49 protein-coding genes and 1 pseudogene (1 of these 50 running past the window's edge) are annotated in these 57,671 nt (G+C 66.7%); 25 read left to right on the top strand and 25 right to left on the bottom strand.

What is annotated here, in order from left to right; translation table 11 throughout:
• Positions 1-17: the 5' portion of an efflux RND transporter periplasmic adaptor subunit gene (locus KNW02_RS03855; protein WP_216031953.1), read on the bottom strand. The gene continues 1,078 nt to the left of window position 1, outside the view; 17 of the gene's 1,095 nt are visible here — the first part of the coding sequence; its start codon is at positions 15-17; the stop codon falls past the left edge of the window.
• Positions 18-277: 260 nt separating this feature from the next.
• On the opposite strand from KNW02_RS03855, the gene trmB reads away from it, so the two are divergent.
• Positions 278-994, top strand: a complete 717-nt coding sequence (gene trmB / locus KNW02_RS03850) for a tRNA (guanine(46)-N(7))-methyltransferase TrmB (protein ID WP_216031952.1) — start codon at positions 278-280, stop codon at positions 992-994.
• 9 nt (positions 995-1,003) lie between these two features.
• Here trmB and KNW02_RS03845 read toward each other — a convergent pair whose 3' ends face one another.
• On the bottom strand, positions 1,004-1,765 hold the full coding sequence (locus KNW02_RS03845; RefSeq protein ID WP_216031951.1) for an NAD kinase: 762 nt from the start codon (positions 1,763-1,765) through the stop codon (positions 1,004-1,006).
• A gap of 185 nt (positions 1,766-1,950) precedes the next feature.
• Here KNW02_RS03845 and glyA point away from each other — a divergent pair, with 185 nt between their 5' ends.
• Together glyA and KNW02_RS03835 are read left to right on the top strand one after the other, a co-directional pair.
• A complete protein-coding gene (gene glyA, locus KNW02_RS03840) occupies positions 1,951-3,246 on the top strand; it encodes a serine hydroxymethyltransferase (protein WP_216031950.1) in 1,296 nt (431 codons plus the stop codon).
• 202 nt (positions 3,247-3,448) lie between these two features.
• A complete protein-coding gene (locus KNW02_RS03835) occupies positions 3,449-3,757 on the top strand; it encodes a TFIIB-type zinc ribbon-containing protein (RefSeq protein ID WP_216031949.1) in 309 nt (102 codons plus the stop codon).
• Between the two features lie 45 nt (positions 3,758-3,802).
• Here the strand turns inward: KNW02_RS03835 and KNW02_RS03830 are convergent, their stop codons facing one another.
• From KNW02_RS03830 to KNW02_RS03820, 3 genes are all read right to left on the bottom strand, one after another.
• The gene (locus tag KNW02_RS03830) at positions 3,803-4,825 is read right to left on the bottom strand and encodes a hypothetical protein (protein ID WP_216031948.1); all 1,023 of its coding nucleotides are present in this window, start codon (positions 4,823-4,825) and stop codon (positions 3,803-3,805) included.
• 66 nt (positions 4,826-4,891) lie between these two features.
• Positions 4,892-5,800 (bottom strand): RNA polymerase sigma factor RpoH, encoded by a 909-nt coding sequence (gene rpoH / locus KNW02_RS03825; RefSeq protein ID WP_216031947.1) that lies wholly within the window; start codon positions 5,798-5,800, stop codon positions 4,892-4,894.
• Between the two features lie 153 nt (positions 5,801-5,953).
• Positions 5,954-6,979 (bottom strand): RluA family pseudouridine synthase, encoded by a 1,026-nt coding sequence (locus tag KNW02_RS03820; protein ID WP_216031946.1) that lies wholly within the window; start codon positions 6,977-6,979, stop codon positions 5,954-5,956.
• Between KNW02_RS03820 and KNW02_RS03815 the strand changes: the two genes are divergently transcribed.
• On the top strand, positions 6,957-7,283 hold the full coding sequence (locus tag KNW02_RS03815; RefSeq protein ID WP_348524675.1) for a DUF6476 family protein: 327 nt from the start codon (positions 6,957-6,959) through the stop codon (positions 7,281-7,283). The two genes, KNW02_RS03820 and KNW02_RS03815, sit on opposite strands and share 23 nt — an antisense overlap.
• Here KNW02_RS03815 and KNW02_RS03810 read toward each other — a convergent pair.
• Positions 7,274-7,522 carry an accessory factor UbiK family protein gene (locus tag KNW02_RS03810; protein WP_216031945.1) on the bottom strand — a complete coding sequence of 83 codons (249 nt, stop codon included), beginning with the start codon at positions 7,520-7,522 and terminating at the stop codon, positions 7,274-7,276. The two genes, KNW02_RS03815 and KNW02_RS03810, sit on opposite strands and share 10 nt — an antisense overlap.
• A 206-nt stretch (positions 7,523-7,728) precedes the next feature.
• On the opposite strand from KNW02_RS03810, the gene lgt reads away from it, so the two are divergent.
• From lgt to pgeF, 3 genes are read left to right on the top strand one after another with little or no spacing between them, the layout of a single operon-like run.
• Positions 7,729-8,616 (top strand): prolipoprotein diacylglyceryl transferase, encoded by an 888-nt coding sequence (lgt, locus tag KNW02_RS03805; protein WP_216031944.1) that lies wholly within the window; start codon positions 7,729-7,731, stop codon positions 8,614-8,616.
• Entirely contained in the window at positions 8,613-9,671 is a 1,059-nt protein-coding gene (locus KNW02_RS03800; RefSeq protein WP_216031943.1) for a class I SAM-dependent methyltransferase, read from the top strand. The genes lgt and KNW02_RS03800 overlap by 4 nt, the downstream gene beginning before the upstream one ends.
• A complete protein-coding gene (gene pgeF / locus KNW02_RS03795) occupies positions 9,655-10,419 on the top strand; it encodes a peptidoglycan editing factor PgeF (RefSeq protein ID WP_216031942.1) in 765 nt (254 codons plus the stop codon). Before KNW02_RS03800 ends, pgeF begins: the two co-directional genes overlap by 17 nt.
• 85 nt (positions 10,420-10,504) lie before the next feature.
• On the opposite strand, the gene rpsD is transcribed toward pgeF, so the two are convergent.
• The 4 genes from rpsD to KNW02_RS03775 form a co-directional block, all read right to left on the bottom strand.
• Positions 10,505-11,125, bottom strand: coding sequence for a 30S ribosomal protein S4 (gene rpsD / locus KNW02_RS03790; protein WP_216031941.1), 621 nt, complete (start codon positions 11,123-11,125; stop codon positions 10,505-10,507).
• Between the two features lie 197 nt (positions 11,126-11,322).
• Complete coding sequence (locus KNW02_RS03785) at positions 11,323-12,447, bottom strand: alpha/beta fold hydrolase (protein WP_216031940.1); 1,125 nt, start codon at positions 12,445-12,447, stop codon at positions 11,323-11,325.
• Between the two features lie 338 nt (positions 12,448-12,785).
• On the bottom strand, positions 12,786-17,693 hold the full coding sequence (locus KNW02_RS03780) for an Ig-like domain-containing protein (RefSeq protein WP_216031939.1): 4,908 nt from the start codon (positions 17,691-17,693) through the stop codon (positions 12,786-12,788).
• 543 nt (positions 17,694-18,236) lie between these two features.
• Entirely contained in the window at positions 18,237-19,316 is a 1,080-nt protein-coding gene (locus KNW02_RS03775; protein ID WP_216031938.1) for an AraC family transcriptional regulator, read from the bottom strand.
• A gap of 438 nt (positions 19,317-19,754) precedes the next feature.
• Between KNW02_RS03775 and hisC the strand changes: the two genes are divergently transcribed.
• The 5 genes from hisC (at position 19,755) to KNW02_RS03750 (ending at position 25,717) form a co-directional block, all read left to right on the top strand.
• Complete coding sequence (gene hisC, locus KNW02_RS03770) at positions 19,755-20,849, top strand: histidinol-phosphate transaminase (RefSeq protein WP_216031937.1); 1,095 nt, start codon at positions 19,755-19,757, stop codon at positions 20,847-20,849.
• Positions 20,846-21,775: a prephenate/arogenate dehydrogenase family protein gene (locus KNW02_RS03765; protein ID WP_216031936.1), complete on the top strand. Its 930-nt coding sequence runs from the start codon at positions 20,846-20,848 to the stop codon at positions 21,773-21,775. The genes hisC and KNW02_RS03765 overlap by 4 nt, the downstream gene beginning before the upstream one ends.
• 206 nt (positions 21,776-21,981) lie before the next feature.
• A complete protein-coding gene (locus tag KNW02_RS03760; protein ID WP_216031935.1) occupies positions 21,982-22,545 on the top strand; it encodes a gamma-glutamylcyclotransferase in 564 nt (187 codons plus the stop codon).
• Positions 22,546-22,633: 88 nt separating this feature from the next.
• Positions 22,634-24,004 (top strand): hypothetical protein, encoded by a 1,371-nt coding sequence (locus tag KNW02_RS03755; RefSeq protein WP_431356737.1) that lies wholly within the window; start codon positions 22,634-22,636, stop codon positions 24,002-24,004.
• A gap of 3 nt (positions 24,005-24,007) precedes the next feature.
• Positions 24,008-25,717 (top strand): peptidoglycan -binding protein, encoded by a 1,710-nt coding sequence (locus KNW02_RS03750; protein ID WP_216031934.1) that lies wholly within the window; start codon positions 24,008-24,010, stop codon positions 25,715-25,717.
• A 4-nt stretch (positions 25,718-25,721) separates the two neighbouring features.
• Here the strand turns inward: KNW02_RS03750 and KNW02_RS03745 are convergent, their stop codons facing one another.
• On the bottom strand, positions 25,722-26,060 hold the full coding sequence (locus tag KNW02_RS03745; RefSeq protein ID WP_216031933.1) for a DMT family transporter: 339 nt from the start codon (positions 26,058-26,060) through the stop codon (positions 25,722-25,724).
• 100 nt (positions 26,061-26,160) lie between these two features.
• Positions 26,161-26,727 (bottom strand): hypothetical protein, encoded by a 567-nt coding sequence (locus KNW02_RS03740; RefSeq protein ID WP_216031932.1) that lies wholly within the window; start codon positions 26,725-26,727, stop codon positions 26,161-26,163.
• 143 nt (positions 26,728-26,870) lie between these two features.
• Between KNW02_RS03740 and purB the strand changes: the two genes are divergently transcribed.
• From purB to gap, 4 genes are all read left to right on the top strand, one after another.
• Positions 26,871-28,172: an adenylosuccinate lyase gene (gene purB / locus KNW02_RS03735; RefSeq protein WP_216031931.1), complete on the top strand. Its 1,302-nt coding sequence runs from the start codon at positions 26,871-26,873 to the stop codon at positions 28,170-28,172.
• 96 nt (positions 28,173-28,268) lie between these two features.
• Positions 28,269-29,282, top strand: a complete 1,014-nt coding sequence (locus KNW02_RS03730) for a FliG C-terminal domain-containing protein (protein WP_216031930.1) — start codon at positions 28,269-28,271, stop codon at positions 29,280-29,282.
• 57 nt (positions 29,283-29,339) lie between these two features.
• Positions 29,340-29,483, top strand: a complete 144-nt coding sequence (locus tag KNW02_RS03725; RefSeq protein WP_216031929.1) for a hypothetical protein — start codon at positions 29,340-29,342, stop codon at positions 29,481-29,483.
• Positions 29,484-29,726: 243 nt separating this feature from the next.
• Positions 29,727-30,728, top strand: a complete 1,002-nt coding sequence (gene gap / locus KNW02_RS03720) for a type I glyceraldehyde-3-phosphate dehydrogenase (RefSeq protein ID WP_216031928.1) — start codon at positions 29,727-29,729, stop codon at positions 30,726-30,728.
• Positions 30,729-30,801: 73 nt separating this feature from the next.
• On the opposite strand, the gene KNW02_RS03715 is transcribed toward gap, so the two are convergent.
• The 5 genes from KNW02_RS03715 to KNW02_RS03695 all read right to left on the bottom strand — a co-directional run bounded on the left by KNW02_RS03715 (position 30,802) and on the right by KNW02_RS03695 (position 39,233).
• Entirely contained in the window at positions 30,802-34,800 is a 3,999-nt protein-coding gene (locus tag KNW02_RS03715; RefSeq protein ID WP_216031927.1) for an ExeM/NucH family extracellular endonuclease, read from the bottom strand.
• 99 nt (positions 34,801-34,899) lie between these two features.
• On the bottom strand, positions 34,900-35,706 hold the full coding sequence (locus tag KNW02_RS03710) for a hypothetical protein (protein ID WP_216031926.1): 807 nt from the start codon (positions 35,704-35,706) through the stop codon (positions 34,900-34,902).
• The gene (locus KNW02_RS03705; RefSeq protein ID WP_216031925.1) at positions 35,699-37,261 is read right to left on the bottom strand and encodes an acyl-CoA synthetase; all 1,563 of its coding nucleotides are present in this window, start codon (positions 37,259-37,261) and stop codon (positions 35,699-35,701) included. The genes KNW02_RS03710 and KNW02_RS03705 overlap by 8 nt, the downstream gene beginning before the upstream one ends.
• On the bottom strand, positions 37,258-38,439 hold the full coding sequence (locus KNW02_RS03700) for an acetyl-CoA acetyltransferase (RefSeq protein ID WP_216031924.1): 1,182 nt from the start codon (positions 38,437-38,439) through the stop codon (positions 37,258-37,260). Before KNW02_RS03700 ends, KNW02_RS03705 begins: the two co-directional genes overlap by 4 nt.
• Entirely contained in the window at positions 38,436-39,233 is a 798-nt protein-coding gene (locus tag KNW02_RS03695; RefSeq protein ID WP_216031923.1) for an IclR family transcriptional regulator, read from the bottom strand. The genes KNW02_RS03700 and KNW02_RS03695 overlap by 4 nt, the downstream gene beginning before the upstream one ends.
• Positions 39,234-39,364: 131 nt before the next feature.
• Here KNW02_RS03695 and KNW02_RS03690 point away from each other — a divergent pair, with 131 nt between their 5' ends.
• The 5 genes from KNW02_RS03690 to thiC all read left to right on the top strand — a co-directional run bounded on the left by KNW02_RS03690 (position 39,365) and on the right by thiC (position 45,656).
• A complete protein-coding gene (locus KNW02_RS03690) occupies positions 39,365-40,351 on the top strand; it encodes a DctP family TRAP transporter solute-binding subunit (RefSeq protein WP_216031922.1) in 987 nt (328 codons plus the stop codon).
• Positions 40,352-40,807 (top strand): TRAP transporter small permease, encoded by a 456-nt coding sequence (locus tag KNW02_RS03685; RefSeq protein ID WP_216031921.1) that lies wholly within the window; start codon positions 40,352-40,354, stop codon positions 40,805-40,807. It abuts the gene before it with no gap.
• Positions 40,800-42,101, top strand: coding sequence for a TRAP transporter large permease (locus tag KNW02_RS03680; protein WP_216031920.1), 1,302 nt, complete (start codon positions 40,800-40,802; stop codon positions 42,099-42,101). Before KNW02_RS03685 ends, KNW02_RS03680 begins: the two co-directional genes overlap by 8 nt.
• 97 nt (positions 42,102-42,198) lie before the next feature.
• A complete protein-coding gene (locus tag KNW02_RS03675) occupies positions 42,199-43,485 on the top strand; it encodes an O-acetylhomoserine aminocarboxypropyltransferase/cysteine synthase family protein (RefSeq protein ID WP_216031919.1) in 1,287 nt (428 codons plus the stop codon).
• 368 nt (positions 43,486-43,853) lie between these two features.
• On the top strand, positions 43,854-45,656 hold the full coding sequence (gene thiC / locus KNW02_RS03670) for a phosphomethylpyrimidine synthase ThiC (RefSeq protein ID WP_216031918.1): 1,803 nt from the start codon (positions 43,854-43,856) through the stop codon (positions 45,654-45,656).
• A gap of 123 nt (positions 45,657-45,779) precedes the next feature.
• Here thiC and glnA read toward each other — a convergent pair whose 3' ends face one another.
• On the bottom strand, positions 45,780-47,186 hold the full coding sequence (gene glnA, locus KNW02_RS03665; protein WP_216031917.1) for a type I glutamate--ammonia ligase: 1,407 nt from the start codon (positions 47,184-47,186) through the stop codon (positions 45,780-45,782).
• A gap of 75 nt (positions 47,187-47,261) precedes the next feature.
• The gene (locus KNW02_RS03660; protein ID WP_216031916.1) at positions 47,262-47,600 is read right to left on the bottom strand and encodes a P-II family nitrogen regulator; all 339 of its coding nucleotides are present in this window, start codon (positions 47,598-47,600) and stop codon (positions 47,262-47,264) included.
• Between the two features lie 155 nt (positions 47,601-47,755).
• Between KNW02_RS03660 and KNW02_RS03655 the strand changes: the two genes are divergently transcribed.
• On the top strand, positions 47,756-49,495 hold the full coding sequence (locus KNW02_RS03655; protein ID WP_216031915.1) for an NAD(P)H-hydrate epimerase: 1,740 nt from the start codon (positions 47,756-47,758) through the stop codon (positions 49,493-49,495).
• 58 nt (positions 49,496-49,553) lie between these two features.
• A complete protein-coding gene (locus tag KNW02_RS03650) occupies positions 49,554-49,895 on the top strand; it encodes an MmcQ/YjbR family DNA-binding protein (RefSeq protein WP_216031914.1) in 342 nt (113 codons plus the stop codon).
• A gap of 78 nt (positions 49,896-49,973) precedes the next feature.
• On the opposite strand, the gene KNW02_RS03645 is transcribed toward KNW02_RS03650, so the two are convergent.
• The 6 genes and pseudogenes from KNW02_RS03645 to KNW02_RS03620 all read right to left on the bottom strand — a co-directional run bounded on the left by KNW02_RS03645 (position 49,974) and on the right by KNW02_RS03620 (position 56,359).
• Positions 49,974-51,074, bottom strand: coding sequence for an ABC transporter ATP-binding protein (locus KNW02_RS03645; RefSeq protein WP_216032068.1), 1,101 nt, complete (start codon positions 51,072-51,074; stop codon positions 49,974-49,976).
• 38 nt (positions 51,075-51,112) lie between these two features.
• Positions 51,113-51,922: an ABC transporter permease gene (locus tag KNW02_RS03640; protein WP_216031913.1), complete on the bottom strand. Its 810-nt coding sequence runs from the start codon at positions 51,920-51,922 to the stop codon at positions 51,113-51,115.
• A gap of 8 nt (positions 51,923-51,930) precedes the next feature.
• Positions 51,931-52,803 (bottom strand): ABC transporter permease, encoded by an 873-nt coding sequence (locus tag KNW02_RS03635; protein WP_216031912.1) that lies wholly within the window; start codon positions 52,801-52,803, stop codon positions 51,931-51,933.
• Positions 52,804-52,906: 103 nt separating this feature from the next.
• A complete protein-coding gene (locus KNW02_RS03630; RefSeq protein WP_216031911.1) occupies positions 52,907-53,677 on the bottom strand; it encodes a squalene/phytoene synthase family protein in 771 nt (256 codons plus the stop codon).
• Positions 53,674-55,106 (bottom strand): annotated as a pseudogene (gene cysS, locus KNW02_RS03625) (cysteine--tRNA ligase). Before cysS ends, KNW02_RS03630 begins: the two are co-directional and overlap by 4 nt.
• 29 nt (positions 55,107-55,135) lie before the next feature.
• Positions 55,136-56,359 carry a glycosyltransferase gene (locus KNW02_RS03620; protein WP_216031910.1) on the bottom strand — a complete coding sequence of 408 codons (1,224 nt, stop codon included), beginning with the start codon at positions 56,357-56,359 and terminating at the stop codon, positions 55,136-55,138.
• A 104-nt stretch (positions 56,360-56,463) separates the two neighbouring features.
• Between KNW02_RS03620 and KNW02_RS03615 the strand changes: the two genes are divergently transcribed.
• The gene (locus tag KNW02_RS03615) at positions 56,464-56,817 is read left to right on the top strand and encodes a hypothetical protein (protein WP_216031909.1); all 354 of its coding nucleotides are present in this window, start codon (positions 56,464-56,466) and stop codon (positions 56,815-56,817) included.
• Positions 56,818-57,192: 375 nt separating this feature from the next.
• The coding region (locus KNW02_RS03610) for a hypothetical protein (RefSeq protein WP_216031908.1) at positions 57,193-57,671 on the top strand (479 nt) is incomplete at its 3' end.

Genomic DNA, 57,671 nt, shown 5'->3' with positions numbered 1-57,671 from the left:
GCAAGCAAGGCCCTCATTGCGCGACTCCTTTGGTTGATCTGTGTTCCCAGGGTCTGTCGTGGCCGGATCGCACCGCAAGCACGGGCGCGACGGCGTTTCCGAGAGCAACATGAACGATGAACCAGCGCAGATCCACCCCCATGTTTTCGCGCAAGGGGGCACGACGTCGCGGCGGATGGATCGCGACGCGACGTTCCCGATCGCGGATTCCGGCCTTGCGCAACACCCTTATCGACGGGCTTGACCCGCTGGCGGGCTTCCGGCACATCCCCGCGCCATGAGTGACACGCCGAAATCCGCCTTCGACCCGAACCCGCCGCGCCGCAATTTCTATGGCCGGCGGCACGGCAAGACCCTGCGCCAGAGCCAGAAGGGCTATCTGGCCGAGGATCTGGGCGATCTGCGCCCGCGCGGCATCAGCCTTGCCGAGAACCCCGCCCGCCGCCCCATCGACCCGGCGGCGATCTTCGGTGACGACCGGCCGGTCTGGCTGGAGGTCGGCTTTGGCGGCGGCGAACATATGGTGCATATGGCCGCGACTCATCCCGGCATCGGCATCATCGGCTGCGAGCCCTTCATCAACGGCGTCGCCATGCTGCTGGGCAAGATCCGCGCGGCCGGGGTCGGCAATGTCAGCGTCCATCCGGGCGATGCGCGCGACCTGATGGATGTGCTGCCCGATGCCAGCCTGTCGCGCGCCTTCCTGATGTATCCCGATCCCTGGCCGAAGGCGCGTCATCACCGCCGCCGCTTCGTCACGCCCGAGCATCTGCTGCCCCTGGCCCGCGTCATGCGCGCGGGCGCCGAATTCCGGGTTGCGACCGACATTCCCGACTATGTCCGCCAGACGCTGGACGAGGTGCCGAAGGCCGGCTTCGACCTGATCGGCGAGACTGGCACCCCCTGGGACGACTGGATCAGCACCCGCTATGAGCAGAAGGCCCTGCGCGAGGGCCGGGTGCCGCATTACGTCACCTTCCGCCGGCAGGGCTGAGCCGGCCGGTCAGACGAACTGCTCGCGCAGCAGCCGTTCCTCCAGCCCGTGACCGCTGTCGAACAGCAGCCGGTGGCGGATGTCGTCCGCGCTGCGGATACTGACCCGCGTGACATGCCGGACCGAGCGCGAATCCGCATCCGCCATGACCGGGCGGCGGTCGGGGTTCAGCACCTCGATCTCGACCTCGGCCCCCTTCGGCAGCAATGCCCCGCGCCAGCGCCGCGGGCGGAAGGGCGCAATCGCGGTCAGCGCCAGCACCTCAGACCCGATGGGCAGGATCGGGCCATGGGCGGAATAGTTATAGGCGGTCGATCCGGCCGGGGTGGCGACCAGCGCGCCGTCGCAGACCAGTTCCTCCATCCGCATCCGGCCATCGACATGGACCCGCAGCTTGGCCGCCTGCGGGCCTTCGCGCAGCATGCTGACCTCGTTGATCGCCAGCGCCTCCTGAACCGAGCCATCGGCGCAATGCGCCCGCATCCGCAGCGGGTTGGTGACCGTCTCCTCGGCCGCCAGCAGCCGCTCGGGCAGGTCGTCCTCGCTGTAGCGGTTCATCAGGAAGCCGACCGTGCCGCGATTCATGCCATAGACCGGCAGGTCGCGACCCTGCATCGCATGCAGCGTCTGCAGCATGAAGCCATCGCCGCCAAGCGCCACGACCAGATCCGCCCTGAATACCGGCGTGTCGCCATATATGGCGATCAGCCGGGCCAGCGCCTCTTGCGCCGGATCGGCTTGGCTGGCGGTGAAATGGATGGCAGGCGTCATCGCGGCAAATCCTTCTGGTCGGGCGCAGCATCGAACGGGCTTGCGCCGAAGGCAAGCCCGCCGCCCCGGGGGCTGTCGCGTCGCAAGCGACAGCCCGGCCGTCGCTTTGCCGCTTTCCGCCCGCAGGCGCTTGCGCTAAGACGGCGCCATCCCTTCCGCCCCTAGCCCGAGAGGATGCGAGAGACATGAACGCTCCCACCCGCGAGACCGGATTTTTCACCGAAACGCTGGCCAGCCGCGATCCCGAGATTGCCGATGCCATCACCAAGGAACTGGGTCGCCAGCGCGACGAGATCGAGCTGATCGCATCCGAGAACATCGTCAGCCGGGCGGTGCTGGAGGCGCAGGGGTCGGTCCTGACCAACAAATATGCCGAGGGCTATCCGGGCAAGCGCTATTACGGCGGCTGCCAGTTCGTCGATATCGCCGAGAACCTGGCGATCGAGCGCGCCAAGCAGCTGTTCGGCTGCGAATTCGCCAATGTCCAGCCGAACAGCGGCAGTCAGATGAACCAGGCCGTGTTCCTGGCGCTGCTGCAGCCGGGCGACACCTTCATGGGCCTGGACCTGAATTCCGGCGGCCACCTGACCCATGGATCTCCCGTCAACATGTCGGGCAAATGGTTCAACGTCGTCAGCTATGGCGTCCGCCAGCAGGATCAGCTGCTGGACATGGAGGCGATTGCCGAGACCGCGCGCCAGCACAAGCCCAAGCTGATCCTTGCCGGCGGCACCGCCTACAGCCGGGTCTGGGACTGGGCCGCCTTCCGCCGCATCGCGGATGAGGTCGGCGCCTGGCTCATGGTGGACATGGCCCATATCGCCGGCCTCGTCGCGGGCGGCCAGCATCCCTCGCCCCTGCCGCACGCGCATGTGGTGACCACGACCACGCATAAATCCCTGCGCGGCCCGCGCGGCGGCATGGTGCTGACCAATGACGCCGAGATCGCCAAGAAGATCAACTCGGCCGTGTTCCCGGGCCTGCAGGGCGGCCCGCTGATGCATGTGATCGCCGCCAAGGCCGTGGCCTTCGGCGAGGCGCTGCGCCCCGAGTTCAAGGATTACGCGGCCCAGGTCGTGACCAATGCCCGCGCCATGGCGGATGAACTGATGAAGGGCGGCATCGACATCGTCTCGGGCGGCACCGACAACCACCTGTGCCTCGCGGACCTGCGTCCGAAAGGCGTGACCGGCAAGGCGACCGAGGCCGCACTGGGCCGCGCCCATATCACCTGCAACAAGAACGGCGTGCCGTTCGACCCGGAAAAGCCCTTCGTGACTTCGGGCATCCGTCTGGGTGCCCCCGCCGGCACCACCCGCGGCTTCGGCGAGGCCGAGTTCCGCCAGATCGCCCGCTGGATCGTCGAGGTCGTGGACGGGCTGGCGAAGAACGGCGAGGACGGCAATGCCGAGACCGAGGCCAGGGTGAAGGCCGAGGTCGCGGAACTTTGCGCCCGCTTCCCGCTCTATGCCGGGATGTGATTCTCGCCTCATGCGGTGAAGGCCATCGACCCCGCCAGGCATTGCCATGGCGGGGGTTTTTCCGGCCGGCGCGGATCGTCCTGCCCATCTGAGGGCGTGGCGAACAAGATCGCGTGCATCGGCGCAAATGCTGCGGCCGATCCCTTGCGCCGCGCCGCAGCACACCCATGTTGAGGCGTATAACAGCCTTCAGGAGCCGCTGATGAAATGTCCCGTCGATAACGAAACCCTGCTGATGACTTCGCGGAACGGAGTCGAGATCGACTATTGCCCGAAATGCCGGGGCGTCTGGCTGGACCGTGGCGAGTTGGACAAGATCATCGAGCACAGCACCGCCGCTGCGGCCCCGGTGCCACTGGCCGAGCCCGCCCGCGAGACGCGACCCGAACCGCGCCGCGAGGAACGCCGGTATCGTGACGACGACCGCCGCTATGACGACGACGATGATTACCGCCATGGCCGCAGGCACAAGAAGCGCGAAAGCTTTCTCAGCGACCTGTTCGATTTCTAGACGGGATAGCCGCGATACCCTGACGGAACCGCTCGGCGGGCGTGGTCAGCCAGCACAGATCTGCTGCAGCGCCAGCCATTGCGGGTCGGTCAGCAACGGTTTCGGCGGCGGGGCCGCGCGGAACGGATCACCCTCGATCAGGTCGGGCACCGATTGGCCGGTCGGGTCGAGGCTGCGCGCATAGGGCTCGCTGCCGACCCCGGCCTGCCCCATCGCCGCCAGCAGCGGCGGCACCGGCGGGCGCGGAACCGCGCGGGACAGCAGGATCTCGCCATATCCCTGCATTACCCCGGCGGGCAGTCCGCCCAGCGTCATCAGTTGCAGCGCCGCGCGCAGCCCGGCGTGATGCAGCGCCTCCTCTGTCACCGCCGCGGGATCGCCGGCAAGCCGGGCCGCCAGCAGATGGCCGGCGGCGGCCTCGGGGCCGGGCGAGCCCCCCAGCAGATCGGCGCCCAGCACGTAAAGGTCGCCGGGCAGCCGCAGCGCGCCGTTCAGCGGGCCGGGCACGACCCGGGCCAACGCTTCCTCGCCGATCAGCCGCGGCGTCAGCCAGTCCAGCACCGCCTGACCCGAGGCGCGGGTGCAGATCGCACCGGTGCTGCGTTCGATATCGGCCAGCACCGCCTCGCCGATCATGCGCGCCTGCGCCGGCGGCGCGATCCGCGCGGCATGGCGGATGATCGCATCGGGCAGCCAGATCGCCAGGGCGGCCAGCATCGCCACCACCGCCAGCACGGTCAGCCCGCCGCGCAGCCGGCCGGGATGCGCCCGGTGGGCCGAGATGGCGCGCTGCACCCGCTCGATCGCCTCGATCATCAGCCGGTCGTCGATCTCGACCGTCTCGTCCGCGCCCTCGGCGCCCGGCGCATAAAGCGCCGGCATCTCGCCCGGATTGAGCCGCGTCACCGCCGGCAGCGACCAATGCGACAGCGGCACCTCGGATTTCGGATCGGTCAGGATCAGCGTCGCCTCGCCGACCGAGACGACGACCTCGCGCAGACGCGCCTCGGGCGTCTGCCGCCAAGAGCCCTGGGCCTCAAGCCGTTGAAATTCCGTCAGCGCGGTCATGATGTCTGGTCTGCCTGCCTGTCAGCAGACCATAGCGTGCGGGCCGGGCAGGTCAATCGCGCCGGATCACGCCTCGGCCTCGGGGACCCGCATGCCCTTTTCACGCGCCAGGATCCGCATCCGGTCCTGCAGCTTCTCGAAGGCACGGACCTCGATCTGGCGGATTCGCTCGCGGCTGACATCATAGCGGCCCGACAGGTCCTCCAGCGTCATCGGATCGTCGCGCAGCCGGCGCTCCATCAGGATGTCCTTCTCGCGGTCGTTCAGCACGTCCATCGCCTCGATCAGCATCTGCCGACGGGTGTCCAGTTCCTCGCTCTCGGCATAGGCCTCGGCCTGGTTGGCATCCTCGTCCTCCAGCCAGTCCTGCCATTGCGCGGTCGAATCGCCATCGCCCGATCCGACGGTGGCGTTCAGCGAGGCGTCGCCACCCGACAGGCGGCGGTTCATCTCGATCACCTCCTGCTCGGTCACGTTCAGGTCATGGGCGATCTGGGCGACGTTCTCGGGCCGCAGGTCGCCCTCTTCCAGCGCGCCGATCTTGGATTTCGCCTTGCGCAGGTTGAAGAACAGCTTCTTCTGCGCGCTGGTCGTGCCCATCTTCACCAGCGACCAGGACCGCAGGATATATTCCTGGATCGAGGCGCGGATCCACCACATCGCATAGGTCGCCAGCCGGAAGCCCTTTTCCGGGTCGAAACGCTTGACCGCCTGCATCAGGCCGACATTCGCCTCACTGATCACCTCGGCCTGCGGCAATCCATAGCCGCGATAGCCCATGGCGATCTTGGCGGCCAGCCGCAGATGGCTGGTCACCAGTCTGTGGGCGGCCTCGCTGTCCTCGTGGTCGGTCCAGGCCTTGGCCAGCATGTATTCCTCTTCCGGCTCCAGCAGGGGAAACTTGCGAATCTCCTGCAGATAGCGGTTCAGCCCCTGTTCGGGGCTGGGGGCCGGCAGATTGGTATAGTTCGCCATGTCATTGGCCTTTCGCAGAATTCAGGCAACGCCGGGCGCGCGGCTGGGGTTCCCCCGGCGCAGGGGCGGCGTTGAGCCCGGGAGGGGGCACGGGTTCCGTTCATTGTGTCGGGATTTCGGGGTCCTGTAACGTGGGGGCGGATCACGTTCATGTCAAGCTGCAGGCCCGCGCAGGGCCTCAAGCAATGCCTGCATATCCTGAGGCAGCGCACTGTCGAAGATGAGCTTTTCGCCGCTGACCGGATGCAGGAAGCCCAGTTCCGCCGCATGCAGCGCCTGTCGCGGAAAGGCCATCGCCGCCTGCGCCGCCGCGCCCAGGGCCCTGGCCGAGGCCCGCCGCGCGCCGCCATAGACCGGATCCCCGATCAGCCCCAGCCCGGCATGCGCCATATGCACGCGGATCTGATGCGTGCGCCCGGTCTCCAGCCAGCATTCGACCAGCATGGCCGCGGGCGGAGCCCCGAAACTTTCCAGCAACCGCGCCCGCGTCACCGCATGGCGGCCCCTGTCGAAGAAGACCGCCTGACGCTGCCGGTCGGTGGCGTGGCGCGCCAGCCGCGTGGTGATCTTCAGCACGCCGCCCTCCTCGAAACTGATGCCGGGCGTGCCGCACAGCCGCGGATCCGCGCGATCGATCACCCCATGGGCCAGCGCCAGATAGCGCCGCTGCGCCGTATGCGCCTCGAACTGGGCGGCCAGCCCGTGATGGGCACGGTCGGATTTCGCCACCACCAGCAGGCCCGAGGTATCCTTGTCGATCCGGTGCACGATGCCCGGACGCCGCTCGCCCCCGATCCCCGAAAGCGACTCGCCGCAATGGGCCAGCAGCGCGTTGACCAGCGTGCCCGAGGGGCTGCCCGGGGCGGGATGCACCACCATGCCCGCCGGCTTGTCGATCACGATCAGGTCGTCATCCTCATGGACGATCTTCAGCGGAATCGCCTCGGGCCGGGTCTCGACCTCCTCCGGGGCGGACAGGGCAATGCGGTATTCCTCGCCCTCGGCCACCCGGGCCCTGCCGTCCTGCACGACGCCCTTCGGCCCGCTGATCGCACCATCGGCGATCAGCCGGGACAGGCGCGACCGCGACAATGCGGCTTCCGCTGGCACCGCCAGCGCAAGCGCCTTATCAAGCCTCTCAGGCGGATTGGCCGGGATGATGACGACAAGGTTCGACATGGGCGAGGATGATAACGACTGGAATCGGGGGGCGAAAGCGGTGCCCGAACTGCGCTTCCTGAAGACGCTGGTGACCGGGCTCTCGCTGGTGATGGGCTTCGGCATGATCGCGATCGTCGCCCTGCTCTGGCTGCGGCTGGGCCAGCCGGCCCTGCCGGACCTGCCGCCCGAGATCGCGCTGCCCGAGGGTACTGCCGCTGCCGCCGTCACCTTCGCCCGCGACTGGATCGTGGTCGTGACCGAGGCGGGCGAGATCCTGCTCTATGACCGTTCGGGCAGGCTGCGCGATCGCCTTCAGCCCTGAGCCTTCACCTCCAGCGCGTCCAGCCGCGCCTTCAGTTCGGCATTCTCGGTCCGCGCCTTGATCGCCATCTCGCGCACAGCCTCGAACTCCTCGCGGGTCACAAAGTCGCGATCCGCCAGCCAGCGATCCACCCAGCCATTCATGGCCGTTTCGGCCTCGCTCTTGGCGCCCTGCGCGACCCCCATCGCATTGGTCATCAGCTTCGAGAGATCGTCGAAAAACTTGTTCTGCGTCGTCATTTGGCTCAGCCCCTTGGGTTTGTTGGCCCCTATATGGGACGATCCGGCCAGGGGTTCAATCTGGCCTGCCATGCGCTTCGCACTCTTTCCAAATACCTCGGGGGTCCGGGGGCGGCGCCCCCGGCCATCGCCGCCTGCGCCGCCGCTCCGGTTGACACCGCGCCGGTGCCGGCTAGCGTGCCGCAGGACACCGACCCCGAGGCCCCATGATCCCCTTCCCCGCCATCGCCCCCGAGATCTTCACCATCCAGCTTGGCGGGCTTTCGCTGTCGCTGCGCTGGTATGCCCTGGCCTATCTGGCGGGGCTCATGATCGGCTGGCGGATCATGGTGCGGATGATGCGCCGGGACGCGCTCTGGGGGAATGGCGCGCCGATGCGGCCCGATGCGGTCGACGACCTGCTGACCTGGGTGATCCTCGGGGTGATCCTCGGCGGCCGTCTGGGCTTCGTCTTCTTCTACGAGCCGGGATACTACCTGTCGAATCCGGCCGAGATCCTGAAGGTCTGGCAGGGCGGGATGAGCTTCCATGGCGGCTTCGCCGGCGTCATCCTGGCCGCCTGGCTGTTCTGCCGCTCGCGCGGCATCGCGCCGCTCAGGCTCGCCGACGCGATGGCCGTCGTCGCGCCGATCGGGCTGTTCTTCGGCCGCATCGCCAATTTCATCAATGCTGAGCTGTGGGGCCGCCCGACCGATCTTCCCTGGGGCGTCATCTTCCCCGGCGCGGCGGCGCAGGCCTGCCCCGGCATCGAGGGGCTCTGCGCCCGCCACCCCAGCCAGCTCTACGAGGCCGGGCTGGAGGGGCTGGCGCTTGGCCTGATCCTCTGGGCCGTGGTCCGCGCCGGCGGGCTGCGCCGGCCCGGCCTGGCCTTCGGCATCTTCCTTGCCGGCTATGGCCTCGCGCGGATCTTCGTCGAACTGTTCCGGGTCGCCGACGCGCAGTTCATCACCCCCGACAATCCGCTGGGCCATGTCCTCGGCGGGCCGCTGATCGGGCTGACCATGGGACAGGTGCTGTCGCTGCCGATGCTGGCCCTTGGCCTCGTCTTCATCGCCCGCGCCTGTCGGCGCGCCCCGGTCGCGGCCGCCGCATGACGCCGCTGGCGCGGCTCATCGCCGGGCGGATCCGCGCCACCGGACCGATCACCCTGGCCGATTACATGGAAACCTGCCTGCTGCATCCGCAGCACGGCTATTACGCCACCCGCGATCCCCTTGGCGAGGCGGGCGATTTCACCACCGCGCCCGAGATCTCGCAGATCTTCGGGGAACTGTGCGGACTGGCGCTGGCGCAGGCCTGGTTGGATCAGGGCCGCCCCGCGCCGGTCACGCTGGCCGAACCGGGCCCCGGGCGCGGCACGCTGATGGGCGACGTGCTGCGCGCGATCCGGTCCGTTCCGGGGCTGACCGAGGCCGCACAGGTGGCGCTGATCGAGGCCTCGCCGCATCTGCGCGAGGTGCAGCGCGAGCGGCTGGGCGAGGTGCGGCATCTGGCAAGCGCCGACGAATTGCCGCCTGAGCCGCTGTTCCTGATCGCCAACGAGTTCTTCGACGCCCTGCCGATCCGCCAGTTCCAGCGCGTCGAGGCGGGCTGGGCCGAGCGCGTCGTCGGGCTGGGCACGGACGGGCTGCGCCTTGGGCTTGCCCAGCCGGTCCAGTTGCCGCGCGCAGGCCGTATCGGCGACATCGTCGAGGATTGCCCGGCCGGCGCGGCGGTCATGTCGGTCATCGCGGCGCGGATCGCGGCGCATGGCGGGGCGGCGATCATCGTGGATTACGGCGGCTGGAACGGGTTCGGCGACACCTTCCAGGCGCTGCGCCGCCACGCGCCCGAGGATCCGCTGGCCCATCCCGGCGAGGCCGACCTGACCGCGCATGTCGATTTCGCGCCGCTGGCGGCGGCGGCGATCCGGGCCGGGGCCGTCGCCTCGCGGCCGGTCCATCAGGGCGACTGGCTGATCTCGCTGGGGGCCGAGGCGCGGGCGCAGCGGCTTGCCGATGCCGGCGACCGGGGCGCGATGGCGGCCTTTCGGCGCTTGACCCGTGCGGATGAAATGGGGCACCTGTTCAAGGCGATGGCCATCTGGCCGCAAGGGGCGCCCGCGGTGCCCGGATTCGATGCGCTGAGGCTGAATGCAGACGACGCTTGAAATCCTGACCCACCCGCTGCTGGACGACCTGCGGCACGGCTTCTTCACCCGCAAGGGCGGCGCCTCCTCGGGGCTGTTCGCGGGGCTGAACTGCGGGCGGAGATCCACCGACCAGAGCGACATGGTGGCGGTGAACCGCGCCCGCGTGGCCGAGGCGATGGGCATCGGCAATGACGGGCTGGCCACCGTCAAGCAGGTGCATTCGGCCGATGTGGTGACGCTGAGCGATCGCGGCGAGATCGCGCGGATCAGGGATGTTCAGGCCGATGGCATCGTCACCGCGCTGCCGGGTGTGGCGCTGGCGGTGCTGACCGCGGATTGCCAGCCGGTGCTGCTGGCCGATGCGCGGGCGGGGGTGATCGGGGCCTGTCACGCCGGCTGGCGCGGCGCGCTGGCGGGGGTGATCGAGGCCACCGTCGAGGCGATGCAGGCGCTTGGCGCGACCCGGATCAGGGCGGTGATCGGGCCGACGATCAGCCAGCAGGCCTATGAGGTCGGCGAGGATTTCATGGAGGATTTCCTGGCCGAGGATCCCGACTACCAGCGCTTTTTTGCCGGTGGCCCGAACGGGCGCCCGATGTTCGACCTGCCGGGCTTCGGGCTGGCGCGGCTGCGCGCGGCCGGGGTCGAGTCGGAATGGTCGCGGCACTGCACCTATTCCGACCCCTCGCGCTTTTTCAGCTATCGCCGCGCCACCCATGAGGGGCAGGCCGATTACGGGCGGCTGATCAGCGCCATCGCCCTGTAGCACCGTTTCCCGGCCCCCCGCGCAAAGGAAAAGGCCGCATCCGGAGATGCGGCCTGTCCTGTCTGTCCCTCGGCAAGGCCGGAGGTCAGTTCTTGGCGTAATATTCGACGACCAGGTTCGGTTCCATCACCACCGCATAGGGCACGTCGCCCAGCGAGGGGGTGCGCACGAAGGTCGCGGTCATCTTGTGGTGGTCGGCGTCGATATAGTCGGGCACGTCACGCTCGGGCAGGCCGACGGCTTCCAGCACGATGGCCAGTTGACGCGAACGTTCGCGCACCGAGATCACGTCGCCTTCCTTCACGCGGTAGGAGGCGATGTTCACGCGCTGGCCGTTCACCTCGATATGGCCGTGGTTCACGAACTGGCGCGCGGCAAAGATGGTCGGCACGAACTTGGCGCGGTAGACGACGGCATCCAGACGGCGCTCCAGGAGGCCGATCAGGTTCTCGCCGGTGTCGCCCTTGACCCGCTCGGCCTCGGCATAGATGCGGCGGAACTGCTTTTCGGTCAGATCGCCGTAATAGCCCTTCAGCTTCTGCTTGGCGCGCAGTTGGGTGCCGAAGTCGGACAGTTTCTGCTTGCGGCGCTGGCCGTGCTGGCCGGGGCCGTATTCGCGGCGGTTCACCGGGGATTTGGCGCGGCCCCAGATGTTTTCGCCCATGCGGCGGTCGATCTTGTACTTGGCAGACGTGCGTTTGGTCACGGCTGATCTCCTTTCGATAGGTCAAAAGGGCGTTGTCCTTTGGCCGAAGCCCGACAGGCATCCCCTTGCGAGGGCCACCAACACCAATGAAGTGGCGCCTTATAGACGGCGCTCAGGTGGTGTCAAGCGCGTTTCGGCGGCATTGGCGGATCGGTTCCGGGTTTCGTCCCAGACCCTACCCGAGGCGCCCCGCGGGTTCACCCTTGCGCGCGTATCCAGGCCCCGATCTCGGGCCAGATCCGGGCGATGCTGTCACGTCCCATGAACAGGTCGAGATGGCCGCCGGGTATCAGCGCGGTCCTGATCTGATCAGCCGGCGTGCCCAGCAGCGCCCTGGCGGCAAAGACCTGGTCGCTGACCGCGATCTCGTCCGAGGCGCCGGCCAGCAGGTAGGTCGGGCAGGTCACATCCTTCAGATCCAGCCGGCGCCCCAGCCCGACGAAGCGCCCCGTGGCCAGGCGGTTTTCCTTGAACAGCTGCTGGATGACCTGAAGGTAATAGGTTCCGGGCAGATCGACCATATCCTCGAACCAGTCCTCGAAACGCCGCAGGTGCATGTCGCGGGTCTCGCCCTCGAGGCCGTCGAACAGGGTCAGCGCCTGCTCCAGATAACGACCGCCCGGATAGATGCTGCGCCATCCCGACATGAGAAAGCTGCCCAGCATCCGCCCCTGCCCCGCCGCCACGATCCGCTCGAAGCTGGACATCGGCATCCCCTCTGCCAGCTGCTGGACCGGGCTGCCGCCCGCACCGGTATCGATGGGGGCGCCGACCAGCACCAGCGAGGCAACCTTGTCGGGAAAACGCGCGGCCAGCATGGCCGAGAGCCAGCCTCCCTGGCAAAGCCCGATCAGATGGACACGGCCGCCCAGATCGTCGATCGCGACACTCAGTTCGGCCAGATAGCTGTCGATCGAGAAGAACCGCATTTCGGGTGCCGACGACTTCCAGTCGGTCACCCAGACCGCGGGGATGCCCGCCTTCAGCAGCGCCTCGACCAGACTGTGATCCTCGCAGAAATCGGCAATCGTGGCACGATGCGCGGCATAGGGCGCGTCGATCAGAACCGGCAGCGTCCCGTCCGGTGTTCCGAACTCGCGCAGATACATTGTCGGCAGGTCCAGCCGCACACGGTTCTCGGTATGCCAGACCGGAGCCACCGGCGCGCGGCCGGCCGATGCACCGCCCAAGGCCTTGAAATATTGCCGGCTGACCTCGAGTGCCGCCAACGTCTCCGAGAGCGGCCAGAACATCGGCAACAGGAAGTCAAGGGAGTCGGGAGAGATATCCCGATCCGTGGTCGGCTTGTGTTTTCGGCTCATGATCTCAATTCCTGCATCCGGGTCAAAAGGTCTTGGCCCGGCATGGAGCCTGCCAACGGCAGGACCAGTACCGACCGGGCAAGATCAGGTGCACCGGCAGAGCGCCTCCCAGAACCTGAAGCCCTGATTTGTCGACAAAGATTATATCATCTGCCGCCTGCGAAGAAAGATCCTGCGGGCAGGCCGCCACTGCGACCTGTTGCCATCCTCGGGCGCGCAGACCTTCAGCGCCGCCTCCCCGGCGGTCGGGCGAAAAGGAACCCGGCCAGAACAGTCTGGCCGGGTCGCGATTGCTTGCAGGGCCTCAGGGGTGATGCCCGGCCCTGCGGGATATCCGATCAGAGATCGAAGCTGTCGGCCGCCATGGCGCTGCGCAGAAGATCGCCGCCGGGCTGAACGGTCACGATCGCCTCGCCGCGGGTGAAGTTTCCTTCCTCGTCCGCGGCCCAGTAGTAGAAGCGATCCGTGCCGACGAACCCCTGGTTCGGACGATAGATGACCGTGCCGTCATCCTGCTGGAACACATCGCCATTCTCCGGGTGGATCAGACCGTCCACATAGACCCGGCCGCCATCCGGATCGCTGTCATTGGCGACGAGGTTCATGCGCAGATCGGTATTCTCCGACGTGGTCCCTCTGTCATCACGAGCGACCGGAGCCGGGCCACCCAGGCTGACGGTGCCGTTGAAGGTATAGGACCCAAAGCCGGATTCGAGACGGAACACCAGCATCTGCTTCTGCAACTCGCCGGTCGCCCGGTCGGCGATATAGTCCTCCAGCAACATGACCGGCGTCCCATCGGCAAGCCGCCAGTAGCCGTTGCTCTGCAGATAGGCTTCCCAGTTGACCGGGCCCTGCCGGTCAATCTCGAAGCTTCGATCCACCGAACCGATCGAGTCGGTCTTGACGCCGTCGAGATAGAGACGTTCGTTGCTCGAAAGCCGGCCGTCGCCCGCAAGCCGGAATTCAAGCCGCCCCTCGGTCAGATCGGAACTGTTCAGCACGATCAACTGGCCGTCCAGTGCCTCGCTGATATCCGTCCGCCCGATGTTGGTGAAGACACCGTCGATCACCGTGTTGAGAAGCCCGTCGCGGCCGCCGGTGTCGATATTGTGGTTGTCCTGCAACTGGAAGGCATAGTCGAACCCATCCACCCGGATGCCGTTGAAGACAACGTCGACGGCGTTGGTCGCCAGCTGCACACCATGATAGGCGCCGTTTTCGGGCAGACCGCTTCTGTTCGGGGTTTCGTCACGCTGGCCGACCAGATCGACGTCCAGGAAAGTGTAGTGCCCGGTATAGCTGAGGAAGATGCCCTCACGGGTTTCCCAGTTGAGGAAGCCGTCGAAGACCGAGCGAACGTCATGGCCCTGATTGGCACCGTCCTTGACCACGATGATGCCGGAATGGGTGCCGAAGGCCTCGTTGTCGCGGAAGCCCTGGATCGGAGGCTTGTCGACGGACATCTGATTGCTGCCATAGGCGATCTCGGATTGCTGGATATTTTCCGAATCGGCCCGATCGCGATCGCCGCGATGGAACCAGACGAACCCGTTCGTCGTGTTCGCCGCCACGTTCTCGACCACCTCGACCAGGCGACCACCCAGCCAGAACCCGTCTCCGGTCCGGGCATCGTTGCCGTCGACCTCGCTGCCCTTCACCGCACCATCGCCGAAGGCCCAGCCCTGCGACTTGATGGCGATATTGCGGTACCAGGTGCCGGTCTCGTTGCCGTCCTCGGCCACGAAGGACGCGCCCCAGACGTCGAATGCGACGTTGTTGGTCAGGTTGGCATTCGACGAATGCTGCACGAAACCCCAGCCCGGCGAGCCGTCAACCACGTTGCCGATGGCAATTGCCGGGTTCTCGATATCGTCCACCCCCGCCTCGTGGAAATGGAACGGATAACGCGCCTCGACATTGGCGTCCGGCGACAGATTGCCCACGCCGCCAAAAGACTCCGCCGGGCCCGCATATTCCTTCTTGTCGGTGCGACCCAGATCATTGAAGCCGGCATAGCGCACATCGACATCGTCATTATGCATGAACATGACATGGCCGCGCTGATGCTCGGGCAGGTCCTCGCCGCCCTCGCTTGAGAAGGTGACGTTGCGGGTCATGTTCGCGACATAGGCCTTCAGGTCGTCGCGCGGCGTGTCGTGATCGAAGGTCAGCGGACGGTTCAGCGTGACCCTGTTGCCGTCGATGGCCGTGATATAGACTTCTTCGTCCTGGCTCTCGGCATAGTCCCGACGACCAAGAGTATTGTTCCAGAAGAAGCCCTGCTGATAGGTGCCGGTCAGGACCAGCTTGTCACCGACCTGCCAGCCTGTCGGCGCTTCGGCCAGGGTCAGGGTCGTGTCGCCGGCCATCGCATCGACCTGCACCTTCAGATGCGAGGTCTTCTCGAGGCCGACGATATCGACCTCGCCCATGGCGATCATCCCGCGCGACAGCAGAGAGGGATCCCAGCCGACATTGATATTACCGTTATCGGCGAAGACGATATCGACCGTGGTATTCGCCCGGACCGGGTTGTCCTCGGTCCCGATCTCGAGACGGCCGGTCGGTGACACCACCATGGTATCGACCAGCAGACGGCTGTCCTGATCGGTGGCAAAGCGCAGAAGACCGTCGACCCGGACGGTGAAGATCGAGGCGTCGTTCACCTCGCTGTAGCCGACCGTGATGCCCTCGGGCACCAGAACCCGGGCGTCATCTCCCGGCACCTGGCCGTTATGCCAGGTCGAGGGATCGTTCCAGTCGCCGGAATTGACCGCGATATGCGTGGCGTCCGAACGCGACACCAGATCGAGCGCCGCCATGTGCATCTGCATCCCGGCCGGATGCCCCTCCATCGGGGTCTCGGCCTGGTTGCGGACCATCTCGACGAATTCGGCGATCTCTTCCGGCGTCCGGGGCGGATTGATGCCTCCCCCCGGTCCGCTGCCATCACCGCCATCGGTACCCGGATCGCTGATTGCGACGGACACGTTCGCGCGGCCCTGACCACCCTGCCCGTCCGAAAGGACATAGCTGAAACCACCGTTTCCTTCACCCGAACCGGTAAAGCGGATCTGGCCGTTCACGATCTCGGCGGAACCGTTGGTCACGTTCTCCAGACGCAGGATCGACAGGGCATTTCCGTCAACATCACTGTCATTGGCCAGAAGATCGGCAATGTCGATGTTGATGACCTGACCCGCCTCGACCGAAAAGCCGCCATCGTTCCGGGCAATCGGCGCATCATTGACGGCGGTGACATCGACGATGACGCTGGCAGTGTCGGTACCGCCATTCCCGTCGCTGACGCGATAGGTAAAGCTGTCGCGACCGTTGAAATTGGCGTTCGGGGCATAGCTGACGGTGCCGTCCGCGTTCAGCGTGACGGTGCCGTTCGCGGCCTCACCGACCGAGGTGATCGACAGTGCATCGCCGTCCGCGTCGCTGTCATTGGCCAGCGGGTTCAGGCGCAGGCTTCCATCCTCGTTGATCCGCCGCGTATCGTTCTGAGCAACCGGCGGCGTGTTCTCGGAGGGTTCCGGAACGACGGGCGCCCCGCTGACCGCCACCGAGACCGTCGCGCTGTCCCGACCGCCCCGACCGTCCGACAGGATATAGCCGAAGCCGGCAGAGCCTTCGCCGGCCGCGGTGAAGCGGATCTGATCACCCACGATCTCGGCGCTGCCATTGGTCACGTCGGTCAGTTCCAAGAGGCTCAGGACGTCCCCGTCCAGATCGCCGTCATTGGCCAGCAGTTCGGCAATGCTGATGACCAGAACCTGGCCCGCCTGAACCGAAAAGCCGCCGTCATTCCGGGCAACCGGCGCATCGTTCTGGGCCCGGACATCGACCACGACCCGCGCGCTGTCAGTGCCGCCCCGGCCGTCGCTGATGCTGTAGGAAAAGCTGTCGCGACCGTTGAAATTGGCGTTCGGAACATAGCTGACGGTGCCATCCGCGTTCAGCGTGACGGTGCCGTTAGCGGCCTGCCCGACCGCGGTGATTGCCAGTGCATCGCCATCTGCATCGCTGTCATTCGTCAGCGGGTTCAGGCGCAGGCTGCCATCCTCGTCGATCTGCCGCGTATCGTCCTGCGCGTCGGGCGCTGTATTCGCGACGGGTTCCGGATCGACCGGAGATTCTCCGCCATCGGTCTCGCCCGTGGCATGGCGAAGCCTGTTGGCATCCAGATCCGCGCTTTCACCGCCATTGACGCTGTGCCGGACGCGCAGTTCGGCCCCGCCCCGGGCTTCGAAATAATCTACATTGATCGAATACCAGCCGGCTTCGGCGATCTCGATCGCGCCGCTGGTGCCCGCGGAGGCCCGGGGATCCGCATATTCGGCGACAACCTGACCGTCCACCGTCAGGCGGAACCCGTCATCGGTGATGTTGTCGAAACGATGCGTTCCGGCCTCAAGATAGATCTCGCCCGACAGGCGCAGCGCGAACTGGTCCCGCAGCGCGTTCGCGTCCACCCCGCTCAGGCTCTGCGCATCCTCGCCCAGCAGGTTGGCCAGCGACCCGTTGGTCTTGGCGTAATCAATGCTGTCCGCGACGAAGACGGCGTCTGCCGTTCCCTGCATGCGCACCAGCGCGTCTGCAAGATTGTTCAGAGTTCCGCCGCGGAAGACTTCGCCCATCAAGCCCGCTGCATAGTCGATGACCGGCGTTTCACCTTCGTCCGTCTCGCCCGTGCCATGCCGCAACTGATCGGCAGTCAGGTCGCTGCTTGCACCGCCATTGAAGCTGTGCCGGACGCGCAACTCGGCCCCGCCTCCGGCTTCGAAATAGTCGACATTGATCGAATACCAGCCGGATTCAGCAATCTCGATCGTTCCGCGCGTTGCAGCAGAACCCCGCTGATCGGCGTATTCGGCAACGACCTGACCGTTGATCGTCAGACGGAATCCGTCATCGGTGATATTGCTGAATCGGTGGCTGCCCGCCTCGAGATAGATCTCGCCGGACAGGCGCAGGGCGAACTGATCCTCCATGGCATCTGCATCCAGGCCGCTGAGGGTCTGCGCGTCGCTGCCCAGCAGATCGGCCAAGGACCCGTCGGTCTTGGCATAGTCGACGCTGTCCGCGACGAAGGTGGCGTCGGCGGCGCCCTCCATCACCGCAAGCGCGTCAGCGAGGTTGTTCAGCCTTCCCCCCCGATAGACCTCGCCCAGCAGACCTGCTGCATAACCGTTGCTGCCCGACACTTCTCCTGGCGCCGAAACCGGAAGTTGTTCCATCCTCAAGACCTTCCCCGAACCTGTTTCCAAGACGCCAGCGTCATCGCCCGGCGTCGCATCGAAATTCCTACCGCATGACTACAACTGCATGACCGTAAATCAACCTAAGATTGTATTTTGTAAAAGTACAAACTTTTTGGTTGCATGCAGCCTATGAGAGGCCCCTAGCCCTGTTCAAGATCAGGCCGAGATACGGAGACGAGATGAGCGGTTTTTTACCGTTTGGATGCAACCATGCGCGTGAGACTGCCAAACGCCGAGAATAAGTCTAATATGTGCAAGCAAGCGGGTCATAATATGTATAAATCATGGCACCGGCTTTGCCGTCGACGCAGCACCGCCGAGCCCGACCCAGCGGTTTGCCCGCCTTCCGGAAGGCAACCCCACGAATCACCCGATGCGGTCAGCCGGCACGGGCTCCACCGATGAAACAGCAATCGTAACCGCGATCAGACCGGGCACGCGGCGGGTCAATCGAGGCGCGGCCCGCGCCTGCTGGTCGACCCGCCGACGCGGACGGGTCGCGATCTCGCCTCATGGTGGCTAGGCCACGGGTGCAGATCGGTCACGATACTCATGCGGGGCCAATCCGGTGGCTTTCCGGAAGGCGCGGGCGAACCCCGCCGATGTCGCATAGCCAAGTTCGAAGGCAATCTCGGTGATCGAGACCGAGGTTCCGCGCAGCAGTTCCCTGGCCCGCTGGGTCCGGATCGCAGAAACCAGTTCTCGAAACCCGATCCCCTCGGCGTTGAGGATGCGTTGCAGCGAGCGAATGCTGATATCGAGCGCGCAGGCCGTACTCTCGATCGACACCTGCCCGGTCAGGACCTGTGCCCAGATCTGGGCGACCACGACGTTCGGAAATTGGTTCAGGCTGATCGGGGCATATCTGCTGCGGATCACGTCCTCCAGCGTCGTCAGACGCGGCCCCGAGGTCCGCGACCTGGAAGTCCCGAGCAGGCCGGCATCAAAACAGATCGTCACAGCTTTCGCGCCGAAGATGACCGGACAGGAAAACTGATCCTCATAGCAGCCTGCATTTCGCGGGCGCGGTATGTCCAACTCGATCATCCAGGGCCGCCACTCGGTCGAGAGATAGGACCGCATGAGACTCAGCATGACGCCGGCCGTGCCGCTGGATATCGCCGAATGTCCGGGCAATCCCCGGGTCGCCGCGTAGTAGCTGAACCTCGCCATTCCGCTGAAGACTGAGAGGTTCAGTCTGTCTCCGGTGCTGTGATAGTTGAGGGTTTCCCCTGCCCGCAGAATGGCCGCCCCCAGCGTCCCGCTGGACAGAACATGCTCGCTCCATTTTCCAAGCCCGTCAAAGGAGACCTCGGGGACGACCAGCAGACCGAACGTCTCTCCTCCCGGGCTGCGGTCGACCACATCGAGAAACGCCGCCATGGTCGCCTGCGGGATGAAGCAGTCGCGATTCTCGATCAGTTCGATGTCGAGCATGATCGCCTGGCTGGCCCGTTTCAGCGTCCGCTCGCCAAGCACCTCGCGAACCAGCCCCGCCACCCCCGTCATTGTCGTGGCCGAGATCATCGGGGGGCTGGATGCTCCGACAAGGGCAGCATGTTGCACCTGCGGCGGCAATTGACTGGCCAGACGGGTCATGATCGGTCAATCCTCGCAACTCAACTCTTTGCCAACCTGCCGAACCTTGCGCCCCGGATGCGACAGGGATGCGGCCAAACATGACTTGGGTTGCGTTATCATAAGGGATCTGGACTTGTCTTTGAAAAAATAATTTGGCCGCGAGACGCCGGCGCCCGTGCCTCATCGCCCCCCGCCGGACGCGGAGACGGCGGGACATTTCGCCTGAAACTTCGGCCACCACGCCTCGCACCCGCGCCATCCTGACCAGCGCAATGTGCAACGCGGGATACATCGGCAACGACTGCCGGTGTTGGATCGCCCGGCGGTGAGGGACGCACCATGCCTCGCGATTTCACCGCAGGGCTGACCCGCGACCCGCAGGCCTGCGCAAGGAAATTCGTCACTTCCAATACCGGGCCACGCCGATTAGACCGGCCGCAAGCGAAGGATAAGCAGATGACCCAGATCCCCCCGCAGCCCGGCATCATGGAAATCGCGCTTTACGTCAGCGGCGACAGCCGGCTGGCCGGGCGCGACGAGGTGCTGAAACTGTCGTCGAACGAGAACCCCCTGGGCTGCAGCGACAAGGCCCGCGCCGCGTTCACCGCAGCGACGGCCGAGCTGCACCGCTATCCCTCGACCGATCATGCCGCGCTGCGCCGCGCCATCGGAGAAATCCACCGGCTGGACCCCGAGCGGATCATCTGCGGCGTGGGCTCGGACGAGGTATTGCAGTTCGTCACCCAGGCCTATGCCGGCACAGGCGACGAGATCATCACCACCGAGCATGGCTTTTCCATGTATCCGATCCTTGCGCGGATGGTCGGGGCCGTGCCTGTCACCGTGCCCGAGGTGGAACGCCGCATCGAGGTGGACGCGATCCTTGCCGCCGTCACCGCGCGTACGAAGATCGTCTTCATCGCCAACCCGGCCAACCCGACCGGGACCATGCTGACCGGCGACGAGTTGCAGCGGCTGGCCACCGGCCTGCCCGCCCACGTCATCCTTGTCCATGACGGCGCCTATACCGAGTTCGCCGGCGATTTCGATGGCGGCGCGGCACTGGTCGACCGGCACCCGAATGTGGTGATGACGCGCACCTTCTCGAAGATCCACGGGCTCGGCGGGCTGCGGATCGGCTGGGGCTATGCCGCGCGCGACATCATTGACGTGCTGAACCGCATCCGCCAGCCCTTCAATTTGTCCAGCGCCCAGATGGCCGCCGCCGAAGCCGCGATCCGGGACACCGGATTCACCGCCCGCTGCGCCGATCTGAACGCCCGCATGCGCGAGCGGATGCGCAACTCGCTGATCCAGATGGGCGTCGCCTGCGACGAGAGCTTCGCGAATTTCGTCCTTGCCCGCTTTGCCGGCCCCGACGAGGCCGAGGCCGCCGATGCGGCGCTGCGCGAGGACGGCATTCTGGTGCGCCGCGTGGCCGGATACGGCCTTCCGGCGGCCCTGCGCATCACCGTGGGCGACGAGGACGGCTGCGCCCGCGTGATCGACTGCCTCGGCCGCTTCATGGCCGCGCGGAGGGCCCCGGAATGAGCGTGATCTACGACCGGGTCGCGCTGATCGGGCTGGGCCTGATCGCCGGCTCGATGGCCCATGCCATGCGCGAGGCCGGGCTGGCGCGCGAGATCACCGGCTTTGCCCGCAGCGAGGCGACCCGGCAGACGGCGCGCGAAATCGGGCTGTGCGACCGGGTCTGCGACAGTGCGGCCGAAGCCGTCGAGGCTGCCGATCTGATCGTGCTGGCGGTGCCGGTGGGCGCGATGGGCGAGGTCGCGGCCGAGATCGCGCCGCATCTGAAACCGGGCGCCACCCTCACCGATGTCGGTTCGGTCAAGCAGGCCGTGATCGAGGCGGTGGCGCCGCATATCCCGGCGGGCGTGCATTTCATCCCCGGCCATCCGCTGGCCGGGACCGAACATTCCGGCCCGCGGTCGGGCTTTGCCGGCCTGTTCCGCAACCGCTGGTGGCTGCTGACACCGCTGCCCGACAGCGACGCCGATGCCGTCGCGCGCCTGTCCGATCTGGTCCGCGCCATCGGCGCCAAGACCGACCGCATGGATCCGGCGCATCACGATCTGGTCCTCGCCGTGACCAGCCATGCCCCGCATCTGATCGCCTATACGATGGTCGGCGTGGCCGACCACCTGCGCCGCGTCACCGACGAGGAGGTGATCCAGTATTCCGCTGCAGGATTTCGCGACTTCACCCGCATCGCGGCCAGCGATCCGACCATGTGGCGCGACGTGTTCCTGCACAATCGCGAGGCAACGCTGGACATCCTCGGCCGGTTCACCGAGGAACTGTTCATGCTGCAGCGCGCGATCCGCATGGGCGACGGGCAGCAGCTGTTCGACTATTTCACCCGCACCCGCGCCATCCGCCGCGGCATCATCGAGGCCGGGCAGGATACCGAGGCGCCGGATTTCGGCCGCGCGCCCGGCGTCACGAAACCTGCCTGAGCCTCCTGCCCGACGGACCCGGGCGCCGCCGCGATCCGCGCTTGCCCGCAGAGAAGGCCCAGCAACGCGCGGAAACCTCACACGGCCGCCCCCTGCACGGCCACGGGCCGAGTCCGGGGCGTCTCGGGCCACCCTGTCTCGATGCGGGGCTTTCATCCGCCTGCAACGTGGCCTAGATTCTTCGGTACGAAAAGGATCTGGCGGCGATGAGCAAGGTATTCTGGGTCTTCGGTTATGGCTCGCTGATGTGGGATCCCGGCTTCCGGCCGGCCGAGACGGTCAGGGCACGGCTGACCGGCTATGCCCGCAGCTTCTGCCTGCGTTCGACCCGCTATCGCGGCACCGAAGAAACACCCGGCCTCGTGCTTGGGCTGGATGCCGAGCAGGGCGCCGAATGCCGCGGCCTCGCCCTGCGCATCGCCGACGGGGAATATGACGAGGTGATGCATTACCTGCGCGAACGCGAACTGGATACCGGCGCCTATCACGAGGCGATCCTGCCGGTGGCGCTGGAGGATGGGCGCGGCATCGAGGCCGTGGCCTATGTGATGCGCCGCGATCACTGGCAATATGCCGGCAACCTCTGCGCCCGCGAACAGGCCGAGATTATCGCCAGGGCCGAGGGCGGGCGCGGACCCAATGCCGACTACCTGTTCAACACCACCCGTCATCTGGCGGAAATGGGGCTGCCCGACGCATGGCTGGAACGGCTGTCCGGGGATGTCCGCCGGCTGATGCGGAACGGCCCCGGAGGCAGTGCCGCACCCTGACCTTCGGATTGCTTGGCAAGTGGCGGGCCGCGCCCTACACTCGGATCGAAAACGGAATTTCCGCAAACGATTACGGGACCCGGACCTCTTGAGCGATCCAGACAGCGGCCAACGGCCGGAAAACCCCGAAGGCTCGACCGGCGGGCCGGCGCCCCGGCCGAACCGGCGCATCACCGCGTCCCGGACAGGGGCGCCGCCCCCGGCCTCCAACCCGCGTTTCTCGCAGCCGGTGCGGCAGGTCCTGCTGATGCTGACGGTGCTGGTTCTGGTGCTGGCCGGCGGCTGGATCGCCTATGGGCGCATCCTGCCCATCTTCATGGCCAATCGCTGGCTGAACGGGCTGATCCTGACGGTCTTTGCCCTGGGCGTGCTGGCCTGTTTCTGGCAGCTGGGCCAGCTGGTCCGCTCGGTCAGCTGGATCGAACGCTTTGCCGAACGCCGCCGCAACGCGGTGGAAAAGGGGCTGGCGGCGCGGGGAGCCGACGACAGCGATGTGCCGCCGCGATTGCTGGCGCCGCTGGCGGCGCTCCTGGGCACGCGCGGACCCGCGGGCGGGGTGATCTCGACCGGCTCGGCCCGCTCGATCCTCGAATCGGTCGCAACCCGCATCGACGAGTTGCGCGACATCACAAGATACCTCTCGAACCTGTTGATCTTCCTTGGCCTTCTTGGAACCTTCTACGGGCTTGCGACAACCGTTCCGGCGGTGGTCGAGACGATCCGCGCGCTTGCCCCGCAAGAGGGCGAAAGCGGGATCGAGGTCTTCGACAAGCTGATGGGCGGGCTCGAGGCGCAGCTTGGCGGCATGGCCACCGCCTTCTCCTCCTCGCTGCTGGGCCTGGCCGGATCGCTGGTCGTGGGCCTGCTGGAACTGTTCGTGACCCATGGCCAGAACCGCTTTCACCGCGAGCTTGAGGAATGGATGTCGGGCTTTACCCGGGTCAGCCTGGCCACCTCCGAGGGCGAGGGGCTGGACCAGGCGGCGATCTCGGGCTTTCTCGAACAGATGGCGGCGCAGATGGACCGGCTGCAGCAGTTCCATGCCGAACGCGACTCTGCCCGCGACGATGCCGCGATCATGGCCGATGAGCGGATCGTGGTCATGGCCGAGGCCGTCGAGGCACTGGCCGAGCGCGCCGGGGCCGAGCGCGAGGCCTCGCTGGCGCGCACCGCCACCCTGGTCGAGTCGCTGAGCCGGATGGCCGACGGGCAGGACCGGATGCTGGAACTGGCACGGCTGCGCGCGGATCAGCCCCAGACCGCGCCCTCGGACCTGTCGGGGATCGAGGCCGCGCTGAACCGCCTGGCCGCCGACCTCAGCGAGGGCCGCGACGAGATGGTGGCCGAGTTGCGCTCGGATCTGCTGGTGCTGACCCGCGCCGTGCGGGCCGCGCGTTTCGGTGACCCCTTCCCCGACGATCTGCGGCAGGACCCGCTGATGACGCGCGGGAAGGGCTAGGCGATGGCGCTGCGCCGCGCCAGTTCCGGAAACCGTTTCTCGGCCACGATCTGGCCCGGTTTCGTCGATGCCATGACGGCGCTTCTGATGGTGCTGATGTTCGTGCTGACGATTTTCATGATCGTGCAGTCGGTGCTGCGCGAGCGCATCACCGCGCAGGACGACACCATCGTCGATCAGGGCCGCACCATCTCGCGTCAGGAGCAGCGGCTTGATGCCCTGGGCCGGCAGGTCGAGGCATTGGGCCAGGCCCTGACCGCCTCGGAAGATCGCGAGAGCGCGCTTGCGGAAAACCTGGCCGGAGAGAGCGCCCGCGTCCGGACCGCTGAAGAGGCGCTGGCCGAGGCCGAGGCCGAGGCCCGCGACCGCGCCGCCCGGATCACCCGGCTTGGCAATCAGCTGGACAGCAGCCGTGCGGAACTGGGCGAAACCCGGTCGCGCCTGACCGATTTCGAGGCCGAGGTCGCCGCCCTGATCGCCGCCCGCACGCAGGAGGCGCAGCAGCGCCAGACGCTGGAGACCCGGCTGGGCGAGGAAGAGAACCGCGCCTCGGCAGCCGAACTGGCCATCGCGGCGGCCCGGCAGGAGATCGATGCGCAGGCCGAGCAGGCCCGGCTGGCCGCCGCCCGGCGCGACGCCCTGCAGGCGCTGATCGCCGATCTGCGCCGGCGCAACGCCGGCCGCGACGAACAGGCCGCCACGCTGCAATCCGACCTGACCGCGGCCGAGACCCGGCTTGACGAGGCCGAGACCGCGCGACTGGCCGAGGCCGAGGCCGCCCGGCTGTTGCGCGAACGGCTGGAAACCGCGGATAGCGAACTGACCGCGATGACCCTGTCGCTGGAGGAAAGCCGCAGACGGGCCGAAGAGACCCTGACCCTTCTGGCCGCCGCCGAGGCCGCCCGCGACACCCTGTCCGAAGAAACCGCCCGGAACGCCACCGAGGCCGAGCGTCAGGCGGCGCTTCTGGCCGCGGCACAGGCGGCGCTGGCCGAACAGGAAGGTCTGTCCGACGACAGCCAGCGCCGGGTCGCGCTGCTGAACGAACAGGTGGCCTCGCTGACCGCGCAACTGGCTTCGCTGCAGGCCCTGCTGGACATCGCCGGCGAGGATCAGCGCGAGGCGGAATTGCGGGTCGAAGGTCTGGGCCAGCAACTGAACGCCGCGCTGCTGCGCGCGGCCGAGGAAAAGGACCGCCGCCTGGCGCTGGAGGAAGAGGCGCGCAGGAAGGCCGAGGAGGAAGCCCGCGATCTGGCGCGCTATCGGTCGGAATTCTTCGGCCGGATGTCGCAGATCCTGTCGGGTCGCGACGAGGTGCGGGTGGTCGGCGACCGCTTCGTGTTCCAGTCCGAGGTCCTGTTCCCCTCGGGCGAAGCCGCGCTGTCGGAGGCGGGGCACGAACAGGTGGCCGGTGTCGCCCGCCTGCTGTCCGAGATCGCGGACGAGATTCCCGCCGAAATCGACTGGATCATCCGCGTGGACGGCCATACCGACAGCCTGCCGCTCTCGGGCACGGGCCGCTACCGCGACAACTGGGAACTGAGCCAGGCCCGCGCGCTGGCGGTGGTGCGCTACATGATCGACGTGTTGGGCTTTCCCGCCGATCGGCTGGCGGCAACCGGCTTTTCCGACACCCGCCCGGTCGCGGAGGAAACCACCGAAGCGGGCCGCGCCCAGAACCGCCGGATCGAGTTGAAGCTGACCGAGCGCTGATCCCTCAGTGCCCGACGGTCTTGGAAAACAGGTTGACCACGATCACCCCGACGACGATCAGCCCCAGCCCGATGACCGCCGGCAGGTCCAGCCGCTGCCCGAACAGCAAAAGCCCGATCAGCGCCACCAGCACGATGCCGAGCCCGCTCCAGATCGCATAGGCGACCCCAAGCGGCATGCTGCGCAGGGCCAGTGACAGCAGGTAGAAGCTGACCAGATAGCACAGCGCCATGCCGAGCGTCGGCCAGAACCGGGTGAACTGGGCCGAGCGTTGCAGCAGCGAGGTTCCGACGACCTCCATGGCAATCGCCAGAAACAGCGGAATATAGGGTGATCCGATCATGTTGTCCCTCCGACCGCCGAATCCCGTGCTGCGGCGACGACAGTCATGCGGGTTTTCGTGGCAGAGTTCAATTCGGCGGGTCGCGGCTGCGCCGACGCGCCTACAGGCGGTGCATCCGCCGCTCGTCCTTCCTCGACGCACCGTCGGCGCCATCGTCGGAGGGCGCCTCCCGCTTGTTCAGGATGGTCCGGACCTGATCCGCAGCAGCCGAAAATTCGTCGATGATCCATGGCACCTGAGAGGCAATGCCGCGAAACGCCGCGAAGGCGCCCACGAAGGTGTCGACGGCATTGTTCAGGCTGCCCGACAACGCATCCGCCGTCTCGGTCAGGTCCTGCGCGGGATTGCGGCGGGGGGCGTCGCGCGGATCCCGCCGCGCCCGTTCGCGAGGGGCATGACGGGGCGTCGGCTCAGGCCGGGCAAAGCGGCGTGCCTGCGGGGTATCGTCCGCTGCCCGATCAGCCTGAAGCCGGGACACATCCCCGGCACCCGCCAGCCGGCGCGCGGTCAGCATCGCCGCCGCCGTCAGGCCCGCGACCCCCAGGGCAACGCCGCCCCAGATGATCGCCTGGCCGGTCGGCGAGGTCTCCGGGCGCCGGTTCCCGCCGGCATCCTGCCTCTGGTCGGTCCCGGCCGGCCCCTGCCTATGGTCGTCGCTGCTGTGCATCACCTCGGCCCCATGACACCGGCTTCCCGTTCAGACAACCCTGCAACACCCCGGAATGTTCCCGCTCGGCCACCGCCCCCGGATGAAAACTTGCCCCCGCGCCGCCGCAAGGCTATGCCGCCGACAACGACAAGGAGCCCGCCATGATCCCTCGCTATGCCCGCCCCGAAATGACCGCGATCTGGTCGCCGGAAACCAAGTTCCGCATCTGGTACGAGATCGAGGCCCATGCCTGCGACGCGCAGGCCGAACTGGGCGTGATCCCGAAGGCCAATGCCGAGGCGGTCTGGCGCGCGAAGGACGTCGAATTCGACGTGGCCCGCATCGACGAGATCGAGGCGGTGACCAAGCATGACGTGATCGCCTTCCTGACCCATCTGGCCGAGCATATCGGCAGCGACGAGGCCCGCTTCGTGCATCAGGGCATGACCAGTTCCGACGTGCTGGACACCACCCTGAACGTGCAGCTTGTCCGCGCCGCCGATATCCTCTTGGCCGACATGGACAAGGTGCTGGAGGCACTGAAGCGCCGCGCCTTCGAGCACAAGGACACGCTTCGCATCGGTCGCAGTCACGGCATCCATGCCGAACCCACCACCATGGGCCTGACCTTCGCCCGCTTCTATGCCGAGATGGATCGCAACAAGAACCGGCTGGAGAAGGCCCGCTGGGAGGTGGCCACCGGCGCCATCTCGGGCGCGGTCGGCACCTTTGCCAATATCGACCCGGCGGTCGAGGAACATGTCTGCGCGCAGATGGGTCTGCGCCCCGAGCCGATCAGCACCCAGGTCATCCCGCGCGACCGTCATGCGATGTTCTTCGCCACCTTGGGCGTCATCGCCTCGTCGGTCGAGAACATCGCCATCGAGATCCGTCACATGCAGCGCACCGAGGTGCTGGAGGCCGAGGAATATTTCAGCCCCGGCCAGAAGGGTTCCTCGGCGATGCCGCACAAGCGCAACCCGGTCCTGACCGAGAACCTGACCGGGCTTGCGCGGCTGGTGCGCATGGCCGTGATCCCGGCGATGGAGAATGTCGCGCTGTGGCACGAGCGCGACATCAGCCATTCCTCGGTCGAGCGCGGCATCGCCCCCGACGCGACCGTGACGCTGGATTTCGCGCTGAACCGGTTGGCCGGGGTGATCGACAAGCTGGTGGTCTATCCCGAAAACATGCTGGCCAACATGAACAAGTTCAAGGGCCTGGTGATGAGCCAGCGGGTGCTGCTGGCGCTGACCCAGGCCGGCGTCTCGCGCGAGGATGCCTATCGGCTGGTGCAGAGAAACGCCATGAAGGTCTGGGAGGAAGGCAAGGATTTCAAGGAAGAACTGCTGTCCGACGCCGAGGTGACGGCAGCGCTGAGTCCGGCCGAGATCGAGGAAAAGTTCGACCTTGGCTATCACACCAAGAATGTCGACCGGATCTTCGCGCGGGTCTTTGGTTAAAATCCCGCGCAAATCGGCGGTGGCGATAACCGCCCGTTAGGGAAGCTCTGCCAGATTGGCCGCATCACGGATGACGCGGCCGATCGGGGGCAGAAGATGATGACGCAGACCGGGCTCAGCCCGCGGCAGAAGGCGGCGGTGATCGTGCGGCTGCTGCTGGATGACGACGAGGCGGGGAGCCTGACACGGCTGGACAGCGAGGCACAGACCCTTCTGGCCGAGGAAATGGCGGGGATGGAACTGATCGACCGCCAGACCCGCGACGCGGTGATCACCGAATTCTGCGACCGGCTGGCCGCCGTGGGCGTCACCTTTCCCGGCGACCTCGACGGCACTCTGGCGATGCTGGGCGGCAAGCTGTCCGATGACAGCACCGACCGGCTGCGCCGGCTGGCCGCCATGTCGGGGCGCGGCGATCCCTGGGCGCGCGTCGCCGCGCTGCCGAAAGAGAATATCCTCGCGCTGGCGAACAGCGAATCGACCGAGATCGTGGCACTGATGCTGTCCAAGCTGCCGGTCGCGCGAGCCTCCGAGGTGTTTTTCGCCCTGTCGCGCGATCGCGCCCGCAGCGTGGCACAGGCCATGTCCCTGACCGACGGCATCGGTGCCGCGGCGCTGAACCGGGTCGGGCTGATCCTGCTGCACGCGGCCGAGGCCCTGCCCCGCCCGGCCATCGATACGCCGATGGCGGGACGCATGGGGGCGATCCTGAACTTTGCCACCGCCGATCTGCGCGAGGAGGTGCTGGAATCGCTGGAACAGAACGATGCGGGTTTTGCCGACGGCGTCAGGCGCGCCATCTTCATCTTCGCGCATATCCCCACCCGGATCGAGCCGCGCGACGTTCCCCGGATCGTCCGCGAGGTCGAGCAACCGGTCCTGATCCGCGCCCTGTCCGCCCCCGATGCGGTCGATGCCGCTGCGGCCGAGTTCCTGCTGTCCAACCTGTCGCAACGGATGGCCGACGGGTTGCGCGAGGAGATGGAGGGGCTGGGCAAGCTTCGCCCCCGCGACTTCGACGAGGCCAAGACCGAAGTCATCGCGGCAATCCGGCGCCTGGAGACCGAGGGTGAACTGACGCTGATCCTGCCGGCCGAGGACGAAGACTGATGGCAGTTCCTTGCCCGTCCGCCCGCTGTCGGCGATAAGCGGCGCCGGAGGCCGCGCATGACCAACAAGATCGCCATCCTGCTTGCCGTGATGATCCTGGCCATCTTTGCCGCCGATCATTTCTGGCTGAATCTCGACCTGCCGGTCCGGGTCGGCAAGGTCATGAACGGGTTCATCGAATATCTCAGCTTTTGGAGATAGTTCAGCGCCCTGAAGTTTTTCTGAAAAACTTCGCGCCCTGACGCACGGCCCGCGTCCAGCCGCCCGCGCGGGCGGGCAGGCAGAACAGGGCGGTGTCGCGGCGGGGCGCGGGTTTCGGCCTTGCGGCATTGCGCCGCCCCCTGCCCGCCGCCTCCCCACGGTTTAGGCCATAGAGGGGATTTGCATCATCCGGCGACCCACGCTAGAGGATGGCGCAACGTCACCTGGTCTGGAGAGAGAGCCATGGCAGTCAAAGTCGCCATCAACGGTTTCGGTCGCATCGGTCGCAACGTGCTGCGCGCCATCATCGAATCGGGCCGCACCGATATCGAGGTGGTCGCCATCAACGATCTGGGCCCGGTCGAGACCAACGCCCATCTGCTGCGCTATGACAGTGTGCATGGCCGCTTTCCGGCCAAGGTGACCGTGAATGGCGACTCGATCGATGTCGGCCGCGGCCCGATCAAGGTCACCGCGATCCGCAATCCGGCCGAACTGCCCTGGGGCGATGTCGACGTGATCATGGAATGCACCGGCATCTTCGCCTCGGTCGAGAAGTGCCAACCGCATCTGCAGACCGGTGCCAAGCGGGTGCTGATCTCGGCCCCCGGCGACGGCGCCAACAAGACCATCGTCTACGGCGTCAACCACGACCAGCTGACCAAGGACGACATCATCGTCTCGAATGCCAGCTGCACGACGAACTGCCTGTCGCCGGTGGCCAAGGTGCTGAACGACACCATCGGCATCACCCGCGGCTTCATGACCACGATCCACAGTTATACCGGCGACCAACCGACGCTGGACACGATGCACAAGGATCTCTATCGCGCCCGCGCCGCGGCGCTGTCGATGATCCCGACCTCGACCGGGGCCGCCAAGGCCGTGGGCCTGGTGCTGCCGGAACTGAAGGGCAAGCTGGACGGTGTCGCCATCCGCGTGCCGACGCCGAACGTCTCGGTCGTGGACCTGACCTTCGAGGCCGCGAGGGACACCAGCGTCGAGGAAATCAACGGCGCGATCAAGGCCGCCGCCGACGGCCCGCTGAAGGGCATCCTCGGCTATACCGAGGAAAAGCTGGTCTCCTGCGATTTCAACCACGATCCGCACAGCTCGATCTTCCACATGGACCAGACCAAGGTGATGGAAGGCAAGCTGTGCCGCATCCTGACCTGGTATGACAACGAATGGGGTTTCTCGAACCGCATGTCCGATACCGCCGTGGCGATGGGCAAGCTGCTCTGATCGCATCGCGGATGAACGGGAAACCGGCCGGCGGGGCACCCCGCCAGCCGGTTTTTCATTGCCACGCCCCGCCTCAGGCGAAGACGAAGCTGTCCTGTTCGATGCGGGTGAAATCGACCGCGGCGATCTCGAAGGCCAGCGAGCCGGTCGCGCTGACCACGACCTCGTCGAAGGCCTCGACGGCCTCGTGGAAGACCTTGCCATCCGAGATGTCGAGGCGCACCTGCTCGACCAGATCGCCGTCATCATAGAAGGCCAGCCTGACCTGCCCGCGGCCACTGATCGTGGTCAGTTCGAACCCCGCGTCCAGCGCATCGGCCAGCCGTCCCGAATCGTCCATCCTGAAGACGATCTTCTCGCGCCCGTCCAGTTGCCGCGCCTCGGCGCGCAGCGGCCAGTCGGCCAGCGGCGACCAGACGCCGAGGCCCTTGCCCGCGAAGGTCAGCAGGTTCAGCCCCGAACCTTTCGCGCTGACGGTGATGTCCGAGCCCTCGATCTCGAGGCTGCGGGCCACGACCGGCACCCGGTCCGTCGCGACCTGCGCGCCATCCTCGGAATAGCTGACCCGGTTCAGCAGCAAGCGCCGGTCCTCGAAATCCACCCCGGTCGCGACGGTCCGCAGCGGCCGCTCCAGCGTCAGCCCGACCAGCAGCGGATCGTGATCCGAGACCGCGAAGGGATCGTCGTTGTAGAAGGAGGCATCGTTGAACTGCGAGGAATAGGACAGCAGGTCCGGCTCATCGGCGTTGATATGCCATTCGGCCACGCCGGTCACATTGTCCATCAGCCCGGCGCTGGCCATGCCATAGTCCAGCGTGCCGCGCTGGCCGTCGAAGACATAGCTATAGGCGTCCTCGCCCAGATAGGCGGTGGCCAGATCGGTGAAGCCCGCCGCCTGCAGCGCCTGAACCGGATCCTCCCTAGCGTAGGAATTCAGATCGCCCAGCACCAGCAGGTTGTCGGTGCCGGTGGCGCCGGTCGGATTGCCGGCCAGCCAGCTTGCCAGTTCGGCCGCCGCCTCCTGCCGGACCCCGTTCCAGAAGCCCTGCCCGTCGCCCTGATCGAAATTCGGGTCGTTCCGCAGCGCCTCGATCAGCGCCGGATCGACGCCTGCCGTCTGCGCGGCACTCAGCAGCGAATCGAGGCCGCTGGCGCCCTTCGATTTCAGGTGGTTCGCCGCGACCGTCAGTTCGGCCCCGTCGGCGGTCTGGAAGGTGGCGGCCAGCGCCGGGCGGTTGCGCTGGAAATTGCCGACGATCTCGCCGGTGCTCTGCTGGATCTGATCGACGATGTCCCAGGTCGCCGCGGCGCTGCTCTCGGTGAAGTCCAGCACCGCCGTCCCGGTCAGCGTCAGTTGATCGGCGCGATAGATGATGCCGGCGGTGATCGCGTCGGTGCCGAGGAAACCGACGCCGGGATCGACAAAGGCCCAGGTTCCGGGCGCGCTCGCCTCGTTCAGTGCCGCGACCAGCGTGGCAATCGCGCTGCCCTCGCCAAAGCCGTTATTCTCGATCTCCTGCAGGGCGATGACCTCGGCGCCCATGGCGGTGATGGCGCTGACCAGCTTGTCGGTCTGGCGCGCCAGATCGGCGGCGTTCGTGGCCCCGCGCGGGTCCAGATCGCCGTTCGGGCCGGTGCCGCCGCTGAGCGTGGTGAAATAGTTCAGCACATTGAAGCTGGCCGCCTGCAGGTCGCCACCGACATCGGGCACGCCCTGGGGCCGTGCGCCGCTGCCCTCGATCACGTCAAGCGGGGCATCGACCTGGATGCGATAGCTGCCGTAACGCTCATCCATGATGCCGACCACCTCGGCCAGCTGGCTGCCCAGCCGCAGCGTCGGCCCCTCCGCAGTGATCGGATCACCGGCCTCAAGCGGCGTGCCGTCGCCCGAATCGATCATCGTGACAACATCCGGGTTCTGCCCGGTATTGCTATCCTCGATGACCAGCCGCGCGGCCGCGTTCCGGGCCATCAGATCCGCGACCTCGGTCGCCTGAGTCTGCGCATCATAGATCTGGGTCGGCTGGATCAGGTTGCCCTCGGCCACCTCGATCTCGCCAAAGCGGTCGAGGTTGAAATTCGTCACCACCGTCAGCGCGTCGTCCGAGCCGGTGACCAGTTGCACCCGCATCCCCTCATAGGTCTCGAAATCGGCGCGCATGCCCAGCGTGATCTGCGTGGCGGTGGGCAGCGCGACACCCGTTTCCAGCACCGCCAGATCGCGGACATTCGTCAGTTCGGTCAGATCCTGGAACTCGGCCACATCCGCCGTCAGCCGCAGCCGCGAGCCGACCGTGACGGGCGCGCCGGAAAAGACATAGATGCCTTCCGAGGTCGCCGCATCACCGTCGCTGTCGGCGTCCTCCTCCTGCAGGAAATAGCCGACCTGCTGGCCCGAGCCATTGGTGATCAGCCCGGTCACCACGGCCTCGACCGTGACCTCCTGCCCCGCCATGGCGGAGGTATTGCCGCTGCCCTGAATGTCCGAGATGAGCGTGATCGACACATCGTTGTCGGCCACGGCCACGGTCAGGCCGCCGACCGTCAGTCCGTTGTAATCAGGATCGGCGCTGGCAACGGTGAAACTCAGCGCGCCGAAATGCGTGGCGGCCTCGTCGCTGCTGTCGTCGATGGCGCGCACGATCACCTCGACCGGATCGGTGCCGCTCAGCGTGGCGGTGACGGTGGCGGCGAAGGTCACCCCGTCAAGGCTGACCTCGCTTTGCCCGTCCGCCGCGACGGTCACATCGACGGGTGCGGCGGGTGCGGTCGCCAGTTCCAGCGTGAATCGGTCGCTGCTGGTGCCCGCTTCCGCGACGGTCAGCCCGTCGCCCGCGCGCGCGATCACCGCGGGCGCGGTTTCGCCGCCCGACATGCCGATGACGCGGAAATTGTCGACCGCGAAATCCTCGTCCCCCGCCTCGACACGGGCCGAAAAGCGCAGGTCCAGCCTGCTGCCGCTGCCGGCGATCCCGGCGGTGAACTGCTGGAAGGCGCCGGTCAGCGTGGCCCCGTCGCCCGTGCCGTCAAGATCGGTATCCTGGCGGAAGTTGCCGTTGAACTGGCCCGATGAGGTGAAGCCGGCACCGGCGAAGGCCAGGACGGTCTGCCAGGCGCCGCCGTCGATGCGGGCCTCGACGCGCAGATAGTCATCGTCGTCTATATCGCCCGGTGCATCGAAGAATTCGGCAAAGCTGCCCTGGAAGGTCAGGTCGCGCAGCCCCGCGATGTCGATGCCGGTCCATTCGGCGGTGACCGGAACCGAGGCGCCCTCGCCGTCCAGATCCATGCCGGTCAGATAATTGCCATCGGCCCCGTCATAGGCTTTCAGGCCCGAAGGAGTGGCGCCTGTGCCGAAATCCGCGCTGCTGCCCGCAATGCCGAAATAGTCGCCCGCCCCGTCCGAGAAGAAGCCGGTCGAGGTGGTGAAACCCGCGCCGCTGTCGAATGTCTCGTTCAGCGCCACGACCTCGGCCGCCGCCAACTCGCCCGAGACGCGCAGCAGATCGAAGGCGATGTCCTCGTCGCCCGCTTCCAGATTCTCGGCGGTGATCCGCAGCGACAGCGACGCGCCGGAGCCCGCGATCGAGGCGCCGAACGCGGTGAAGGCGTCGGTCAGGGCCGGGCCATCCGCGATGCCGTCGAAATCGCTGTCCAGCCCCGGCTGGCTGTTGGTCGCGCCCTGCGAGGCGAATTGCAGCACCTTGACCCAGGGCCCGCCATCGATGCTGGCCTCGATATGGACCAGCGCATCGGCGTCCCAGTCCTGCGCGCCGTCGGAGGCCGCGTCCTCGGCAAAGAGGCCGGTGATGGTCAGATCGGTCGCGCCGGTGATGTCGATGGGCGCCAGCGTCAGGCTGGCACTTGCGGGCCCGCCTTCGCCGTCCAGATCCTGCGCGGCGAAATAGGACGCACCGCTGATCCCGCCAAAGGCCACGAAACTGCCAATGGTACTGCCATCGGTGCGGGTGAAGTAATCGCCCGAACCATCGCTGAATTCGGTCACCGAGGTGGTGTAACGGGTTCCGTTGCCATCGGTTTCGAAATCCTCTTCATGCAGCAGCGTCGGCATTGCATCCATCCCTGTTCAGCGTTGCGAAATTCGATTTTCCCCGTCGCTAGCAGCCTTTCGCGAATGCCTGATGACAGGCCGGACGGGACGGCGGGCGGGCTAGAGGCGCGTCAGGATCAGCTCGGCGGTGACGCAGATCCGGTTGCCGGTGCTGGCCAGTTCGCCCTGTCCGCGCATCCCGCCCATGCCCACGATATCGAGATTGACCGCTATCCTAGCGCGATCGATCCGACCGGGGAAGATCAGGAATTCCGTGGCATGGCTGTCCAGCACCGAACCGTCGGCGAAATGCGCCGTGTTCAGGCTGCCAAGCCCGGCCAGCCGCGCGCCGTCCCAGCCCAGCCGGTCCAGCGCCTCGCCCAGCCCTTCGGCCAGTTCGACATGCGGTGCAAGGCGCAGAAGTGCAGCCTCGGGTTCGGCGACCGTGCCCCGGATGCGCGGCTTGAACAGGGTGAAGGCGGTTTCGGAGTCGTCCTCGCCCTCGAAACGGGCATCGGGAAAGACCAGCGCCTGCGCCTTGGCCGGCTTGGACAGGATCGAGGCATCCAGCAGCAGATGCCCCATCGTCTTGCCCCACGATCCGTGGCAATGGCCGAACGCCCGCCCTTCGCGCCGCCCCCAGACGATACCGGCGCGATGGATCGTCGCGCCCGGCAGATCACGGGGCGCGGAATACCAAGCGCCGTGCAGACCGTCGCGGGCGCGATCCGGCAGCACGAAACGCAGATCGCCCTGCGCATCGTCAAGGCTGATCCAGGCGCTGTCAGCCCCCGCCAATGCCTGCGCGATGGCCCTGTCCAGCGGCACCCCCGCCTCCAGCGTGATCCGCCGTCGTTCGACCCGGGTCGGGGCCAGCATCAGGCGCGGGCCTTCGGCCGGGCCGGGATGGCGCAGGGTGTCAGCCATCGGCCCCGGCCAGCGCGTCGCGGCGCAGCAACTCCTCGCGCACCAGCTTCTTGGTGATCTTGCCATAGCCGGATTTCGGCAGCGCCTCCCAGAACAGGAACCGCCTCGGCAGCTTGTAGCGGGCGATCTTTGGTCCCAGCCATGTGGCCAGATCGGGGGCCGATCCGTCGCGGGTGACGCAGATCGCCACGCCGACCTCGCCCCAGGTCGGGTCCGGCATCCCCAGCACGGCGCATTCGACCACATCGGGATGCAGCAGCAGCTTTTCCTCGATTTCGCGCGGGTGGATGTTCGAGCCGCCCGAGATGAACATGTCGCTTTCCCGGCCGGTCAGGTAGAAGAAGCCGCGCGCGTCCATATGGCCCAGATCGCCGGTACGGAACCAGCCGTCACGAAAGCTTTTCGCATTGGCCTCGGGGTTGCGCCAGTAGCCCGCGAAGACCGCACCGCCGGTCACGCACAGCTCGCCCGTCTCGCCCGGGGGCAAGGGATTGCCGTCATCGTCCTGAATCTCGATCTGGATGCCCAGGCGCGGAAAGCCGCAGGAGCCTTCCAGCGCCCAGCCCTCGCCCGCCTCGTGCAGCCGGGCGGGCAGGACGGTGATGCAGCCGGTCACCTCGCCCAGCCCGAAATACTGCACCAGAACCGGCCCCAGCTTCTGCAAGGCGCGGATCTGATCGGCGCGATACATGGGCGCGCCGGCATAGATGACGTGGCGCAGGCTGGAATGGTCATGCGCGTCCACGGCGGGATGTTCGGTCAGCAGCTTCACGATGGTCGGCACGGTGAACATGTTGCTGACCCGGTGCGCCGCGACCAGCCGCCAGATCTCGGCCGGATCGAAGCCCGGCCCCCCGGGCAGGATGGTGACCGCGCCGCGCGCCACCTGCAGCATCTGGTGAATCCCCGCCCCGTGGCTGAGCGGCGCAACCACCAGCGAGGCATCGGCTTCGCTGGTGCCGGGGATCAGGTCGGCCAGATGGTTGGCGATGACAAAACCCATCTGGCCATGGGTCAGTACCGCCGCCTTGGGCTTGCCGGTCGAGCCCGAGGTGAAGAACAGCCAGGCCGGATCGTCGCGGGCAACATCCGCCGCCCGCAGCGGCGCATCGTCATGGCCCGCAAGCGCCGCGTCGAGATCGGGGCCGAAACCGGCCTGACCGATGGCAAGCGTCGGCAGGTCGCAGGCCGCCGCATGGTCGGGAAAGCCCGCCTCGCAGATCAGCAGCTTCGGCTGGGCCAGTTCGACCATCCAGCGCAGATCGTCCGGCGCACCACGGAAATTCGCCGGCACCCAGATCGCGCCCAGCTTCAGGCAGGCCCAGAGGCTTTCCCACATCTGGTTGTTGTTGGGCGACTGCACCAGCACCCGGTCGCCCTTGCCGATGCCGTAGTCCTGCGCCAGCAGACGCGCCATCGCATCGACGCGCCCCCGCATCTGCGCCCATGTCCAGCGCCGCCCGCCCCAGATCATCGCCGGGAGATCCGGCAGGCGCCGGGCGGTCTGGTCCAGCAGATGACCGAGGTTCATCGTCCGAAGCGAGGCGGGCGTCATTTCACCCTCTCGAGGATCGAGACGTAATTGGCGACCGCCGCCCCGCCCATGTTGAAGACCCCGGCCAGCCTGGCATCGGGGATCTGCATCCCGCCCGCCTCGCCGGTCAGCTGCATCGCCGCCATGACATGCTGCGACACCCCGGTCGCGCCAATCGGGTGGCCGCGCGATTTCAACCCGCCCGAGAGGTTCACCGGCAGCCGCCCGTCGCGCGCCGTGATCCCTTCGGCGATGATGCGCCCGCCCTGCCCGCGTTCGGCCAGTCCCATGGCCTCGTATTCCAGCAGTTCGGCCACGGTGAAACAGTCATGCGTCTCGACCAGCGACAGATCGTCCAGCCTCACGCCCGCCTGTTCCAGCCCCTCTGCCCAGGCCCGGCGCGCCCCGGCGAATTCGAGGATGTCGCGGCGCGAGATCGGCAGGTAGTCATTGGCCTGACGCTGCGCGCGGAAGGCGATGGCGCGCGGCGCCTCGATCTCGGGATGGGCGATGACCAGCGCCGCCGCCCCGTCCGAGACCAGCGAGCAATCGGTGCGCCGCAGCGGCCCGGCGGCGATCGGGTTCCGGTCGCTGACGGTGTTGCAGAAGTCGAAGCCGAAATCCTTCTGCATATGCGCATAGGGGTTTCGCGCGCCATTGGCATGGTTCTTGGCCGCGATCATCGCCAGTTCGCGCGAGGCATCGCCGTAACGCTGGAAATAGCTGTTGGCGATGCCGCCGAAGACGCCCGCGAAACCGCCCGGCGTCTCGCCCTCCTCGGCGCGATAGCTGGCGCCCAGAAGGATATCGCCGATCTCGGCCCCCGGGGTCGCGGTCATCTTCTCGGCCCCGATCACCAGCGCCACGCGCCCGCGCCCAGCACCGATGAAATCCAGCGCCGCCGTGATCGCGGCGCTGCCGGTGGCGCAGGCGTTTTCCAGCCGTACCGCCGGCACATGCGCCAGCCCGTCATGGCCGAGTGCGACCAGCGCGCCCTCGAACCCCTGCTTCTGGAAGCCGCCGTTGAAGACGCCCACGAAGATGCCGTCCACCTGTTCGCTGGCGATACCGGCATGGTCCAGCGCGGCGCCGGTGACCTCGGCCATCAGCGCCTCGACATCCGGGGCGTCGGATTTGCCAAAGCGCGTATGCGCCCAGCCGATGATGCGCCCTTCCGGCGCCGGGGGCAGGTCGGTCATGCTTTCCTCCGCAGCAGAAATTCATCCAGTTCGGCCTCGATCCGGCCCGCCTCGGCCCGCAGCAGGGCGGCCATCTCGGCCTGCCTCTCGGGGCGCAAGCGCTGGTCGATGGCGGCCAGCGACAGGGCCCCCGCGACATGGCCCAGCGGATGCCGGATCGGCACCCCGATGCCCCAGCTTCCGGCGACGATCAGCCCCGGGTTCAGCGCATATCCCTGAACCCGCGCCGCAGCGATATCCGCCCGCAGCCGCGCGGCGTCATAGGCGGCATAGCGCGGCACGGCCAGCAACGGCGCCAGCTGGGCAAGCGTGACATCGATTTCCTCGTCCGGCAGCGCGGCCAGCAGCGCCAGCGACCCGGCGCCGATCCCCAGCGGGTGTTCGTCGCCGGGCTGCAGCGCATGCGTGCGCACCGGATAGCTGCCCTCCTCGCGCAGCAGGCAGACGGAATGGAGGCCGCGGCGCACGGTCAGGAAACAGCTGTCGCCGCTGGCCCGCGCCAGCCGGATCAGCGCCGGCTGGACGATCCGGGTCAGGCCGAAACGCGGCGCGGCCAGCATCCCGGTCACATAGGTTTCGGGGCCCGGATAATAGCGGCGGCTGTGCTGATCCTGCTCGACCAGCCCCTCGCGGATCAGCGCCACCAGCATCCGCCGCAGGGTCGGCTTGGCCAGCCCCGTCGCCTCGGCCAGATCCGCCAGCGACAGGCCCGAGGCGGCGGCACGCCCGATCCGCCGCCAGACCGCGACGGCGCGGCCGATGCTCTGAGTGCCCTGTTCGATCACGCTTTCCATGATGTGGAAACCCCTGTTCCCGCCCCTTCCCATGCCCGCATCGATTCTTATTGCATGGCTTTTCATGTTCCGTAAATATGCGGCGAAACCAAGCGGCACTGAGGCCGCATCGTGGAATGGGAGGAGAGACCATGTTCACCAGACTGGCCCTTGGGCTGACAGCCGCGCTTTCGCTGAGCCTGCCCGCCGCCGCCGAGACGCTGCGCCTGTCGCACAACACCGGCGACCAGACTACCTGGCAGAAGGGCGCCGACAAGTTCGCCGAACTGCTGGCGGCGGAAACCGGCGGCGCCTATGACGTGCGCGTCTTCCCCAATGCCCAGCTGTCGGGCGGCGACCAGATGAAGCAGGCCGAGATGACCGGCCGCGGCGCCATCGACCTGGTGCTGACCTCGGCCATCAACGTCACCCCGCTGGCGCCCGAGATGGCGGCCTTCTCGCTGCCCTATCTCTATCCTGATTACGCGGCGGTGGACCGCACCACGGCGGGTGCCGCCGGCGACAAGATGGAAGAGATCATGGAGGGCCACGGCATCCATGTGCTGGCCTGGGGCGAGAACGGCTTTCGCGAGGTCACGAATTCCAAGCGCCCGATCACCTCGCCCGCCGACATGGCCGGGCTGAAGATGCGCGTCGCCGGGCCGATGTATATCGACGTGATGAACGATCTGGGCGCCAACCCGCAGCAGATGCAATGGACCGAGACCTTCCCGGCGCTGCAGCAGGGCGTGGTGGACGGGCAGGAAAACCCGATCGGCGCGGTGATCATCCCGCAGCGCGTCTATGAGGTTCAGAAATACATCACCCCCTGGCATTACAGCTATGACCCGCTGTTCCTAGGCATCAGCAAGGCCAGGTGGGACGGCTTCGACGACGCCACCAAGGCGCAGTTCCAGAAGGCCGCCGACGAGGCCATGGCCTGGCAGATCCAGATCAGCCGCGATGCGACCGCCGAGGGGCTGGAGTTCCTGAAGGAACAGGGCATGGAGGTCTATGAGCCCTCGGCCGAGGAACTGGCCGCCTTCCGCGAGGCGACCAAGCCCAGCTTCGAGAAATGGTCGAACCAGATCGGCGCCGATATCGTCCAGCTGTTCACCGACGAAGCGAACGCGCAGTAGATGCGGCTGCTGGATCAGTTCGAAAGGATCGTCTGCGCGCTGCTGTTCCTGGCCATGACGGCGCTTGGCTTTGCCAATGTCGTCGTCCGCTACGGCACCAACCGCTCACTGGCCGCAACCGAGGAACTGCTGACCGGCGGCTTCGTTCTGGTCACGGTCTTCGGCGCCGCCATCGCCGCAAGGCGGGGCGAGCATCTGGCGGTCGAACTGATCTCGGACCTGCTGCCCGCCGGCCTGCGGCGGGCGGTCATCATCCTGGCCGCGCTGCTGTCGGTGCTGCTGCTGGCGGCCTCGATCTGGTTCAGCTGGCAACTGGTGCTGAACCAGATGGGCACGGGCATGCGCAGCTATGCGCTCGGCCTGCCGCTGTGGTGGTATTCGGCCGCCCTGCCCTTCGGCTTTGCGCTGGTGCTGATCCGCTATGTTCAGGCGGCGCTGCGAGGCCCCGATGCCTGAGATCGGCGCCGGAAGCCTGATGGTCGGGCTGTTCTTCCTGTTCCTGATCCTGCGCGTGCCGGTCGCCTTCGCGCTTGGCCTGTCGGCGCTGGCGGCGATGTGGCAGCTGGGCTTCGGCCTCGATCTGGTGGGCGACCTGCTGACCGCCGGCATCGGAAAATTCTCGCTGCTGGCGATCCCGTTCTTCATCCTTGCCGGCAACCTGATGGGAAGGCTGGGCATTGCCGACCGGATGATCCGCTTCTTTCGCGTCCTTGTCGGCGGCCTGCCCGGCGGCATGGGGCTGGTGGGCACCGTGGTCTGCCTGTTCTGGGGCGCGGTCAGCGGCTCGGGGCCGGCCTCGGTCGCCGCCATCGGCCCGATCATCATCCGCTCGATGGAAGAGGACGGCTATTCCCGCGCCTTCGCCGCCGGACTGGTCAGCACCGGGGCGGCGATGTCCATCGTCATCCCGCCCTCGATCGGGTTGATCATCTATGGCGTTCTGGCCGAAACCTCGATCGCCGATCTGTTCATCGCCGCGATCATTCCCGGCATCGTCTGCGGCGTGCTGATGCTGGCCGCCCTGCCCTTCGGCCGCGCCAGCGGCGCCACCGCAACCCGGGCGCTGATCCCCGATCCCTATCCCGGCCTCGCCTACGGCGCGGCGCTGTGGCGGGTCTTCATCGACAGCTTCTGGGGGCTGATGACGCCGGTGGTGATCCTTGGCGGCATCTATTCCGGCATCTTCACCCCGACCGAGGCCGCCGTGGTCGCCTCGGTCTATGCGCTGGCGGTGGGCGGGCTGGTCTATCGCACCCTGACCTTGCCCGGGCTTTACGAATGCCTCTCGGACAGTGCCGCGGGATCCTCGGTGGTGATGCTGGTCGTGGCCTATGCCGGCCTCTTCGGCTGGGTGGTGACCGTGGACGACCTGATCGGGCAGTATTCCGGCGCGCTGCTGGGCCTGTCCTCGAACCAGTGGGTGATCCTTGCGGTGATCATGCTGGTGGTGCTGGTCGCAGGCATGTTCATGGACGCGGTGACGATCATGTTCATCTGCCTGCCGATCTTCCTGCCGGTCATGCGCGAGCTGCAATGGGATCCGGTCTGGTTCGGGGTGCTGATCATGATCAACCTCGCCATCGGGCTGATCACGCCGCCGGTCGGCATCAACCTCTATGTCGCGGCGAACATCACCCGCCTGCCGCTCGAGCGGGTGGCCCGCGGCGCGCTGCCCTTCCTGCTGACCAGCCTGATCGGCCTCGTGGTCATCGCGGCCTTCCCGGTCCTGACCCGGATCATGCTGCCCTGACCGGGCAGCGGGTTGCCGGCCGCGGATGGTACAAAAACGGCATTGCTGCCGGACAAGGGGCAGGACTAGTGTGCCCGGGACAGAGAAGGAGTGGGCAATGGCTCAGAGCTATGAATTCGACACAATGACGGTTCACGCGGGCAGCGAGCCCGACCCGGCCACCGGCGCAAGGCAGGTACCGATCTACCAGACCACATCCTACGAGTTCCGCGATGCCGACCATGCCGCGCGCCTCTTCAACCTGCAGGAAGTGGGCTATATCTATTCGCGCCTGACCAACCCGACCGTGGCGGCGCTGCAGACCCGCGTCGCGGCGCTGGAAGGCGGCGCCGGCGCGGTCTGCTGTTCCTCGGGGCATGCGGCGCAGATCATGGCGCTGTTCCCGCTGATGGAGCCGGGCCGGAACATCGTCGCCTCGACCCGGCTCTATGGCGGCACCGTCACGCAGCTGGGCAATTCGATCAAGCGCTTTGGCTGGGCGACGAAATTCGTCGATCTGGACGATCTCGACGCCGTCCGCGCCGCCATCGACGACGACACCCGCGCCATCTTCTGCGAGTCGATCTCGAATCCCGGCGGCTATGTCACCGACATCCCCGCCATCGCCGCGATCGCCGATGCGGCAGGCATCCCGCTGATCGTGGACAACACGCTGGCCACGCCCTATCTCTGCCGCCCGATCGAGATGGGGGCGACGCTGGTCGTCCACAGCCTGACCAAGTTCATGACCGGCAACGGCACCGTCACCGGCGGCTGCGTCGTCGACAGCGGCAAGTTCGACTGGTCGGCCTCGGACAAGTTTCCCAGCCTGTCCCAGCCCGAGCCGGCCTATCACGGGCTGAATTTCCACCAGACCTTCGGCGCGCTGGCCTTCACCTTCCATGGCATCGCCATCGGACTGCGCGATCTGGGCATGACCATGAACCCGCAGGGCGCGCATTACACGCTGATGGGGATCGAGACGCTGGGGCTGCGCATGCCGCGCCATGTCGAGAACGCCATGAAGGTCGCGGAATGGCTGGAAAAGGACCCGCGCGTGACCGGCGTGACCTATGCCGGGCTGGCCTCGTCGCCCTGGAACGCGACGGCCAGGCGGCTTTATCCCAAGGGGGCCGGCTCGCTGTTCAACTTCGCGGTCAAGGGCGGATACGCGGCGGCGGTCAAGCTGGTCGATGCGCTGGACCTGTTCAGCCATGTCGCCAATCTGGGCGATGCCCGGTCGCTGGTCATCCACCCGGCCTCGACCACCCATCGCCAGTTGACCGAAGACCAGCAGCGCGCCGCCGGCGCCGCCCCGGAACTGGTGCGCCTCTCCATCGGCATCGAGGATCCGGCGGATCTGATCGCCGATCTCGATCAGGCGCTGGCCAGAGCGACCGCCTGACGCCGGAACGGCAGGACAGGCAAGCGGCATGGGCGCCCCCAAAGGGGCGCCCGTTTCTTTTCAGGCCATCACCATCGGCGGAACTCCTGCAGGACCGACGCGCCCGGAACGACTGCCGCTTGACAATCCGCGCAGGCTTTGGGACCTTCAGCGCCGTCAGGGGAGTCCCGCCGAAGGGACTGAGAGGCTGATTGGCGGGGCGACCCGCGGTGACGCGACCCTTTGAACCTGACCCAGTTGATACTGGCGTAGGAAGACCAAGGGGCGCGTGCCCTTTGGGCCATCGCGGCCCCTCGCGGACCGCAAGGGCCGCTTTCTGCCTCAATCGTCATCTCGGGTCTTTTCGAGTCGTGCCTGAGGAGACGCGCATGAAAGACCAGAACCCCGCCCCCCGGATCACCACCGGCCCGCTGCCGGCTTCCCGCAAGGTCTGGCATCCGGGCGAGCAGCACCCCGATATCCGCGTGCCGATGCGCGAGATCGACCTGCATCCCTCGGCCATGGAGCCGCCGGTCACGGTCTATGACAGCTCGGGCCCCTATAGCGACCCCGAGGTGCAGATCGACATCGCGGCGGGTCTTTCGCGCCTGCGCGAGGGCTGGATCACCGCCCGCAGCGATGTCGAGCGCTATGACGGCCGGGCGGTCAAGCCCGAGGATAACGGCTTTGTCTCGGGCGACCGGCTGACCCCGCAATTCCCGTTGCAGCACCGCCCCCTTCGGGCCAGGGGGACGCGGGCCGTCACCCAGATGGCCTATGCCCGCGCCGGCATCGTCACGCCCGAGATGGAATTCGTGGCGATCCGTGAAAACCTCGGCCGCCGGGCGGCGAAGGAAAAGCTGATCCGCGACGGCAATGACTGGGGCGCCGCCATCCCCGATCACGTCACCCCGGAATTCGTCCGCCGGGAGGTCGCCAGCGGCCGCGCCGTCATCCCCGCGAACATCAACCACCCCGAGATCGAGCCGATGATCATCGGCCGGAATTTCCTGGTGAAGATCAACGCCAATATCGGCAATTCCGCCGTCACCTCGTCGATGGAGGAAGAGGTCGAGAAGATGGTCTGGGCCACCCGCTGGGGCGCCGATACCGTCATGGACCTGTCGACCGGCCGCAATATCCACAACATCCGCGACTGGATCATCCGCAACAGCCCCGTGCCCATCGGTACCGTGCCGATCTATCAGGCGCTGGAAAAGGTGAACGGCATCGCCGAGGACCTGTCATGGGAGGTGTTCCGCGACACGCTGATCGAACAGGCCGAACAGGGCGTTGACTATTTCACCATCCATGCCGGCGTGCGTCTGCCCTTCATCCACCTGACCGCCGAGCGGGTCACGGGCATCGTCAGCCGCGGCGGCTCGATCATGGCGAAATGGTGCCTGCATCATCACCGCGAAAGCTTCCTCTACGAGCATTTCGACGAGATCTGCGACATCATGCGCGCCTATGATGTCAGCTTCAGCCTGGGCGACGGGCTGCGTCCGGGCAGTATCGCCGATGCCAATGACGCGGCGCAATTCGCCGAGCTGGAAACACTGGGCGAGCTGACCCAGATCGCCTGGGCCAAGGACTGTCAGGTGATGATCGAGGGGCCGGGCCATGTGCCGATGCACAAGATCAAGGAGAACATGGACAAGCAGCTGCGCCATTGCGGCGAGGCGCCGTTCTATACCCTGGGGCCGCTGACCACCGATATCGCGCCGGGCTATGACCATATCACCAGCGCCATCGGCGCGGCGATGATCGGATGGTTCGGCACCGCGATGCTGTGCTATGTCACGCCCAAGGAGCATCTGGGCCTGCCAGACCGGGACGACGTGAAGACCGGCGTCATCACCTACAAGATCGCCGCCCATGCCGCCGATCTGGCCAAGGGCCATCCGGCCTCGAAGATCCGCGACGACGCCCTGTCCCGCGCCCGCTTCGAGTTCCGCTGGGAGGATCAGTTCAACCTGTCGCTGGACCCCGAGACGGCGCGCGATTTCCACGACCAGACCCTGCCGAAAGAGGCGCACAAGGTCGCGCATTTCTGTTCCATGTGCGGGCCGAAATTCTGTTCGATGAAGATCAGCCACGACATCCGGGCCGAGGCGCGGGCCAAGGGCATGGAAGAGATGGCCGACAAGTACCGCGAGGGCGGCGATCTTTATATGCCGGTCGCTGAATGAGGTGACGGGCGGGCCGCACCGTCCCTCGGCAATGCCGGAATCGCAAACCCCGCCGTACCGGCGGGGTTTGTCCTTTCTGCATGGCACCCTTCGGGCACCAGCCGTGATCACTGTCCCAGGTGATCAGCAGCTGTAATACATCTGATACTCGACCGGATGGGGGGTATGCTCATAGGCATAGACCTCTTCCCATTTCAGGGCCATGTAGCCCTCCAGCTGGTCGCGGGTGAAGACATCGCCCGCCAGCAGGAAGTCCATGTCCTTCTCAAGCTCTTCCAGCGCCTCGCGCAGGCTGCCGCAGACGGTCGGGATTTCGGCCAGTTCCTCGGGCGGCAGGTCGTAGAGGTCCTTGTCCGAGGCCGGGCCCGGATCGATCTTGTTCTTGATCCCGTCGATGCCGGCCATCAGCAGCGCCGCGAAGCACAGATAGGGGTTGGCCGAGGGATCGGGGAAGCGGGCCTCGACGCGCTTGGCCTTGGGGCTTTCGGTCCACGGGATCCGCACGCAGCCCGAGCGGTTGCGGGCCGAATAGGCGCGCAGAACCGGCGCCTCGAAGCCCGGGATCAGCCGCTTGTAGCTGTTGGTCGAGGGGTTCGTCAGCGCGTTCAGCGCCTTGGCATGTTTCAGCACGCCGCCGATGAACCACAGCGCCTCCTGGCTCAGATCGGCATATTTGTCGCCCGCGAACAGCGGCTTGCCGCCCTTCCAGATCGACATGTTCACATGCATCCCCGAGCCGTTGTCGCCCTTCATCGGCTTCGGCATGAAGGTCACCGACTTGCCATAGGCGGCGGCGACATTGTGGATGACATACTTGTATTTCTGGATGTTGTCGGCCTGTTCGGTCAGCGAACCGAAGATCAGTCCCAGTTCGTGCTGGGCGGTGGCGACCTCGTGATGGTGCTTGTCGACCTTCATGCCCATGCGCTTCATGGTCGACAGCATCTCGCCGCGGATGTCCTGGCCGGCATCGATCGGGTTGACCGGGAAATAGCCGCCCTTGTGGCCGGCGCGATGCGCCTGGTTGCCCATCTCGTATTCGGTATCGGTGTTCCAGGCGGCATCAATGGCGTCGATCTGATAGCCGACCTTCTGCGGCGTGACCGAATAGCGCACGTCGTCGAAGATGAAGAACTCGGCCTCCGGGCCGAAATAGGCCGCATCGCCGATCCCCGAGGATTTCAGATAGGCCTCGGCCTTGACCGCCGTGCCGCGCGGATCGCGGCTGTAGGGCTCGCCCGTATCGGGCTCGACCACGTTGCAATGCACGCAAAGCGTCTTTTCGGCATAGAACGGATCGACATAGGCGCTGCTCGGATCCACGATCAGCTTCATGTCGGACTGGTCGATGGACTTCCAGCCGGCGATCGAGCTGCCGTCGAACATGAAGCCTTCCTCGAAGAAGTCCTCATCCACCAGATCCACGTCCAGCGTCACATGCTGAAGCTTGCCCTTGGGGTCGGTGAAGCGGACGTCGACATAGGCGACTTCCTCGTCCTTCATCAGCTTCAAGACATCCTTGATTTCCATCTCTTCCCTTTCTCGGTAAATACCGCCCGGCCAATCTGCTGCCGGGCGAAGTCCTGTTCTGGCGCGGGCCCGGGGTTACAGGGCGTCGTCGCCGGTCTCGCCGGTGCGGATGCGGATCGCCTGCTCGACCGGGGATACGAAGATCTTGCCGTCGCCGATCTTCTCGGTCCGGGCGGCGCCGACGATCGCGTCGATGGCCGCTTCGACCTGATCGTCCGCCAGCACCATCTCGATCTTCACCTTGGGCAGGAAATCGACGACATATTCCGCGCCGCGATACAGTTCGGTATGGCCCTTCTGACGGCCGAAGCCCTTGACCTCGGTGACCGACAGGCCCTGAACACCGGCCTCCTGCAGCGCCTCTTTCACATCGTCCAGCTTGAACGGCTTGATGATCGCCTCGATCTTTTTCATCGCTATTGATCCTTCCTCGCGGCTTGCCTGAAGCCTGATTGGCGGGTTTCATGGCAGGCGTAAATGCGGTGCGGCAAGGAAGACCGCTCCAAGACGGCCCATCGGACGATTATGCATAAATTTCGCGCTTGGAGTCTAAAATTTAGGCAATCATCATGTTGAATGGCACGGAAATTCTGACGACAGCCCAAATGCGCGCCATTGAAACCGCCGCCATGGACAGTGGCGCGGTGACCGGGCTGGACCTGATGGAGCGCGCGGGCGCCGCCGTCGCCGGGCAGATTCGCCTGCGATGGCCGAAGCCGGGACAGGCCACCGTGCTGTGCGGCCCGGGCAACAATGGCGGCGACGGATATGTCATCGCGCGGCTGCTGCACCGCGCCGGCTGGCGGCTGCGGGTGCTGGGGCTGGACAACATCCCCGGCCCCGATGCGGCCGAGATGAAGCGGCGCTGGTGCGAGATCGGGCCGATCGAGGCGCTGACCGGGGATGCGCTGCGCCGTCCGGGTGAAAGCAGTGATGTCTATGTCGATGCCATCTTCGGCACCGGCCTGGCCCGGCCGCCCGAGGGGGCGATTGCCGATATCCTGCGATATCTTGGCGGCAGCGGCGGCGACCGGGCGTTCTTCCGCGAAAGACTGGTCGCCGTGGATTGCCCCAGCGGGCTTTGCATGGATAGCGGCGCCTTTCTGGGCCGGCGGCGGCAGCCCGGCGATTATGACCTGCAGGCCCGCCTGACCGTCGCCTTCGACAGCCCGAAACCCGGGCATCTGCTGGAACGCGGCCCGGAAAGCTGTGGCGAACTGGTCATCGCGGATATCGGCCTGCAGGACTGGCGCATCATCGAGCCGGGGCGCGCCAGGTCGTTGCGGCCACCGGCCCTGACCGCGATCTGGCCCCTATTCGCGATCCCCGACCGCCGCAGGATGGGGTTCGAAAGCCTGAAGCGCGGTGCCTGGCTGGCCAAGCGGGAAAGCCGTGCCGGCCACAAGTTCGAGCATGGCCATGCGCTGATCATCGCCGGCGATTTCGGTCATGGCGGCGCCGCCCGTCTGGCCGCGCGTGCAGCCTTGCGGGCAGGCGCGGGCCTGGTCACCATCTGCCCGCCCCGGTCGGCGATGGTCGAGCATCTCGGCCCTCCCGATGCCCTGATGCGCCGGCCGGTGGATGAGGCTGCCGATCTGGCCCGGATCCTCGAGGACAAGCGGATCACAGCGCTTTGCCTTGGTCCGGGCTGCGGTGTGGATCGCGCGGCAGAGCTGCTGCCCGTCGCGCTGGCCTCGGGGCGGGCCTGCCTTCTCGACGCCGATGCCCTGACGGCGCTGGCCGCATCCGGTCTGGAGGGGCTGCATGCCGACTGCGTCCTGACGCCCCATCGCGGCGAGTTTGCCCGCCTGTTCCCCGATCTGGCCGAACGGCTGGCCGGGCCGCAGCCACCGGGTCCGACCGGCGATCCGGATCAGCAGTCGCATGACCGGGACGCCTATCGCGCCGCCCTGGCCGGGATGCATGGGCCGGCCTTCTCGAAGATCGACGCGGCGCGCGCCGCCGCCGGGCGCGCGGGCGCGACCGTCCTGCTGAAAGGGCCGGATACGGTGATCGCCGAGCCGTCGCGCGCCCGCGCCCCGCGCCTCGACCGGCCGGGGCGTGCCGCGATTCATTCCGCCTTCGATGTGCCATGGCTTGCCACCGCGGGGGCGGGCGATGTTCTGGCCGGCCTGATCACGGGTCTGCTGGCGCGCGATCTGAACCCTTTCAGCGCGGCGACGACCGGGGCCTGGCTGCATGCCGCCGCGGCCCGCCAGGCCGGTCCCGGCCTGATCGCCGACGACCTGCCGGAACGGATCCCCGATGTCCTCGATCAGGCAGCATCCGGGGCGGGCGGCGATCCATGACGGAGAACGAGCCATGCCACGACGGCATTCGGATCCGGCTGGAAAAGCGTGAGGGGTCATGAGCCGCGAGATCGTCAACCGGATCTGCGCCGCCCTGCCCGGCGCCGCGGTCAGCGACCCCTGGGGCGGCGGGCATGACTGCTGGAAGGTCGGCGGCAAGATGTTCGCCGCTATCGGCGCCGTGAACGGGGCGGTCGCGGTCAAGACCGACGGCATCGAGACCGCCGAAATGCTGATCGAGGCCGGCCCGGCCCGTCGCGCGGCCTATTTCCATCGCAGTTGGGTCGAACTGCCGCTGGACAGTCCCGAGGACGAGGTGCGTCATCGCATCGAGACGAGCTACCGCATCATCCGCCAAAGCCTGCCGAAGAAAGTTCAGGCGGAACTGGCAGCCTTCTGAGCCGGCCATGGCATCCGTTTCAGCATCGCCATCGCAACATGGCTTTCGCCGCGACACCGGATTCCGGTTCGACTGTAGTCAGCGGAACAGCACCAGCGAGCCGGGCGACCAGGCCAGTCTGGTCCGGGTGCCCACATCCTGCACGTCGCGGCCGAAGAGGTTTCGCATCGAGATCCGCACTGTCCGCGCGCCGCCATCCAGCCGCGCCGAGCCGTCCAGCCGCAGGTCGTAATAGGTCATGTCGCCGTAATAGACGACCTCGTCGATGGTCGCCCCGGTCTCTCGCGGCTGCGTATGGGGCTGGCCGGGGCCGATCAGGGTCATCGTCTCGGGGCGGAAGCCGACGATGACGACCTCGTCATCGGCATTGGCGCGGCTGATCTGGCGCGCGGGCAGATCGACCTCGCCCAGACCGGCAATCTCGACCTTCGCGCCCTCGCCGTTCTCCGACAGGATCCGCGCCGGCAGGAAGTTCATCACCCCGATGAAATCCGCCACCCGGCGGTTGACCGGCCGGGCATAGAGCGCCTCGGGGCCGTCCAGTTGCGCGATCTCGCCCTCGAACATCACGGCGATGCGGTCGGACATGACCAGCGCCTCTTCCTGATCGTGGGTGACCAGAACGAAGGTGATGCCGACCTGCCGCTGCAGCTTGATCAGTTCGACCTGCATCTGTTCGCGCATCTTGCGGTCCAGCGCCGACAGCGGTTCGTCCAGCAACAGGACCTTGGGCTTCAGGATCAGCGCGCGGGCCAGCGCCACCCGCTGCCGCTGGCCGCCCGACAGGGCATGGGCGGCGCGGGCGCCGTAACCCTTGAGGCCGACCATCGCCAGCGCCTCATCGACCAGCCTGGCCTTTTCGTCCTTGCCGCGCGGATCGCGGCGCAGCCCGAAGGCGACGTTCTGGGCGACGGTCAGATGCGGGAAGATCGCATAGGACTGAAACACCATGTTGGTCGGACGCTTGTTCGCCGGCACCTCCTCCATGCGGTTGCCGTCGATCAGCACGGCACCGGACGAGATATCCTCGAAGCCCGCGATGGTGCGCAGAAGCGTGGTCTTGCCGCAGCCCGACGGCCCCAGAAGCGAAAAGAACTCGCCCTCGCGGATGGTCAGGTTGATGCCGCGCAGGGCGTGATAGTCGCCATAGTATTTCTGGACATCCTGACATTCGATCATCGGCCGGGCCGCATCCAGTACATCGTGGCGGGTTTCTGTCACAGGAAGCCTCCGGTCTCTTTGCCGCCGATCCGCGCATTGCCGCGGCGGCGGAAATATTCGCCGATCGCCAGCAGGCAGATCGACAGCGCCACCAGCACCGTGCCAAGCGCCATGATCATCGGGATCTGCTTGGGGAAACGCAGCTGGCTGAAGATATAGGTGGGCAGGGTCGGCTCGCTGCCCGCCAGGAAGAAGGCGATGATGAATTCGTCCAGGCTGATGGTGAAGGAAATCAGCAGCGCCGAGACGATCCCCGGCATCACCAGCGGCAGGGTGATCAGGCGGAACGCGCTCCATTTCGTTTCGCCCAGGTCATAGGCGGCCTCCTCCAGCGACTTGTCCAGGCTGGAAAAGGCCGTGGACAGGATGGCGATGGCATAGGGCATGCAGATCAGCGTATGGCCGAAGATGACGGTCAGGATCGACAGCTCGATCCCCACGCCCAACAGCACGACCAGCAGCGACATGGCGACGATGATCTCGGGCAGGACCATGGGCAGCATGATGAAGCCCATGATGCCGCCCTTGCCCGGAAAGCTGAACCGGGTCGAGGCGCGGGCGGCGAAGATGCCGAAACAGGTGGCGAGGACCGAGGCCGAGACGGCGATGGTCAGCGAATTGCCAAGCGCCCGGCGCAGCGTCGCGTTCTCCCACATCTGCCCGAACCAGTCGGTGGTGAAGCCCTGCAGCGGAAAGGCGATGATGGTGCCGGAATTGAAGGCGAACAGCGGCAGCAGCAGGATCGGCGCGTAAAGGAACAGCAGGTAGAACAGCGCGTAAAGCCGCAGCCCGCTGCCCCGGAACATCCCCGCCTTCATTGCCGCACCTTCAGGAAGCGGCGGTTCAGGAACAGGAAGATCAGGCTGACCACGGCGACGATCAGCATCGCGGTGACCGCCAGCGCCGATCCCAGGGGTCGGTTGTCCAGCGCCAGCATCTGCACCTGGATCAGGTTGGCGATCATCGGGATCTTGCCGCCGCCGATCAGTTCGGGCGTCACATAGTCGCCGATGGTCGGGATGAAGACGATCAGCGTGGCCGCGATCACCCCCGGCATCGCCAGCGGCAGCGTCACCCGCCAGAAGGTCATCGCCCGGCTTTCGCCCAGATCACGCCCGGCTTCCAGCAGCGACCGGTCGATCTTTTCCAGCGAGACGAAGATCGGCAGGATGGCGAAGGGCGCATAGGCATGGGCCAGCGTCAGCACGATGGAATTCACGTTATAGAGGATGAAGGTCAGCGGCTCGTCGATGATGCCAAGCCCCGTCAGGGTCGAGTTGATGACGCCGTTATAGCCAAGGATCACCTTCCACAGGAACACCCGGATCAGATAGCTGGTCCAGAAGGGAATGGTGATCAGGAACAGCCACATCGACTTTCGCTCGGGCCGGACCATGAAGCTGACGTAATAGGCGATGGGAAAGGCCAGCGCGACCGTGACCAGCGTCACCAGCGCCGAGACGAACAGCGAACGCAGCATGATCTTGCGCACGATCGGATCGGCCCAGACCTGCAGATAGTTGTCGAGGGTGAATTCGCGGATGACCTCGAGATAGCCGTCCTTCAGAAAGCTGTAGGTCAGGATGGTCAGCAGCGGCGCGGCAAGGATGACCAGCGCGTAAAGGAATGGCGGCGCCATCAGGGTCAACCCCTGCCTTGCCTCTGCATCCAGTCCGGATTTTGCCATGTCACGATCCCTGTCGGAGCCCGCTTCAATCGGGTCTTCGTCAATTTCTTCCACAGCAAGGCCGTGATGGGAAGGATTTTTTCGCGCCGGGCGCGGTCCGGGCCTAGCGCCACCAGCGCCCGGTCAGGGCCAGCCGGGCCAGCGAGGCGCGCCGCTGGAAGGGGGATATCTCGGGCACTTCGCTGAAGCAGTCGATATTGCCGCGCTCGACCTCGATCAGGAAGCGCGGCACCCGCGGACCGGGATAGAGTGCGGCGGCCACGGCCTTCGGCACGGCGCGCTGACCACGCGCGGCCCGGCGCAGCGACTCGCGCGCGATTCCGGCCAGACGCAGCACGTCCTGCGGCCGCGCCCCTTCCAGCCCCAGCCCCAGCGGCTGCAGCTGTGGCAGGGCGCGCAGCCAGCTGGCCAGCCCCGCGCCGAGCGCATGATCGGCCACCACCCCGCGCGCGGCGACCGGCGCGCCCAGCCGCTGCGCCGCGATCCACATCAGCGCCCCCGCCGTCGCATCGACGTAAGAAATCACCGCCTCGGGATTGCTCAGCGGCTCGCGGGCGCAGTCGCGAAAACGCGCCTCGGCCAGCGGCACCAGATCGCCGGCGTCCTGCCCCCAGGCCTCCCAGAGCGGGCTCAGCACATCATGCAGCGGCGGCGCCGTGCCGCGCCCCATCCCGGTCAGCCGGTCAATCCACCATTGCAGCCGCATCTCGGCCAGCATCGGCTCGTTGGCCTGAAACGGTGCCCGGGCAAGCTCGAGGTTCAGCGCGTAAAGCGTGATGAGGGCCGGCCGATGCGCCGGCTCGGCCACCAGCACGGCGCCAAAGCGGTCGGGATCCTGGCGGCGCAGGGTCTCGGTGCAGACCTCCAGCGTCACGATGCGCCAAGGCTCCGGGCCAGATCGGCCAGACGGGAGGCATCATAGCCCGGTGTCAGCGACCATTCCGCCCCCTGCGGCGTGTCCTTGACCTCGACCCCGGCGGCGGCAAAGCCGTCGCGGATCGCGTCTGCACGGGCGAAATCGCGGGCCTTGCGCGCCGCGGCCCGCGCCACCAGCAGCGCCTCGATCCGCGCGGCGGCGTCTTCGCCGGCCTCGGCCCAGCCACCCATCCCGGGCAGCAGCAGCCCCAGCAGATGCGCCCCCGCCAGCAGGTTCGCGGCATCGCCCTGCCCGGCCAGCTCGTGCAACACCGCAATGGCGCCCGCGGTGTTCAGGTCGTCGGCCAGCGCGGCGATGACGGCGGGCGCCGGGCTCGCGGCGGGCTCGATGCCCGCCGCGAGCCCACCCCCCCCCCCCCCCCCCCACGCCACCGCCGAAGCACCGCTTCGGCTTCCGCGCGCTTCGTCTCGGTCCAGTCCATCGGCTTGCGGTAATGCGTCGACAGCATGACAAAGCGGATCACCTCGCCCGGCACGCCGCGATCCAGAAGATCGCGCACGGTGAAGAAATTGCCCAGCGACTTGGACATCTTCTTGCCCTCGACCTGCAGCATCTCGTTATGCAGCCAGACCTGGGCGAAGGACGCCTGCGGGTGGGCGCAGCAGCTTTGCGCGACCTCGTTCTCGTGATGCGGGAACTGCAGGTCGATGCCGCCGCCATGAATGTCGAAACTCGGCCCCAGCAGCGCCTCGGACATGGCCGAGCATTCGATATGCCAGCCGGGCCGCCCCCGGCCCCAGGGGCTGTCCCAGCCGGGCAGATCGTCGTCCGAGGGTTTCCACAGAACGAAATCCATCGGGTCACGCTTGAAGGGCGCGACCTCGACCCGGGCGCCGGCGATCATGTCGTCGACCGAACGGCCCGAGAGCTTGCCGTAATCCGGGAATGAGCGCACGTCGAACAGCACATGCCCCTCGGCCGCATAGGCGTGGCCGCGCGCGATCAGCGTCTCGATCATGGCGATCATCTGCGGGATATATTCGGTCGCGCGCGGCTCGTGATCGGGCGGGGCGGCGCCAAGGGCCGCCATGTCGGCGCGGTACCAGGCGATGGTTTCCTCGGCCCGCTCGGCGATCAGATCCTCCAACGACAGCGGGCTGCCCAGGCGCTTGCGGCGCTGCGCCTCGGCGTTGATCTTGTCGTCCACGTCGGTGATGTTGCGCACATAGGTGACATGATCCGCGCCATGAAGATGGCGCAGCAGCCGCACCAGCACGTCGAAGACCAGCGTCGGGCGGGCATTGCCCAGATGGGCGCGGTCATAGACGGTCGGCCCGCAGAGATAGAGCCGGACATTCGCCGGATCCAGCGGCGCGAAGACCTCTTTCCTGCGGGTGCGGGTGTTCGTCAGCCGGATCTCGACCATCGCGTGCCTCATCTGCCAGTCGGCGGGGTTTACCGCATCGGGTCGTGGCTTTCCACCCATTCGATCTGTCGCGGCAGGCTGTGCCGCTCAAGGTCGTAATCCGCAAGGATCGTCTGCCGCGCCGCGGCGCGCAGGCGCGGGGCATCGGGATCGCCCGCCAGCCCCCGGATCAGCGCCGCCGACAGCGCGCCAAGATCGAAGAACGGCACCAGCCGGCCGTTCCGGCCGTCGCGGATCAGTTCGCGCACCGGCGCCGTATCCGAGGCCACGACATAGCCGCCGGCCGACAGCGCCTCGGTCAGCGACCATGACAGCACGAAGGGATAGGTCAGGTAGCAATGCACCCGCGCCAGCTGGATCAGCGACAGGTATTGCGCATAGGGCAGGCGGCCGAGGAAATGCACCCGCGACAGGTCCAGACGGTCGCCCAGTTCGGCCAGCATGATCTCTTTCCAGCCGCGGCCGTCCTTCGGCGCGCTGCCATAGCTGACGCCGTCGCCGCCGACCAGAACCACCTGCGCCCCGGGCCGCGCCGCCAGCACCTCGGGCAGCGCGCGCATGAACACGTGAAAGCCGCGATAGGGTTCCAGCGAGCGTGACACGAAGCTGAGAACCTCGTCGCCGGCCCGCAACTCGCGCCCGTCGGGCAGGGTCAGGCGGGCCTCCGGGTCGGGGCAGACCCGGGTGGTGTCGATGCCGTCATGGATCACGGTGATCTTGACGCGCAGCTCGGGCGGGAAGCTGTCGGCCTGATAGCGGGTGGGCGCGATCGCCGCGTCGGCCTGGACGATGCCCTGGATCAGATGGGCGGAACGGGCCACGGTCATGAACCGCCCCTCGTCGCTGTCGGGATGCATCTCGGGGTCGAAGCCCACATCCTCGCCGCGGGTGCGATACATCAGTTCGGCATAGACCAGCAGCTTCGCATCGGGCCAGATCTCGCGCAGAAACAGCGTCTCGCCCCAACCGGTATGGCCGATGATCAGGTCGGGCGTGAAGCCGTGCCGGTCGCGCAAGGCCCGCGCCCCGCGCGCGGCCAGAAGGCCCCGTTCGGCGAAATCGGAATAGTTGCGGCCCAGCATGCCATTGGTCGTGACCGGCTCGGGCGCCTTGTAGCGGACGGTCCTGACCGGGCTGGGGCGCTCGTTCTTCTCGTCGGTCATGGCCAGAACCTCATGGCCGCGCCGGGCCAGTGCCGGGGCCAGATGCGGGAACTGGCCCGGAAAGTTCTGATGGACGAACAGGATGCGCATGGGCGTCAGTTAGCCGCTTCGGAATCACCGCGCAACAGCGGCGTGTGTTGCGCCGGATCCGCCGCGCAACACGGGCGCAGGCAGGGGCGCGAAAATGCCGGAAAATGCCGGAAAACCGACGGCACGATCCGTCCACGGCGCGTGCACAGGGCGTGCACAGCCCGTACACAGGTTGCGCACGCCGGAGGCGGCAAGAACGCAACGCCGGCGCCGGTTCCCGCGAAAGGCTGCAACAGGCCCGCGCCGCATCACATGCCCGGGACGAGTTTGCCCCCGGCCCGGTACGGTTCCAGACAGCGGTTGACCTCGCCGATCCGGTCGAAGTGAAAAACCCTGTCGATGACCGGATCGAGCCTGCCCTGATCGCTCAGCACCGCCTCATCGGCCGGTTCGGTGCCGCCGGGATGCATGGCGAGGAAGCGACAGGAGGCGCCGTGACGGCGCGCATTTGCCGATGAGCGTCCCCGCAGTTGGCCTTCGCTGCGTGCTGGCCACACGAACTGGGAATGAGGCGGGGGCGGAAGTGCAGTTTGGCAAGTGGACACAAAGATCCGCTCTACCGTGCATTGCAGACTTCGAGGCGGATTGTACACAGCGTGCACGCTAAAGACACCAAATGCCCTGCCGCGATGCGCTTGGCGCCATGGACTTGATTGTTCGGAAACTCCTGCGACTCGGCCCTGACCGCGAACCTTCGCTCCATGCCTTTTCCCGTTCAGGGTTGAAGCGATCCATCGAAAGTTCTTCGTATCAAGTTGTCTTCCAAAGAACGATCGACAATATACGGCCCCACGATCCGGTGCGAAGCGGTCTGACTAAACTAAGGAAATTAAATGAACTTCTGGAAAATAGAGGCGGACAGCTTCGGAGGAGCCCTGCGGCTTGCGGCGGGTGTCGGTCTCGGGGTGGTGGCCCTGGTCGCAGTGACTGCGGCAGCATCAATTGGCTTGATCGGCCTACTGTCGAAGAGCGATGTAATGGCCGACGCGAGCGAGGTGGTCGGGGGGTTCTTTGACTACTATGCGAATACCGTAGGCCTTGCGGTGGCATTCGTTGCGGGTCTCGCAACGATCTTCTTGGCACTTCAGGCGCTGCGGGTCTCGTCGAACCAGACCGCGCTGACCGCCCGGCAAACCTTCAACGAAGACGTCCGAGAGTTTCGAAAGGAGATCGCCAAAGCGGATCGGGAGTGTCAGGAACTCTGTGTATCTGATCCGGCCCATGCAGTTTCAGATACTCAAGCGGCGAAGCGCTCGCCGAACATTATGGCGAACTGGTTGCGGGCCGCAAACCATTCCCGGACGTTTCGGCC

The sequence above is a fragment of the Paracoccus marinaquae genome, from assembly GCF_018860165.1.
GTDB classification, from domain to species: domain Bacteria; phylum Pseudomonadota; class Alphaproteobacteria; order Rhodobacterales; family Rhodobacteraceae; genus Paracoccus; species Paracoccus marinaquae.
This window is presented reverse-complemented; position numbering and strand designations above follow the sequence as displayed.

Coding starts and splice junctions, on each gene's coding strand:
- KNW02_RS03655 (WP_216031915.1), top strand. CDS start 47,756: ATGTTGAATGGCACGGAAATTCTGACGACAGCCCAAATGCGCGCCATT.
- glyA (WP_216031950.1), top strand. CDS start 1,951: ATGAACGCTCCCACCCGCGAGACCGGATTTTTCACCGAAACGCTGGCC.
- KNW02_RS03660 (WP_216031916.1), bottom strand. CDS start 47,600: ATGAAAAAGATCGAGGCGATCATCAAGCCGTTCAAGCTGGACGATGTG.
- gap (WP_216031928.1), top strand. CDS start 29,727: ATGGCAGTCAAAGTCGCCATCAACGGTTTCGGTCGCATCGGTCGCAAC.
- thiC (WP_216031918.1), top strand. CDS start 43,854: ATGAAAGACCAGAACCCCGCCCCCCGGATCACCACCGGCCCGCTGCCG.
- KNW02_RS03705 (WP_216031925.1), bottom strand. CDS start 37,261: ATGACGCCCGCCTCGCTTCGGACGATGAACCTCGGTCATCTGCTGGAC.
- KNW02_RS03810 (WP_216031945.1), bottom strand. CDS start 7,522: ATGACGACGCAGAACAAGTTTTTCGACGATCTCTCGAAGCTGATGACC.
- KNW02_RS03645 (WP_216032068.1), bottom strand. CDS start 51,074: ATGATCGAATGTCAGGATGTCCAGAAATACTATGGCGACTATCACGCC.
- KNW02_RS03750 (WP_216031934.1), top strand. CDS start 24,008: ATGGCGCTGCGCCGCGCCAGTTCCGGAAACCGTTTCTCGGCCACGATC.
- KNW02_RS03740 (WP_216031932.1), bottom strand. CDS start 26,727: ATGCACAGCAGCGACGACCATAGGCAGGGGCCGGCCGGGACCGACCAG.
- rpoH (WP_216031947.1), bottom strand. CDS start 5,800: ATGGCGAACTATACCAATCTGCCGGCCCCCAGCCCCGAACAGGGGCTG.
- KNW02_RS03680 (WP_216031920.1), top strand. CDS start 40,800: ATGCCTGAGATCGGCGCCGGAAGCCTGATGGTCGGGCTGTTCTTCCTG.
- KNW02_RS03775 (WP_216031938.1), bottom strand. CDS start 19,316: ATGACCCGTCTGGCCAGTCAATTGCCGCCGCAGGTGCAACATGCTGCC.
- KNW02_RS03685 (WP_216031921.1), top strand. CDS start 40,352: ATGCGGCTGCTGGATCAGTTCGAAAGGATCGTCTGCGCGCTGCTGTTC.
- KNW02_RS03765 (WP_216031936.1), top strand. CDS start 20,846: ATGAGCGTGATCTACGACCGGGTCGCGCTGATCGGGCTGGGCCTGATC.
- KNW02_RS03830 (WP_216031948.1), bottom strand. CDS start 4,825: ATGACCGCGCTGACGGAATTTCAACGGCTTGAGGCCCAGGGCTCTTGG.
- KNW02_RS03835 (WP_216031949.1), top strand. CDS start 3,449: ATGAAATGTCCCGTCGATAACGAAACCCTGCTGATGACTTCGCGGAAC.
- hisC (WP_216031937.1), top strand. CDS start 19,755: ATGACCCAGATCCCCCCGCAGCCCGGCATCATGGAAATCGCGCTTTAC.
- purB (WP_216031931.1), top strand. CDS start 26,871: ATGATCCCTCGCTATGCCCGCCCCGAAATGACCGCGATCTGGTCGCCG.
- KNW02_RS03715 (WP_216031927.1), bottom strand. CDS start 34,800: ATGCCGACGCTGCTGCATGAAGAGGATTTCGAAACCGATGGCAACGGA.
- KNW02_RS03780 (WP_216031939.1), bottom strand. CDS start 17,693: ATGGAACAACTTCCGGTTTCGGCGCCAGGAGAAGTGTCGGGCAGCAAC.
- KNW02_RS03745 (WP_216031933.1), bottom strand. CDS start 26,060: ATGATCGGATCACCCTATATTCCGCTGTTTCTGGCGATTGCCATGGAG.
- KNW02_RS03615 (WP_216031909.1), top strand. CDS start 56,464: ATGCCGGAAAACCGACGGCACGATCCGTCCACGGCGCGTGCACAGGGC.
- KNW02_RS03675 (WP_216031919.1), top strand. CDS start 42,199: ATGGCTCAGAGCTATGAATTCGACACAATGACGGTTCACGCGGGCAGC.
- KNW02_RS03700 (WP_216031924.1), bottom strand. CDS start 38,439: ATGACCGACCTGCCCCCGGCGCCGGAAGGGCGCATCATCGGCTGGGCG.
- trmB (WP_216031952.1), top strand. CDS start 278: ATGAGTGACACGCCGAAATCCGCCTTCGACCCGAACCCGCCGCGCCGC.
- KNW02_RS03760 (WP_216031935.1), top strand. CDS start 21,982: ATGAGCAAGGTATTCTGGGTCTTCGGTTATGGCTCGCTGATGTGGGAT.
- KNW02_RS03690 (WP_216031922.1), top strand. CDS start 39,365: ATGTTCACCAGACTGGCCCTTGGGCTGACAGCCGCGCTTTCGCTGAGC.
- glnA (WP_216031917.1), bottom strand. CDS start 47,186: ATGGAAATCAAGGATGTCTTGAAGCTGATGAAGGACGAGGAAGTCGCC.
- KNW02_RS03820 (WP_216031946.1), bottom strand. CDS start 6,979: ATGTCGAACCTTGTCGTCATCATCCCGGCCAATCCGCCTGAGAGGCTT.
- KNW02_RS03800 (WP_216031943.1), top strand. CDS start 8,613: ATGACGCCGCTGGCGCGGCTCATCGCCGGGCGGATCCGCGCCACCGGA.
- KNW02_RS03845 (WP_216031951.1), bottom strand. CDS start 1,765: ATGACGCCTGCCATCCATTTCACCGCCAGCCAAGCCGATCCGGCGCAA.
- KNW02_RS03725 (WP_216031929.1), top strand. CDS start 29,340: ATGACCAACAAGATCGCCATCCTGCTTGCCGTGATGATCCTGGCCATC.
- KNW02_RS03650 (WP_216031914.1), top strand. CDS start 49,554: ATGAGCCGCGAGATCGTCAACCGGATCTGCGCCGCCCTGCCCGGCGCC.
- KNW02_RS03695 (WP_216031923.1), bottom strand. CDS start 39,233: ATGGAAAGCGTGATCGAACAGGGCACTCAGAGCATCGGCCGCGCCGTC.
- KNW02_RS03635 (WP_216031912.1), bottom strand. CDS start 52,803: ATGGCAAAATCCGGACTGGATGCAGAGGCAAGGCAGGGGTTGACCCTG.
- KNW02_RS03710 (WP_216031926.1), bottom strand. CDS start 35,706: ATGGCTGACACCCTGCGCCATCCCGGCCCGGCCGAAGGCCCGCGCCTG.
- KNW02_RS03815 (WP_348524675.1), top strand. CDS start 6,957: ATGATGACGACAAGGTTCGACATGGGCGAGGATGATAACGACTGGAAT.
- KNW02_RS03620 (WP_216031910.1), bottom strand. CDS start 56,359: ATGCGCATCCTGTTCGTCCATCAGAACTTTCCGGGCCAGTTCCCGCAT.
- KNW02_RS03640 (WP_216031913.1), bottom strand. CDS start 51,922: ATGTTCCGGGGCAGCGGGCTGCGGCTTTACGCGCTGTTCTACCTGCTG.
- pgeF (WP_216031942.1), top strand. CDS start 9,655: ATGCAGACGACGCTTGAAATCCTGACCCACCCGCTGCTGGACGACCTG.
- KNW02_RS03785 (WP_216031940.1), bottom strand. CDS start 12,447: ATGAGCCGAAAACACAAGCCGACCACGGATCGGGATATCTCTCCCGAC.
- KNW02_RS03730 (WP_216031930.1), top strand. CDS start 28,269: ATGATGACGCAGACCGGGCTCAGCCCGCGGCAGAAGGCGGCGGTGATC.
- lgt (WP_216031944.1), top strand. CDS start 7,729: ATGATCCCCTTCCCCGCCATCGCCCCCGAGATCTTCACCATCCAGCTT.